48 protein-coding genes and 1 riboswitch (2 of these 49 only partly in view) are annotated in these 56,986 nt (G+C 67.3%); of the genes, 14 read left to right on the top strand and 34 right to left on the bottom strand.

Translation table 11 applies throughout. The features are described 5' to 3' along the window. The 3 genes from AB0L53_RS34545 to AB0L53_RS34535 form a co-directional block, all read right to left on the bottom strand. A protein-coding gene (locus AB0L53_RS34545; protein ID WP_364003042.1) for a DUF3592 domain-containing protein crosses the window boundary here: on the bottom strand, positions 1–100 show its beginning. The gene continues 335 nt to the left of window position 1, outside the view; 100 of the gene's 435 nt are visible here — the first part of the coding sequence; its start codon is at positions 98–100; its stop codon lies off the left edge, out of view. 140 nt (positions 101–240) lie between these two features. Continuing rightward, positions 241–768 (bottom strand): N-acetyltransferase family protein, encoded by a 528-nt coding sequence (locus AB0L53_RS34540; RefSeq protein WP_364003039.1) that lies wholly within the window; start codon positions 766–768, stop codon positions 241–243. Between the two features lie 214 nt (positions 769–982). Next, positions 983–2,029: a hypothetical protein gene (locus AB0L53_RS34535; protein WP_364003036.1), complete on the bottom strand. Its 1,047-nt coding sequence runs from the start codon at positions 2,027–2,029 to the stop codon at positions 983–985. Between the two features lie 935 nt (positions 2,030–2,964). On the opposite strand from AB0L53_RS34535, the gene AB0L53_RS34530 reads away from it, so the two are divergent. Together AB0L53_RS34530 and AB0L53_RS34525 are read left to right on the top strand one after the other, a co-directional pair. Next, positions 2,965–5,307, top strand: coding sequence for a hypothetical protein (locus AB0L53_RS34530; protein WP_364003033.1), 2,343 nt, complete (start codon positions 2,965–2,967; stop codon positions 5,305–5,307). Positions 5,308–5,396: 89 nt separating this feature from the next. After that, complete coding sequence (locus AB0L53_RS34525; RefSeq protein WP_364003030.1) at positions 5,397–5,696, top strand: hypothetical protein; 300 nt, start codon at positions 5,397–5,399, stop codon at positions 5,694–5,696. 1,231 nt (positions 5,697–6,927) lie between these two features. Here the strand turns inward: AB0L53_RS34525 and AB0L53_RS34520 are convergent. After that, positions 6,928–7,470 carry a DinB family protein gene (locus tag AB0L53_RS34520; RefSeq protein ID WP_364003027.1) on the bottom strand — a complete coding sequence of 181 codons (543 nt, stop codon included), beginning with the start codon at positions 7,468–7,470 and terminating at the stop codon, positions 6,928–6,930. A 181-nt stretch (positions 7,471–7,651) separates the two neighbouring features. Here AB0L53_RS34520 and AB0L53_RS34515 point away from each other — a divergent pair, with 181 nt between their 5' ends. Then, positions 7,652–9,091 (top strand): serine/threonine-protein kinase, encoded by a 1,440-nt coding sequence (locus AB0L53_RS34515; protein ID WP_364003024.1) that lies wholly within the window; start codon positions 7,652–7,654, stop codon positions 9,089–9,091. Between the two features lie 159 nt (positions 9,092–9,250). Here AB0L53_RS34515 and AB0L53_RS34510 read toward each other — a convergent pair whose 3' ends face one another. Then, on the bottom strand, positions 9,251–9,775 hold the full coding sequence (locus tag AB0L53_RS34510) for a DUF3592 domain-containing protein (RefSeq protein WP_364003021.1): 525 nt from the start codon (positions 9,773–9,775) through the stop codon (positions 9,251–9,253). A gap of 412 nt (positions 9,776–10,187) precedes the next feature. Between AB0L53_RS34510 and AB0L53_RS34505 the strand changes: the two genes are divergently transcribed. Further along, complete coding sequence (locus AB0L53_RS34505) at positions 10,188–12,467, top strand: peroxidase family protein (protein WP_364003018.1); 2,280 nt, start codon at positions 10,188–10,190, stop codon at positions 12,465–12,467. Between the two features lie 123 nt (positions 12,468–12,590). On the opposite strand, the gene AB0L53_RS34500 is transcribed toward AB0L53_RS34505, so the two are convergent. Continuing rightward, positions 12,591–13,463, bottom strand: coding sequence for a LuxR C-terminal-related transcriptional regulator (locus AB0L53_RS34500; RefSeq protein WP_364003014.1), 873 nt, complete (start codon positions 13,461–13,463; stop codon positions 12,591–12,593). 134 nt (positions 13,464–13,597) lie between these two features. Further along, entirely contained in the window at positions 13,598–13,915 is a 318-nt protein-coding gene (locus AB0L53_RS34495; RefSeq protein WP_364003011.1) for a DUF4345 domain-containing protein, read from the bottom strand. Between the two features lie 18 nt (positions 13,916–13,933). On the opposite strand from AB0L53_RS34495, the gene AB0L53_RS34490 reads away from it, so the two are divergent. Together AB0L53_RS34490 and AB0L53_RS34485 are read left to right on the top strand one after the other, a co-directional pair. Continuing rightward, entirely contained in the window at positions 13,934–14,185 is a 252-nt protein-coding gene (locus tag AB0L53_RS34490; RefSeq protein ID WP_364003008.1) for a hypothetical protein, read from the top strand. 208 nt (positions 14,186–14,393) lie between these two features. Then, positions 14,394–15,878, top strand: coding sequence for an alpha/beta fold hydrolase (locus AB0L53_RS34485; protein WP_364003005.1), 1,485 nt, complete (start codon positions 14,394–14,396; stop codon positions 15,876–15,878). A 73-nt stretch (positions 15,879–15,951) separates the two neighbouring features. Here the strand turns inward: AB0L53_RS34485 and AB0L53_RS34480 are convergent, their stop codons facing one another. Further along, on the bottom strand, positions 15,952–16,479 hold the full coding sequence (locus AB0L53_RS34480) for a hypothetical protein (protein WP_364003002.1): 528 nt from the start codon (positions 16,477–16,479) through the stop codon (positions 15,952–15,954). A 397-nt stretch (positions 16,480–16,876) separates the two neighbouring features. After that, positions 16,877–17,803: an alpha/beta hydrolase gene (locus tag AB0L53_RS34475; RefSeq protein ID WP_364002999.1), complete on the bottom strand. Its 927-nt coding sequence runs from the start codon at positions 17,801–17,803 to the stop codon at positions 16,877–16,879. Positions 17,804–17,873: 70 nt separating this feature from the next. Here AB0L53_RS34475 and AB0L53_RS34470 point away from each other — a divergent pair, with 70 nt between their 5' ends. After that, complete coding sequence (locus AB0L53_RS34470) at positions 17,874–18,563, top strand: helix-turn-helix domain-containing protein (RefSeq protein ID WP_364002996.1); 690 nt, start codon at positions 17,874–17,876, stop codon at positions 18,561–18,563. A gap of 70 nt (positions 18,564–18,633) precedes the next feature. On the opposite strand, the gene AB0L53_RS34465 is transcribed toward AB0L53_RS34470, so the two are convergent. Both AB0L53_RS34465 and AB0L53_RS34460 read right to left on the bottom strand, forming a co-directional pair. Next, positions 18,634–20,070 (bottom strand): FG-GAP-like repeat-containing protein, encoded by a 1,437-nt coding sequence (locus tag AB0L53_RS34465; protein WP_364002993.1) that lies wholly within the window; start codon positions 20,068–20,070, stop codon positions 18,634–18,636. Positions 20,071–20,154: 84 nt separating this feature from the next. Then, complete coding sequence (locus AB0L53_RS34460) at positions 20,155–20,715, bottom strand: cysteine hydrolase (protein ID WP_364002990.1); 561 nt, start codon at positions 20,713–20,715, stop codon at positions 20,155–20,157. Between the two features lie 364 nt (positions 20,716–21,079). Between AB0L53_RS34460 and AB0L53_RS34455 the strand changes: the two genes are divergently transcribed. Further along, on the top strand, positions 21,080–21,703 hold the full coding sequence (locus AB0L53_RS34455) for an alpha/beta hydrolase (RefSeq protein ID WP_364002987.1): 624 nt from the start codon (positions 21,080–21,082) through the stop codon (positions 21,701–21,703). A 161-nt stretch (positions 21,704–21,864) separates the two neighbouring features. On the opposite strand, the gene AB0L53_RS34450 is transcribed toward AB0L53_RS34455, so the two are convergent. The 3 genes from AB0L53_RS34450 to AB0L53_RS34440 form a co-directional block, all read right to left on the bottom strand. Beyond that, on the bottom strand, positions 21,865–22,008 hold the full coding sequence (locus AB0L53_RS34450; RefSeq protein WP_364002984.1) for a hypothetical protein: 144 nt from the start codon (positions 22,006–22,008) through the stop codon (positions 21,865–21,867). After that, positions 22,005–22,589: a nitronate monooxygenase gene (locus AB0L53_RS34445; protein ID WP_364002981.1), complete on the bottom strand. Its 585-nt coding sequence runs from the start codon at positions 22,587–22,589 to the stop codon at positions 22,005–22,007. The genes AB0L53_RS34450 and AB0L53_RS34445 overlap by 4 nt, the downstream gene beginning before the upstream one ends. A gap of 111 nt (positions 22,590–22,700) precedes the next feature. After that, the gene (locus AB0L53_RS34440) at positions 22,701–23,918 is read right to left on the bottom strand and encodes a hypothetical protein (RefSeq protein WP_364002978.1); all 1,218 of its coding nucleotides are present in this window, start codon (positions 23,916–23,918) and stop codon (positions 22,701–22,703) included. Positions 23,919–24,203: 285 nt separating this feature from the next. Here AB0L53_RS34440 and AB0L53_RS34435 point away from each other — a divergent pair, with 285 nt between their 5' ends. Further along, positions 24,204–27,761 carry a serine/threonine-protein kinase gene (locus tag AB0L53_RS34435; protein ID WP_364002975.1) on the top strand — a complete coding sequence of 1,186 codons (3,558 nt, stop codon included), beginning with the start codon at positions 24,204–24,206 and terminating at the stop codon, positions 27,759–27,761. A gap of 60 nt (positions 27,762–27,821) precedes the next feature. Here AB0L53_RS34435 and AB0L53_RS34430 read toward each other — a convergent pair whose 3' ends face one another. The 3 genes from AB0L53_RS34430 to AB0L53_RS34420 form a co-directional block, all read right to left on the bottom strand. Further along, positions 27,822–28,967 carry an RICIN domain-containing protein gene (locus AB0L53_RS34430; protein WP_364002972.1) on the bottom strand — a complete coding sequence of 382 codons (1,146 nt, stop codon included), beginning with the start codon at positions 28,965–28,967 and terminating at the stop codon, positions 27,822–27,824. Positions 28,968–29,187: 220 nt separating this feature from the next. Continuing rightward, positions 29,188–29,970, bottom strand: coding sequence for an SDR family oxidoreductase (locus tag AB0L53_RS34425; protein ID WP_364002969.1), 783 nt, complete (start codon positions 29,968–29,970; stop codon positions 29,188–29,190). 23 nt (positions 29,971–29,993) lie between these two features. Next, positions 29,994–30,749: an SDR family oxidoreductase gene (locus AB0L53_RS34420; protein WP_364002966.1), complete on the bottom strand. Its 756-nt coding sequence runs from the start codon at positions 30,747–30,749 to the stop codon at positions 29,994–29,996. A gap of 142 nt (positions 30,750–30,891) precedes the next feature. Here AB0L53_RS34420 and AB0L53_RS34415 point away from each other — a divergent pair, with 142 nt between their 5' ends. Then, positions 30,892–31,533 (top strand): TetR/AcrR family transcriptional regulator, encoded by a 642-nt coding sequence (locus tag AB0L53_RS34415; protein WP_364002963.1) that lies wholly within the window; start codon positions 30,892–30,894, stop codon positions 31,531–31,533. Here the strand turns inward: AB0L53_RS34415 and AB0L53_RS34410 are convergent. The 9 genes from AB0L53_RS34410 to AB0L53_RS34370 all read right to left on the bottom strand — a co-directional run bounded on the left by AB0L53_RS34410 (position 31,527) and on the right by AB0L53_RS34370 (position 41,482). Further along, the gene (locus AB0L53_RS34410) at positions 31,527–32,282 is read right to left on the bottom strand and encodes a hypothetical protein (RefSeq protein WP_364002960.1); all 756 of its coding nucleotides are present in this window, start codon (positions 32,280–32,282) and stop codon (positions 31,527–31,529) included. The two genes, AB0L53_RS34415 and AB0L53_RS34410, sit on opposite strands and share 7 nt — an antisense overlap. A 638-nt stretch (positions 32,283–32,920) precedes the next feature. After that, entirely contained in the window at positions 32,921–33,535 is a 615-nt protein-coding gene (locus AB0L53_RS34405; RefSeq protein ID WP_364002957.1) for a GNAT family protein, read from the bottom strand. Positions 33,536–33,542: 7 nt separating this feature from the next. Next, positions 33,543–33,631: riboswitch (SAM riboswitch) on the bottom strand. Positions 33,632–33,732: 101 nt separating this feature from the next. Beyond that, positions 33,733–34,230 (bottom strand): Pycsar system effector family protein, encoded by a 498-nt coding sequence (locus tag AB0L53_RS34400; protein WP_364002954.1) that lies wholly within the window; start codon positions 34,228–34,230, stop codon positions 33,733–33,735. Continuing rightward, complete coding sequence (locus AB0L53_RS34395; RefSeq protein WP_364002951.1) at positions 34,227–35,606, bottom strand: hypothetical protein; 1,380 nt, start codon at positions 35,604–35,606, stop codon at positions 34,227–34,229. The genes AB0L53_RS34400 and AB0L53_RS34395 overlap by 4 nt, the downstream gene beginning before the upstream one ends. Before the next feature lies 1 nt (position 35,607). Beyond that, entirely contained in the window at positions 35,608–36,897 is a 1,290-nt protein-coding gene (locus tag AB0L53_RS34390) for an OmpA family protein (RefSeq protein ID WP_364002948.1), read from the bottom strand. A gap of 14 nt (positions 36,898–36,911) precedes the next feature. Further along, positions 36,912–37,706, bottom strand: coding sequence for a hypothetical protein (locus AB0L53_RS34385; RefSeq protein ID WP_364002945.1), 795 nt, complete (start codon positions 37,704–37,706; stop codon positions 36,912–36,914). Between the two features lie 95 nt (positions 37,707–37,801). Then, entirely contained in the window at positions 37,802–39,934 is a 2,133-nt protein-coding gene (locus tag AB0L53_RS34380; RefSeq protein ID WP_364002942.1) for a hypothetical protein, read from the bottom strand. After that, positions 39,931–40,710 (bottom strand): hypothetical protein, encoded by a 780-nt coding sequence (locus AB0L53_RS34375; RefSeq protein WP_364002939.1) that lies wholly within the window; start codon positions 40,708–40,710, stop codon positions 39,931–39,933. Before AB0L53_RS34375 ends, AB0L53_RS34380 begins: the two co-directional genes overlap by 4 nt. A 148-nt stretch (positions 40,711–40,858) precedes the next feature. Further along, positions 40,859–41,482 (bottom strand): Crp/Fnr family transcriptional regulator, encoded by a 624-nt coding sequence (locus AB0L53_RS34370; protein WP_364002936.1) that lies wholly within the window; start codon positions 41,480–41,482, stop codon positions 40,859–40,861. Between the two features lie 892 nt (positions 41,483–42,374). Between AB0L53_RS34370 and AB0L53_RS34365 the strand changes: the two genes are divergently transcribed. After that, positions 42,375–42,518 carry a hypothetical protein gene (locus AB0L53_RS34365; RefSeq protein ID WP_364002933.1) on the top strand — a complete coding sequence of 48 codons (144 nt, stop codon included), beginning with the start codon at positions 42,375–42,377 and terminating at the stop codon, positions 42,516–42,518. A 286-nt stretch (positions 42,519–42,804) separates the two neighbouring features. On the opposite strand, the gene AB0L53_RS34360 is transcribed toward AB0L53_RS34365, so the two are convergent. Both AB0L53_RS34360 and AB0L53_RS34355 read right to left on the bottom strand, forming a co-directional pair. Further along, entirely contained in the window at positions 42,805–43,518 is a 714-nt protein-coding gene (locus tag AB0L53_RS34360) for an RloB family protein (protein ID WP_364002930.1), read from the bottom strand. Beyond that, a complete protein-coding gene (locus tag AB0L53_RS34355) occupies positions 43,518–44,648 on the bottom strand; it encodes an ATP-binding protein (protein ID WP_364002927.1) in 1,131 nt (376 codons plus the stop codon). Before AB0L53_RS34355 ends, AB0L53_RS34360 begins: the two co-directional genes overlap by 1 nt. Before the next feature lie 273 nt (positions 44,649–44,921). Here AB0L53_RS34355 and AB0L53_RS34350 point away from each other — a divergent pair, with 273 nt between their 5' ends. Then, complete coding sequence (locus AB0L53_RS34350; protein WP_364002924.1) at positions 44,922–45,122, top strand: hypothetical protein; 201 nt, start codon at positions 44,922–44,924, stop codon at positions 45,120–45,122. Between the two features lie 71 nt (positions 45,123–45,193). Here AB0L53_RS34350 and AB0L53_RS34345 read toward each other — a convergent pair whose 3' ends face one another. Then, the gene (locus AB0L53_RS34345; RefSeq protein WP_364002921.1) at positions 45,194–45,553 is read right to left on the bottom strand and encodes a hypothetical protein; all 360 of its coding nucleotides are present in this window, start codon (positions 45,551–45,553) and stop codon (positions 45,194–45,196) included. Continuing rightward, positions 45,553–45,984: a hypothetical protein gene (locus tag AB0L53_RS34340; RefSeq protein ID WP_364002918.1), complete on the bottom strand. Its 432-nt coding sequence runs from the start codon at positions 45,982–45,984 to the stop codon at positions 45,553–45,555. The genes AB0L53_RS34345 and AB0L53_RS34340 overlap by 1 nt, the downstream gene beginning before the upstream one ends. Between AB0L53_RS34340 and AB0L53_RS34335 the strand changes: the two genes are divergently transcribed. Continuing rightward, a complete protein-coding gene (locus tag AB0L53_RS34335) occupies positions 45,983–47,482 on the top strand; it encodes an MFS transporter (protein ID WP_364002915.1) in 1,500 nt (499 codons plus the stop codon). The genes AB0L53_RS34340 and AB0L53_RS34335 overlap by 2 nt on opposite strands. A gap of 39 nt (positions 47,483–47,521) precedes the next feature. On the opposite strand, the gene AB0L53_RS34330 is transcribed toward AB0L53_RS34335, so the two are convergent. Further along, the gene (locus tag AB0L53_RS34330) at positions 47,522–49,504 is read right to left on the bottom strand and encodes a hypothetical protein (protein WP_364003285.1); all 1,983 of its coding nucleotides are present in this window, start codon (positions 49,502–49,504) and stop codon (positions 47,522–47,524) included. Between the two features lie 533 nt (positions 49,505–50,037). Between AB0L53_RS34330 and fxsT the strand changes: the two genes are divergently transcribed. Then, on the top strand, positions 50,038–52,551 hold the full coding sequence (fxsT, locus tag AB0L53_RS34325; protein WP_364002912.1) for an FxSxx-COOH system tetratricopeptide repeat protein: 2,514 nt from the start codon (positions 50,038–50,040) through the stop codon (positions 52,549–52,551). A gap of 10 nt (positions 52,552–52,561) precedes the next feature. Here the strand turns inward: fxsT and AB0L53_RS34320 are convergent, their stop codons facing one another. From AB0L53_RS34320 to AB0L53_RS34310, 3 genes are all read right to left on the bottom strand, one after another. After that, entirely contained in the window at positions 52,562–53,794 is a 1,233-nt protein-coding gene (locus AB0L53_RS34320) for an FxsB family cyclophane-forming radical SAM/SPASM peptide maturase (RefSeq protein WP_364002909.1), read from the bottom strand. A 98-nt stretch (positions 53,795–53,892) separates the two neighbouring features. Then, on the bottom strand, positions 53,893–56,670 hold the full coding sequence (locus AB0L53_RS34315) for an AAA family ATPase (protein WP_364002907.1): 2,778 nt from the start codon (positions 56,668–56,670) through the stop codon (positions 53,893–53,895). Then, positions 56,663–56,986, bottom strand: partial view of a hypothetical protein gene (locus AB0L53_RS34310; protein WP_364002904.1) — the 3' end only. The gene runs 672 nt beyond the window's last position; only the last 324 of its 996 coding nucleotides appear in the window; its start codon lies beyond the right edge, outside the window; it ends in the stop codon at positions 56,663–56,665. Before AB0L53_RS34310 ends, AB0L53_RS34315 begins: the two co-directional genes overlap by 8 nt.

Genomic DNA, 56,986 nt, shown 5'->3' with positions numbered 1-56,986 from the left:
ACTGCTTGCCGTCGATGATTCCCTTGATCGACCTTAGAATGATCAATGCTCCAAACGCCACGAACAGCAGCGGGAAGTACGGGAACAGATCTTCCAACATGGATCTCCTTGGGTCGGCTGCATCGTAGAACGTCCTAGAGGACCGTAGGTTCCCGCCGTCAGCCGATGATGGTTCTGCTCATGAGAGTTGACCGCAGTTGCTCGCTGGGTGTGACCGTGGTCCCTGTTGTGGCGAAGCCGTCAGAGGAGTCGTTGCATCCACAGCGAACTGATGTACTGGCCGTTCTTGGTGGCATATTCGCGGAAGGTGCCGACTTCTGTGAAGCCGAACTTGCGATGGAGGGCGACCGACGCGTCGTTTGGCATGGCGATTCCCACGACGATGGCGTGGATCGGCTCGTCGGCGATGCTTTCGAACAGGGATCGATACAGCGACGTTCCCACGCCCCGGCTTCGGCAACCAGCGTCGAGAGAAACGCTGAGCTCAACGGTGTCCCGGAACGCCTCGTGGTTCCGGTAGGGCTGACTACAGGCGTAGCCGACTATCCGACCGTGACGCCGAGCGACCAGCAGCCGGTAGGGGCCTGTCGGGGAGAACTGCTCGAACCAGGCGTGCCGCTCGGCCACGCTGGTCGGCCGGGTATCGAAGGTCGCGATCGAGCTTGCCGCCACGTCGTTCAAGATGCCGACGATCCCGGGGAGATCGGTCTCGTCCGCAATGACGATCTCAATGGGTTCTTGATTCGCAACCATGCCTACAGTGGTCATTCGTCACATCATGTCCGACTAGCCACCGCCCCGCTACCGCCGAAGCAGAAGCACGGTCATGTGTTGGCTGCCTTGCGCAGGATTCCCTGCCGCCGAACCGGCCAGAGGTGGTCGCGAGCATCGCGCGAAATCTCTGCTCGCGGCTTGTCATCGGGTAACCGTTGGACGCTTGCGCCGCTGCCCGCATCGGCCTCGCGATCAGGTATTACGGTCGTCAGCAGGAGTCGTCGACGTCGATAACGCCTACCTGTTCGGGACCCACCAGAACCAGTTGGGCGCCTTCGCCGCGAAACTCCAGCGGCCAGCCGTTGCTGTACGCGAGCAGCGGCTTCTTGCCGTCACCGGCGATCCGTTTGGTGAGCGTGTCGATGAGGTCGCGAAGGACAGGGATGACGAGGTGGTCTACGGGTGGCTGGGGGTCGTCCAGGTCGTCGTCCTCGCTCAAGCACACGGCCAGGGCCATGTTGGCGGCGGCTTGTTCGGTCTCGGCAAGTACGGTGGCCAGGGTTTCGCCGTCCAGGAGCCGGAAGCCATCAGCATCCTTTTTCCAGGTGCGGAAGATGGCGTCGGTGTCCAGGACGAGGCCGTGAGGTTCGACGGTTACCTCGAAGCCGACCTCGTTGTTGTTGTTCATCCAGAGGAACTGGCTGAGCAGCGTCGTGTCCCAGGTGATCCGCGCGTCAATGCCGGCAGGCTCGCGGTCCGGTGGCACTGTGGCGCTTGGGGCTACGGACAATCGGCATGCTTTTCCATCGTGATCGCGTACGAGGATGTGCAGTTCGTCGTCCAGCCGAGCGCTGCCGGGCTCGGTGGCGACGTGGATCCGCAGCAGGTGCTCGCAGGCCCACTGCGTCAGCACACCGGCAAGGAAGCCCACAAGCGACCGGACGCGCTGGTCGAGCGGTCCGGACCCAGCTTCCAAGGTCTCGGTCAGGGCCTGGATGACGTAGGCGGCCGCCTCGTCGGGTCGGCCCGCTGAAGCCCGCTGGCCGCAGTGGTAGTCCAAGCCTTCCTCGAACTCCAGCAGCTCGGCCTCGACGGGGAAACGGTCCCCGTGTGCGCCGAACGTCTCCGGGAACCGGCCGTACTCGCTCACCTCTGTCAGCGGCGGCGGCGATTCCCAATCCTCGTCGAACACGCGAGGCGCACTGCCGCCGATGACCTGCACGCGCCATGCGGGGGCACCGGTTCGCGAGTCGGACGGCAGCCACTGCTGGAGTAGACGCGCCGTCGTTGTGAGCAGGTGTTCCTCGATGGCCATGTTCGGTACTTTCTGGTCGGTCCATAGCATTTCGCAGGAGGGCGATCAGCCTAGCGATCAAGCAGCGGGTCGGAGTGGCGGGCGCGTAGAGCCCAGGTCTGGAGAGTGCGGTCCTGGGATGGTCGGCTTGGCGAAGAGTCCTCTTCGGCCGGGCGATGGGCGGACGCAGAAGCCTAGAGCTGGCGAAAAGCGCGGATTTGGCGGGCGGGGCAGGATGTGTGCTGTGGAAGTCGAGGGAGCCAGTGCGGGTCGGTTTCGGGATCCCGGTGTCCGTCTGTGGCATTTCGCCAAGGAGATTCTGGTCCGGTGTCCACGGTGTGACGGGCGTGTGTTGGTGGCTGTACATCCTGATCATCGCGATGGTCACGCGTACGCCATGGGCTGGTTGACGGCGCCGCATCGGTTGATCTGTCCTGGCTGTGGGTACGTCGCCGAGTGGGTGCGGCGGCGGTGGAGTAGTGGTGCTGGGGATGCGTACTTCAGCGGTCGTGGTGCGCTCATGGTGCCGACGTTCGGCGGGCCGGATGACCCCTACTTCGGGCTGCCGTTGTGGTTGCGGCGGGGGTGTTGCGGGCGGGTTGAGGATTGAGCTCTTCGGAGTAGCCGTTGTTCAAGAAGGCGCTTCCGCAGGTCAGAACACTGTGACCGCCGAACCCCCAGGGGTTCGGATAGAGGGCGGCAACCACACCGGCTGCTATCGCAACGGCCCCGAGAACCCAGAGAACCCACCAGACCCTGATCATCGTTCCATGACGGGGGAGGTTCAACAGTCTCTGTCGTGGCTCTCGCCGCTTGGGCGCGCGCGATGCGATCAGCAAGGATGCCCTGAAGAGGATCAGCGTGATCGGCCCAGACCACCGGACATAGCGGATGGTATCCGCTCGACCCCTTTACGTAATCGCCGCTACTGCCTACAGTGCCGCGGGGGTGTTTGCATGCGCGGTGGCCGCCGGGTGCGGTGGACGGTGACGTGGCTGGGAGTGACCGCCGTCGCGGGCGCCGGTGTGCTGGCCTCTGTGACGCTCGGCGCGGACACGGGCGCGCGGGTGGTCGCGGTGCTTGGGCTGGCCGTGGCCGTTCTCGCCATTGGGGCGCCCTGGGCGTGGCGCCGGACCGCAGCGCCGGTCACGACGAGTGCCGCGCAGCTCGATGCCGCCGCCGAGGCGCTGGCGTACCTCGTCCGAGAGCAGTGGAGCGCTGAGGCGACGCTGCGCCGACTGTACGAGCCCTGGCCGCTGTCCATCGTCTGGACGGCCCGCGAAGACGCGGGCTCGGCGCGGGTCACAGGCATCGCGGAGGGCGCCAGGTACGAGGGGGCCGCGGCGATCGCGGCGGCCTGGGCGGGTTCGTCGGCCCGGCGCCTGATCCTTCTCGGCGACGCGGGCGCCGGGAAGAGCGCCTGCGCGCTGCAGCTCACTCTGGCGCTGCTCGACGACGAGCGAGTGACGCAGGTGCCCGTCCTGGTGTCCGCCACCGGGTTCCGGCCCGAGAGCGAGACGCCGGTGGAATGGCTGGCCCGTCGGCTGCGGCGCGACTACCCCCTGCTGGCCGACGTCGAGCGCTTCGGGCCGCGGGTCGCCGAGGATCTGCTGGCCGTGTACCGGGTGGTGCCCGTCATCGACGGCCTCGACGAGTTGCCCACGCCACGCCTGGAAGCAGTGCTGCGGGCGCTGGTCGTGGCGGGGGATCCGCGCGCACCTCTCGTTGTCACCTGCCGTACCGCCGAGTTCAGGGCCGCCGCCGCGCGGTGCGGGATGCTGCCGCGTGCCGCCGTGCTCGTACCCTCGCCGGTGACGGTGACCGACGCCGTCCGGCTGCTCACGCACGCCGACCCGGTCGGCCGGGAGGCGTGGCGGCGCGTCGCCGTTCGGTTGCGGGCCGATCCCGCGCAGCCGCTGGCCGTCGTGCTGGCCCGGCCGCTCGGCGTCGCCCTCGTACGGTCCCTGTACGCCCACGACCCCACCCCGCTCCTCGACCGCGATCGTTTCCCCGACTCGGCAGCCCTTGAGGAACATCTGCTCGACGCCTTCGTACCCGCGCTGTACGAGCGGGCGGCCGCACAGGCCCCGCGCATGCGCCATCGTGACCCCGAACGCGCCGAACGGTACCTGCGCTTCCTGAGTGAGCAGCTTCAGCAACGCGGGACGACCGACTTCGGCTGGTGGCACCTGCGCGACTGGACGCGGCTGACCCGGTCACGCTTAGCCGTACGGGCCCTGGCCGGCGCGATCACCGGCCTGGCGATCCTGCCTACGGTGATGCGGACGAGCCGGCAATTCGCCGACATCGACGGCGATGACTGGCGGCACATCGCGGCGGCCAAGGTGCTGGCCGCCATGCTGTTCCTGCCGGCGCTGCTGACCACGTCCGACTGGTTCACGCGGCGGTGCCCGTCACGGTCCGGGGCGCTGCGGACGATGCTGCCGGCGGTCGGCGTCGCGTCCCTGGTGCCCGTGGTCATCGTGCTGGTGGAGCAGTTGCTGTTCATGGGGCTGTCGCCGCTCGTGATGATCCTCTCCGAGACGGGCATTCTGGCCTACTACGTGGGCCTCGCGCTGCCCGTCGTGGTGGTCGTCGGGCTTCCGGTCATGCCGGTGGAGCCGCGGCGCGGGCGCTTCTCCTTTCGGGAGTGGAGGCGGCGGCTGGGTGGTGCCTGCGCGCGTTTCGTCTCCGCGGGTGTGTTCGTGGCTGTGGCCATTCAGCTTGGCTCGATGGCGGTGTACTGCGTTCAGGCCCGTGCGGAAGTCCAGCTCAGTACGTCCTGTGCCAGGAGCGTGGCCATGGTGCCGCTGATCGCGGGCGGCGTGGCGGGCCTGCTCGCCGCGGCGGCCTGGTGGTACGAGCGGGCGGGTGGCCCTCCGGTCTCGAGCCCGCGCCGGTCGATCCGTACCGACAGAACGCTTGGGCTCGGATCCGCGCTCGCGGGCTCGCTGCTGATCAACCTGGACGGTGCCGCGACGATCCTGCTGCCCACCCCGATGGCCGCCCACCTCGACGCCCAGGACATCACCAGGATGTTGCTCACCGACTGGCTGACGATCTTCGGGCCGACTGGTGCGCTGATTGCTCTGTCCGCCACCTGCTGGCCGTACTACTCCCTGGCCCGGCTGCGCTTCGCTGTGACTGGGCGGCTTCCCTGGCGGCTTCAGGCGTTCCTGGCGGATGCCCATCGGTTGGGCGTGCTGCGGCAGGCGGGCGCGACGTACCAGTTCCGGCACGCCACCCTTCAGCAACGCCTCGCCTGCGCCCCGGCCACCGGCATCGGTGAGAGTGGGTGAGGACGGGGTCGGTTTCCCCTTTGCGATCAAGATGCTCCATGCTGTTGACCTTGCCAAGCGGTGGTGATGAGCAGTTGGGGTGATGGGGCGTGAAGAGGCGGAGCATAGCCTTCCTCCTGACGGTGGCATTGGCGGCCGTGCCGACACTCAGCACCTCCGCTCCACCAAGCTGCCAGGTGCGGCCACTCACAGATGCCGAGGCCGAGAACCTCGCTGTGCAGAAGCCGTTCCTGGGGGAAATACCGAAAGAGGAAGAGCTCCTGCCCAGCGCGGATCCGTCAGCAGTGGCGTCCGGCGGCTACATGCCTGATGTGAAGGCAGGGACTGTGGCACCCATCGGCGTTGAGATCGTGGAGCTGCCAGGCTGCCCCGAGATCAGCGATCAATGATCCCCTTGCTCGCTTCCTGACCGAGTTCATCACCACTCGTCGGTCTGCCACCATGGTCCGCGAAGACGTCGCCGCTGAGCTCAACCAGGTCGGCCGCCGACTGCGCCAATACCAGGACGTCAGCGGTTGTCTCCATCCCCGTCATCCGCTTGTACGAGGGCGCCCCGTAGCAGAGGCATCCCGCTGGGGTAGATCGTCGCGCGCACTCAGCCGGCGCTTGCCGAAGCCTGGCAGCACGAGGGCGTGCGCATACTCCCAGGCTTCGGCTATGTCGAGGCCGAGCCGCTCTCATCGACCCGGCATCCAGGGATCTAAATGGTGACGCAAGGGAGCCCTATGGTGTGCCAGACGCCGAAATTGTCTCTATACCATCCTTCTACGCAGTACGTCCCTCGCTGAAATGGTCCGTACCATTTAGTTTCCGTTGGCGGCGTACCAGAACAGTTTGGCAATTCCGGTGTGTTGAAGTCGAAGCCAGGGCCCCAGAAATGGAAGTGGGACTGAATCCAACAGTAATTCCAGCGCCATGATGCCTTGACCATGCCGGTCGTTGCGCTGTTGGGCCCTGCTTCGATGCATACGTAGTTACTACATCCGTCCGCCATGATCGCTGACTGCCCTATGGAGGAGGAGGTCACTCGCGAAGCGGCAGTCGCCGCCGAGGATGCAGGTAGGGTCATCATCGCGATGCCCATCAGCGTCGTTACGAGGCAGGTGATCGTCCGACGGATTTGCATGTCCGCTCCCAGAGTCGCAGGTCAATGTGTGATCGATCCGTGAAAACGCGGTGTCACCGTCCGTCCGCCTTCCCGGGCCGCCATCGAGGCTGCCGCTCGAGACTCGGTGTCTGAGGACGAAGCCCTGTTACCCTCTCCGGGCATCGGCAACTGCGGAACAAGGGCTCGGTGCGGCGCTTACGGGAGAGTTCGGCGAAATCGCGGCCAGTAATGGAAGGCCCAGTACCGCCAATATTCTCAGATACGTCATCGCCCCCCTACTTGTGGAGTAGAACACTCCGCGACGGGTCGGTAGGCGGCACCATTGAATAAGGGTCGCATTCCCATCTAGGGGTCGACGAGGGCACTCACCGGACATTTACCGGACAATTGCGCGCCTGCGGGCCGACTCTCTACGCCTGGTGCGACACCCTGTGCGTAGGACTTCAGACGTCCGTGCGGACGAATTCGAAAATCGACACTCACGACACCGTTTGTTGAGAGGATGACGGGGGTCAGAGCCCTACTGCTCCATCGATCTGTTCCCGAAGCAGGTCCGCATGGCCATTGTGTCGCGCGTACTCTTCCACCATGTGCATCAGCACCCAGCGCAGTGACACGGGTCCTTCTCCGGGTTCATCCCCGGCGAGTTCGAGGTCCGGCGCCGCGTTGACGAAATGATCCGCGAACGCGATCTCCGTCTGCCACGCGTGCCACGCCTCCGCAACCATCTGCGCGTCCGCGTTCGCCACAGTGAATGCGTCGTGGGGGGCGAACAGGGGTGGGAGCTCCTGTCCAGCCATCACCCGACGGAACCAGAAGCGCTCGGACTCGGCCGCGTGCCGCACGAGGCCCAGGAGCGACAACGCGGATCGACCTACCGCGCGCTCCGCGAGTTGCTTCGGCTCCAGGCCGGCGCACTTGTGTGCCAGGGTTTCCCGATGCCAGCGCAGGAATGCCACCAACGTCGTACGCTCATCCGCTTGCGATGGCCGTTTGGCGCGGGAATTGCCGTCACTCTGGACGAACGGAAGGCTTGACATCCCGTCATCATTCACCACCACAGGCTCGCGTGCTGCCTACCCGGCGGTCCAGGCTAGGAGAACTGGGCGAGCACGAGCCCTCTTCCCAGCGCACTTCCGACCCCTGCCTGGCACAGCCCCTTTTCCCGCTGGGTAGCCTCGTCCAACACTTAGAACGACCTTCGGTCTGACAAAGCCCGTAATAAGGTCCTGGATCATGCCCGAGCCTCTTTATCCGGATGATCCACCCGCAATCGGCCCATATCGGCTGATTGGCCGCCTGGGAGCCGGCGGACAGGGTGTCGTTTACTTGGGCCAGGCCAGGGACGGGCGGTACGTGGCGGTCAAGGTGCTGCATGCCGCGGTCTCCGACCAGGTGCTCGAGCGGTTCGCCAAGGAGGTGGCCGCCGCCCGGCGGGTCGAGCCGTTCTGCGTCGCCCAGGTGCTCGACGCCTCCTTCGAGGGCCGGCGACCGTACATCGTCACCGAGTTCGTCGAAGGGCTCTCGCTGCAGCAGGCCGGTGTACACCACGGCCCCGCGCTCCACCGGATGGCGGTGTCCACCGCCACGGCGCTCGCCGCTGTTCACCGGGCCGGAATCGTGCACCGCGACTTCAAACCGGCCAACGTGCTGCTCGCCAAGGACGGCCCCCGCGTCATTGATTTCGGCATCGCCCGCGACACCGAGGCATCCCTCACCGTCACCAGCAGCATCGTCGGCACCCCTTCCTACATGGCACCGGAACAACTCGGCGGCCACTACACCGGACCTGCCACCGACGTGTTCGCCTGGGGTTCGGTGATGGTCTACGCCGCCACCGGCCGCCCGCCCTTCGGCGTCGACCATCTGCCCGCAGTCATCTCCCGCATCCTGTACGCCGCCCCCGACCTCGGTGACATGGCCGAGCCCTTGCGTTCCATCGTCACCAGCTGCCTGACAAAGGAACCGTCCCGCCGCCCCACTATGCAGGACGTGCTGCTCCAGTTGCTGGGGCAGCAGCGCGTACGGCCGATCGCCCCCTCCGAACTGGTCGCGGACACCAGGCCCACGGTCCGTTCGACGCCCCTGCGCACCGGCCTGCTCGTCGGCGGCACCGCCGTCGTCGTCACCTCCGTCACCGTCACGGTGACCCTGCTGCTCGGTCTTCCGGGGGGAGGCCCGAACCAAGCCGCGGACGGCGCCACGAACTCACCGATCGCCGAAGCCTCCGCGTCCCAGGGGAATCAGAAACAGGCACAGGATCCCTCGACGAGTTCCCCCAAGAAGTCTCCCAAGAGTTCCCCCACAAGGCCTTCGCCCACGAGGTCTACTTCCACAAAGACCCCCACCGAGTCCACGCCGCCCCCGGCCAATTCGACGCCGGAGGCCATCGTGTTCGGCAGCCTGGTCGCGCAGGGCAGCAAGAACGGAACCTGCTACGAGAGCGGCGTCCGCGTCCGGTTCCGAGGCAGGATCCTCGACGACGTGGAACCGATAGGGCACCGCTGGGTGCTCGACGGTCGTGAGATGGGCATGACCACCAGCTACAGCCCCAAGGGGCCATTCGAGGTCGTCACCCGGGAAGGTTTCTCCGAACCCGGCACCCACACAGCCACCTTCTGGCTTCTCAGGCCGGGCACGCGTCGCTCCAGGACCATATCGATCAAGGTCTGCTGACGGACGCGACCACTCTTGCCGGGAACGAACGGCAGGTTCATGGGGGACCTGTCGCGTTGCCCAACCCTGCCAGCCCCGTGTTGATGAGCCGGGCCGCGCTGCGCACGCCGGCGATGACGGCGTGCCGGACCTGTTCGGGCGTGCGTTCGCCGTTGAGGATCACTCGCCGATTTCGAGGCCGGGCGGGCAGTCGATGGGCCCGATGGAGCCATCGGGATGCTGGATTTCGCACCGGGTGTTGCGGTCGCCCTCTTCGAAGCCAGAGGGACCAGAGAAGCCGGAGAAGGCAGAGAAGAAGGCCAGGCCGATGACGATCACGATGAGCCCGATGACGACTCCGCCGTAGCCGCCGCCGGCGTCGTCCGCGGGCACGGCGCTGGTCGGGTCCTGCGGGTCGTAGAGCACCTCGATCTCGCTGCCGATGCCAAGGTCGGAGGTGGTCGCGGCCTCGGTGGTGATTTCCCGCCCCTCCACGGTCGTGAAGGTGAGAACCGGCCACTGTCTCGCCCTTAAGTGCTCCCCCTGCCCTACGAACGTGGTCCGGACGTTGCTGACCACACCTGGCACCCGCTGCGCCTGCCGGACGAACTGCTTGCCGTTGATGGCCCCCTTGATCGAACCCAGAATGATCAGTACGCCAAACGCCACGAACAGCAGCGGGAAGTACGGGACCAGATCTTCCAACGTGGATCTCCTTGGGTCGCCTGCATATAAGAACGTCCTAAAGGACCGTAGGTTCCCGCCGTCAGCCGATGAGGAACTCGGCGTCGGCGTAGCGGTGTCAGCGCTGGCCGAAGAGGTCCTCTCCGTCACTGCCTCCGAGGAGGAAGGTGAAGCGTTCCAGGTCGGCGCGGAGGGCGTGCGCACAGGCCGCCCGCGCCGGCAATCTGGTCGCCGTCTCCGGGAATGGAATGTCCCTTGGGGGTTAATCACCCCTAAGGGTGACTCGTCAATGGATCTCCATTGACGAGTCGCGAGCGGAAGAACAACATTGCCGCAGCTTTCCCGTCATTCCTCTCAATGTTTTAACGCGCTGGAAAGGAAGACGGTTCACCGCGCAAAGAAACCGTTCGCGAAAAGACCGCGTGGAGGCCAGATGCATCATCATGCCCATTCTGTCACTCGACGAGCGCTGTTATCCGTCGCCTGCGCCACGCTGCTCGTCCTCAGCGGGGTGATCACCGCTACGGAAGCCGACGCGGCCGTCCCCTTCGAGGTCCAGAGGCTCGACGGCGCCGGCAACAACGTCGCGAATCCCGCATGGGGAAAGGCGGGCACCGCCTATTCGCGGGTGGGTCCGACCCGCTACGCCGACGGGGTGAGCACCCCTCGTACGGGGCCCAACACCCGTTTCATCAGCAACCGCATCTTCAACGACGTCAACCAGAACATCTTCTCCGAGCGGCGGATCACGCAGTGGGCCTTCACCTGGGGCCAGTTCGTCGATCACACGATCGGCCTGCGCGACGCGGCCGGACCGACCGCTACCGCGGCCAACATCCCGTTCAACAGCAATGATCCGCTTGAGACCTTCACCAACACCCTCGGCAACATCGCGTTCAGCCGCTCCGCGGCCACCCCGGGCACGGGCACCGGCACCGGCAACCCGCGCCAGCAGACCAACACGGTGAGCTCCTACCTCGACGCGTGGGCCGTCTATGGGGGCACCGACCAGCGGCTCGAATGGATGCGCGAGGGTCTAGTGGACGGCAACCTGGCCAACAACAGCGCCCGCCTGCTGATGCCCGGCGCGTACCTGCCCCGGCGCACCAGCCGGGGGAACGCGGCCACCGCGCCCGCCATGGACGCGGACGGCAGACTGGCGGCCGCCCCGAACAACGCGATGGTGGCGGGGGACGTCCGGGCCAACGAGAACATCGCGCTGACCGCGACCCAGACGCTGTTCGCCCGCGAGCACAACCGGATCGTGTCGCTGCTACCCGCCGCCCTGTCGGAGGAGGACAAGTTCCAGATCGCCCGGCGTGTGGTGATCGCCGAGCAGCAGTACGTGACCTACAACGAGTTCCTGCCGGCCGTGGGCGTCACCCTGCCCGCCTACACCGGCTACAAGTCCGGCGTGAACGCCAATCTCAGCAACGAGTTCGCCACCGTCGGCTACCGCGCGCACAGCCAGATCCACGGCGAGATCGAGCTGGAGACTGACGCCGACCGTTACACGGCCGCCCAACTGCAGGCCTTCGAGGATCAGGGCATCGAGGTCGCGGTCGAGGACGGAGAGGCGGAGATCGCGGTCCCGCTGAACGTGGCGTTCTTCAACCCCGATCTGGTGCCCTCCCTCCAGCTCGGCCCGCTGCTCCAGGCCATCGGCCTGGAATCCGAGTACCGGAACGACGAGCAGATCGACAACCAGCTCCGCAGCGTGCTGTTCCAGGTCCCCGTCGCGGGCAACCCGGGATGCTTGGACGGGCCGGCCCTGCCCCAGTGCTTCCGCGGCGTCGTCGACCTCGGCGCGATCGACACCGAGCGGGCCCGTGACCACGGCCTGCCCAGCTACAACGAGCTCCGGCAGGCGTACGGGCTCGCGCCGCGCACCAGCTTCACCGCGATCACCGGTGAGGCCACCGACGTTTTCCCCACCGACCCCGTGCTGACTCCCGGCAACGAGATCAACGATCCGGACAGTCTCACCCACACCCAGCTCTTCAACATTGACGGAGCGCCGCTCACGGTGGGCGACGAAAACGCCGGGACGCGATCAGTTCGCCGAACCACAACGGCGGCGCGACTGCGCGCGATCTACGGGAACGTGAACAACGTGGACGCGTTCGTCGGCATGGTCGCCGAGCAGCACGTGCCCGGCACGGAGTTCGGCGAGCTCCAGCGCGCCATCTGGACGAAGCAGTTCCAGGCGCTGCGTGACGGCGACCGGTTCTTCTACGGCAACATCGCCGGCCTGGACACCATCAAGCAGCAGTACGGGATCGACTTCCGGCGTACGCTGGGGCAGATCATCGCCGCCAACACCGACATCCCGGCCGCGGAGCTGAACGACAACGTCTTCCTCGTCTCCGACGCCGAGCTGCCCCCCACGACCTGCAAGATCGACTACGCGGTGGCCTCGAGCTGGCCGGGGCACTTCCAGATCGCCCTGAACATCACCAACCTGGGCACGGCCCCGACGCAGGGCTGGACCCTGCGCTGGCGGTTCCCGAACGGGCAGACGGTCACCCAACTCTGGAACGGCGTCGTCTCTCAGGCGGGCGTGAACACGACGGTGACCAACGCGAGCTGGAACGCCGTCATCCCGCCGGGCGGCACGCTCACCGGGGTCGGTTTCAACGGCACCTGGGATGACGCCACCAACGCGGAGCCGCCTGACTTCACGCTCAACAACGCTCGCTGCGCCCGCGGCTAGCGCGCCCCGCCTTATTCCTGAACCGCCCGATTCCTGAACCGCCCGATTCCTGAACCGCCCGATTCCTGAACCGCCCGATTCCTGAACCGCCCGATTCCTGAACCGCCCGATTCCTGAACGGCCTTACTCCTGAACACCCAAGCTCACCCCGAGCTGGTACGCGATGACGAGCGTCTCAGGTCTGTTCCGCGCACCCAGCTTCCTGAACAACCGGGCTTGGGTGTTCTCGACCGTTTTGCTGGTGATGCCGAGCGTGCGGGCAGTCTGCCGGATGGTGTGCCCGCTGGCGATGGAGCGGAGGATGTCCCGCTCTCTAGACGTGAGCTCCGGGACGCGCGGGAGGCACTCCGCCTGCCCGGAGAGGTACGGGGAGGTGATGACGAAGCAGTAGCCCCGAGCCACCAGTCTCAGGACCGTTTCCAGCTCCCGGCGGACATCGGTCGCGCAGATGAGGGCACGGGCGCCACGGCGGAGCGCGTCCGTGACCGCGTCGAGGTCCGGCACCGCGGACCGGACGATGATGACCGGAGCGCACAGACGCGTCGGCAACCTCCAGTCCTGTGGAAGAGGATCCACGAGCAGGACGATCAACGGGCCCCGGTGCCGGTGGATCCCGGGGTCGCCGATCACGTCGTTCGTCCGGGTGAAGACGAAGGCCCTGCCAAGCTCCAGGAGCGCGATCCACAACTCGGGGCAGACACCCTCTGGCCGGGCGTGCACGATCACCAGCTCTGAACATCCGGGTTCCGGACGGCGCCGGCGCACGTTCTCGGCATTCTTGGGCACGTCGAACAGGCCGAGGGAGATCCCGCGAGACACCGCATGGATCTGCGAGCTCACGCCAAGTTTCCGGTAGATGTGCCGTTTGTGGCTCTCGACGCATCGCGGGCCGATCCTGAGCAGGTTGGCGATCTCCGAGACGCGGTGCCCACTGCCGATCAGCGAGAGGACGGTGATTTCGGTGCTGGTGAGCGCATCGATGGGGGTAACTTTCACTCGGACCTCCCCGACGGAAGTTCCGTATATAGAGTGAATTGATGCGACATGAATAGTCAAGAAAGTTGGCTATTTGATTGGTGTGCGTGCGGTCGCGGAACCTTCACCGCGGAGGTGCGAGCGGCGCATCGGGCTCAAGCGCGTTCATCACCCGGCGGGCACGGACGCCACGTCGCTACGCGGGGCCGCTCCTCTGCGCCGGCCGGCCACCGCACCGCCCGAGCCGGGATCGGACGCTGCCGCGCAGCCCATAGCCAGGCCAGCCCGTAGCCGACGAAGCCGGCCCCCATGAACGGGCCCCAACTGTCGACCGTCGTGCCGGCGGAACCGGCGCCGGGGATCGCCGCGTTGCCGAGCGCCACGTGGAACAGGCCGATCGCGACGCTGGTCCAGCCCATCAGCTGTGTGGGTATGCGCAGAACCCTGGCGGCGCACGGCTCTTCGCCGCACATCCGTACGCCGATGTGCTGATGGAGGAGGTCGCCGAAGAGGCCGGTGTCTCCCGGGCCAAGAGCGCCCGCGAGGCTGTGTCCGGCGTTCTGAAGAGCTGGCTGGTTTTCGTCCAGGTGCTCTGCGTCGACTGGCTCACCCACGCGACCTGTACCCGCACCGAGCTGCGCGATGTCTGCGTCGGTGCGGTTCTCGGCGCCCTCCGCCCGCTGTTCGCCGAGGGCCTCGCCCCCGACTGGCCGCGCCAAGGGCCCGGCGCCTGGGCGCCCTGAACGACACTGTCTGTTCGGGGTGCGCCGACTTTGTGCAAATTTACGAGTGCAAGTCCCATAAAAGTTCCGCACAAGCCATGATCAAGGTTGGCCGCACGCTCGTAAAACGGGGGGCGTGTAGGCCGACCAAGATTGGAGCAACGTGCGAAGAAGGACAAATCTGCTCGCTACCGCATTTCTAGCACTGGCGGTGGCCTTACCTGTTCCTGTGGCGTCCGCGGCGACCGAGCCGGAAGCCACCATCACCCCGGCCACAGGGCAGAGCAGCATCACCTGGGCGCCCTGTGAGGAGGAACCCAGCGCCGAGTGCGGCAAGCTGACCGTCCCCATCGACTGGTCCAAGCCGAACGGCGAGACCATCGACCTGGCCATCGCCCGGCGCAAGGCCACCGACCCGACGGCTCGGGCCAGCTCCCTGGTGATCAACCCGGGCGGCCCGGGTGGGTCGGGTGTCGAGGCCGTGTACGGCGCTCCCGACTCCTACACCGAGGAGCTGCAGAAGCGCTTCGACATCGTCGGCTTCGACCCCCGGGGCGTGGGCCGCAGTCACCCGGTGATCTGCTCGGCCTCGGTGTACAACCAGATGCCGCACACCGTCATGTCGAGCCAGGCCGACTACAACGCCTGGGACGCCTTCACCAAGAAACTGCACCAGGACTGCCGGGCACGCACCGGCCCCCTGTACGACCACGTCGACTCGCGCAACGTCGCGCGCGACATGGACGCCCTGCGCGCCGCCCTCGGTGAGGAGAAGCTGACCTACTACGGCATCTCGTACGGGACGCTGATCGGTCAGATGTACGCCGAGATGTACCCGAACCGGATCCGGGCCCTCGCGCTCGACAGCAACATGGACCACAGTCTCGGCGTCGCGGGCTTCCTCAGCACCGAGGCGATCGCCATCGAGGACGCCTTCGACCAGTTCGTGGGCTGGTGCGAGGCCGACACCAGCTGCATCCTGCACGGGCGTGACGTCCGAAAGATGTGGAGTGACCTGCGGGCCAAGGCCCGGCGCGGCGAGCTGTACTACCCGAGCGCCCCGGACCGCCCGATGACCGAGCTGCAGGTCATCTACAACGCGGCGCTCGGCACCGAGGGGCCCGACTGGCGCCTGCTGAGCGAGGTCATCAACTGGCTGAGCGGCGGCCCAGAGCCGTCGTGGGTGCCGCCGCTGCCGGGCCGGGGGCCCGTGGAGGGCGACACCGCCGAGCTGCCCACCCGGATCCTCTGCCAGGACTACAACCTCCGGGTGCGGAACTACGCCGAGTACGCCTTCTACATGGGCGTTTCCAAGCGGTTGGCGCCCGACGTGCGGTACCACCCGTACCCGATCGACGACCTGCCCATCTGCCTCAACTCCACGCCGACCAACCCGCCGCACCGGCTGAAGTACACGGGCGACGCGCCGATCCTGCTGGGGAACTCGCTGCATGATCCCGCGACGCCGTACATGTGGTCCGCCAACGCGGCGCGGCAACTCGGTCCGAAGGCGGTGCTGCTCACCTATGAGGGCTGGGGGCACCGCATCTATGGCAAGGACAAGTGCCAGACGGACATCATCGACCAGTACCTGATCGCTCTGACCGTGCCTCCGCCCGGCACCCGCTGCGCTGTGGGCACGCCTGAGGAGAGCATGCGCAAGCAGCAGCAGTCGCCACAGAAGACGTGGCCAACGGACAAACAGCACTGGTAGGTAAACGCGGAGCCGCCGGACCACGGCACACGCCGCGGTCCGGCGGTTTTCTCATGCGGGGGGTGGGACCTCGTCACCTTCCCTGGCGGGCGGCCTTGCCACCGGCGCCGAAGAACAAGACGGTCGCGGCCAGACCCAGCACGACGACGAGCACGTCGGCGACCAGCGTGAGGGTGGGCAGGGTGATGAACAGGTCCACCAGCTTGAACAGGACAGAGACGATGAGGATGATGGTGGCGAAGATCCGGACGGCGCCGCCGCCGCGCAGCGCCAGCCAGGCGAGCAGGACGAGCACGAGCGACCAGAAGATCGTGCTGTAGGCGAGCCCGGAGTAGATCGTCTGGAGCGACTCGAACCGGTCGCTGTGGATGTCGACCTCGTCGAGGCTCACGGGGGCAGAGCCCCCGTCCGAATTCGCGGCGATCTGTTCTTTGATCGCCTCTGCGCCGGAGATGAGGAGTCCGATGGCGCTGATCACGTTGAGCGCCGCGGCGGCGATGGCCGCGTACACCGCTCGGGTTAAGTTCGCCGGCCTCTCGGGGGTCTTGCCGGCGCGCCGGGCTTCGAAGTCGGCGGGTGCCTGGCGTTCGTACATGGCCATGCGGACCTCTTTCAGGAACGTTTTGCGTCTCGACGATGCGGTGATTGCCGACCTGCGTCAGGCACTCCGCGATCGTTAATGCCGTGCGCATTTCGAACGGCCCTGAGAGGTATAGCAGATTCGCCCGACATTCGAGGTCGGTGGCTAATCCCGGAACCGCCGAACGATAGCAATCCGCTCCGTTGGATCGGCGGCGGAAAGCGGCTCTTTAGGTGGCTATTCCAGCGCTCACCTGCGGCGGAAGGTGGGCGGAAGAAAAACGGAAGAGCGATACTTTAATGTACTGCGACGTCAGTCAGGCTCACCTCCGCGATAATCACGTACTGCAAACAGAGCCTGAGGCTCAAGGCCGAATATGTGCGGCATCTCCGCTGAACCGAGCTGGCGGAAGAATGGGTCAGTTCGCGGGTTCGCGATGGCTGCCTGAGGCCAGGCGGCGAACCTCTGTGGCGACCTCGTCCCTGACGGGTTCGGGGAGTTCGTGGCCGACTCCCGGCAAGGCGACAAACCGCGCGCCGGGGATGCGGGCCGCGATGCGACGTCCGGCGTTCGGCTTGATGAGTGGGTCGGCGGTGCCGTGCAGGACGAGCGTCGGGGCCACGATGGAGCAGATCGGTGGGCCGTGCCATTGCGCGCCGATCTGGCGGCTCTGGGATTCCCGGTCATGGACGCCGGCGTCGGCGAGCTGTTCGATCAGCTTGCGGGTGGCCTGTTCGTCCAAGGGATAGGCGGGCGAGGCGAGGATGCGGGCCACCGCGACGCCCGCCTCGATGTCGCCCTCCGGCGTCTCGGGGAACTTCAGGCGGGCGAACCTGGCGAGCGTCCCGGGCCGGATGTAGCGCAGGGTCCCCAGGCCCGCGGTATCCCCGGGGACCGCGGAGACCGTTGTCAAAGTCCTGACGCGGCCCGGATGCCGTATCGCGATGCGCTGTGCGACGGCGCCGCCGAGCGACTGTCCGAACAGATGCGCGGACTCCCACCCGAGAGCGTCCAGGACGGCGGCGGCGTCGTCGGTCATCTCCTCGGCGGTGTACGCCTCGCCGCGCTTGCGGAGCAGTGCGGTGATGGGGCTGCCCGTGGCTGCCGACTCCAGGTGGGTGGACTCTCCCGCGTCGCGCTGGTCGTAGCGGGCCACGGTGAAGCCGTGCGCCGCCAGCGCCCGGCACAGGCCGTCGGGCCACCGGCGGCGAGCGACGCCGAGCCCCGTGACCAGCAGGAGCGGGTCTCCTTCGCGGCCGTCGGTCAGCCGGTCGTAGGCCAGCCGGATCGTCCCGTTCTCGGCCCAGCGGACGGGGGTCCACAGGTCGGCCGGTGCTGCACTCATCACTCCTCCAAAAACTGCAATCAGTGATCGCAGTATTAGCATAGGCGAAGGATCGCGAGAGAGGGCAGGTATGGCCGACGAAACGACAGTGGTGTGGGAGCGTCCCGAACGCGGCGCGCGCGGTCCCGCGCCCGAGCGCAGCCGCGCTCAGATCACCACGGTCGCGGTCGAACTGGCCGATGCGGGTGGGCTGGCCGCTCTGTCGGTCCGGGCGGTCGCCAAACAGCTGGGGACCGGCTCCGCGTCCCTGTACCGCTACGTCTCGAGCCGCGACGACCTGCTTGATCTGATGGCCGACGCCGTCACCGCCGAGGTCGACCTCAGCGCGCCGCTCAGTGGCGATCCAGCCGACGACATGGTCGCGCTCGCTGCCCAGATCAAGGCCCTGCACCTGCGCCACCCTTGGCTGAACGACATCCCGCCCGAGCCGCTGCGGCTGGGCCCGAACGGGCTCGGCTACCTGGACCGGGCCTTCCAGGCCCTTGCTCCCGCGCCGGTGACCGACCGGGCCAAGCTGGAAGCCATCGCTGTCATGAACGCGCTGGCGACCCTGTTCGCACGAACCGAACTGCAGGCCCGGCGCGCGCCGACAGGAAGGCAGGCCGCCCAGGCCGCCTACCTCGCCAGGGCCGCCGCTGAGGGTACGCACAGATGGGTGACGGCGGCTATCGCCGACGGCACCACCAGTGTCCCCTTCCAAGATCCCGATGCCCTGTTCGCACGGATCGCACGACAGGTTCTCACCAGCCTCATCGACTGACCACCCGTCCTCGGGCATTACCTCCTGGCACGGGGGTCCATGTGGCTTGTCGGGCGAAAGCGATGGCCATTCAGTTCAACGAGCGACCGAACCCAGGGTCCTTCCCAGGCGTGGTGGCTTGCTCAGGGCTGATCGACATCGGCTTCGCCGTACTCACGCCTTCGGGTGAGCCTGCCAGCACGACCACCGCCGGCTCGGTCGGGACACCGAGCGCGAGGTCGGCCTGCCCGTCGCGGTTGAAGTCGGACAATCGCAGCGCGGCGCCGAACGGCTGACCGTCCTGCGTAATGCCCATGTCACCCGGCTTGAGCAGCTGGGCTCCGGCGTCCGGCAGACGGTCCTTTCCCCCGTACAGCAGGAAGACCGCGCGTGATGCGCCGACCGCCACATCCGCGTACCCGTCGCGGTTGATGTCGCCGACCGCGAGATTCCCGCCGAACCCATCGCTGTCCTCGGGATCCTTCGGTACGCCGGGAGAGCTCTGGGAAACCGGCACGCCCTTGTCCTCCGGTCCTGTGGCCGAGCCGCGGTAGATGAAGATCTGGCCGCCAGGGTCGTCCGCGTCGGCATAGCTGTTGCCCGCGATCACATCGCCGAAGCCGTCTCCATTGACATCGCCGACGGACAGGGATCCCACCCCCCATGCGTCGAAGGTGGGACCGGCCACGTCCGTCAGCCCGCCGGAGGAACCTCGGTAGACGGCCCCCGTACCCTCATCGGCCGGATCGTCGTCAGAGAAGGCGACCACGAGATCGTCGACCCCGTCGCCGGTGACGTCGCCCGAGGCCAGCGCATTGATGGCACTGGACTTCCTGAGCAACCGAGGCCGCGATGGACGCTGCCGTATTCGACTGCCTCCATAAACCACCCAAACCGCCTCAACCGTCGCCACTCCCAAATCCTGGTAGCCGTCCCCATTGAAGTCGCCCGCCGTCAGCAGCTGCCCGAACGCCGGGTCTTCGTGCGTGAGCCGAACCGTCGACCGGCCGGACAGTCCTCGCTCGCCGCCGAAGATGATCGTCACAGCGGCGGGCAAGTCGGCGCGTTCGTTGTTCGCGCCAACGGCGAGGTCGGCGTACCCGTCGCGATCGAAATCGCCGCCGGCAAGCACCGCGCCGAAACTGTCGCCCTTGGCCGAGACGCCCGGCAGACCCCCTCGCCCGGGCTGGAAAGAGTTCCGGCCATGCGTGCCGAGTCCGTCGGCTCCGCCGTATGAGACGACTACATATCCGGAAACCGTGGGATCTTCTTCGTCCGACCACCACCCCGGGGCACCGATGGCGAGGTCGGCATAGCCGTCACCGTTGTAATCGCGGGCCTTCACCGTGTCGCAGCCCACCCGACATTTTCCGTGTGTCGCGGGCGTCTTCAGCGGAGCTCCCGCCGGAGCCGGCGAATGGGTCGCGGAGGGATTCTTCGCAGGTTCAGCCGCTGGAGGCTCGGCCGAACACGCGGCCAGGCTCACCGCGACACCCACGGCGACCAACCCGCGAACGATCATCAGCATGATCGGCAGCATAGGCCGATCTGGAACGAACCGCCGCTAAAGACGCCGAGCGGAGCGGACCGGCCCCTCCCTGCTGACGGCTGGTCACAGGCGGGCGGTCCACTCATGGCTCGTGAGGACCTCGACGCCCCTGGCCGGGAAGACGCGGTTGATCAGGAAGTCATGCACGTCCGGTTCCCCGTCGGCGCAGGCGTCGCTGAGCACGGTCAGGCGGTAGTCGCGGTCGGCGGCGTCGTAGAGCGTAGCGGCGACCATCGCCCCGGTCGCGACACCGGTCAGCACGATCGAGTCGATGCCCTGGGCGCGCAGGAGCAGGTCGAGGTCGGTCGCCGCGAACGCGCTGGCGCGGCGCTTGAGGACAACGGCCTCGCCCGGCAACGGCTCGATGCGCGGGTGCACGAGAGTCTCGGGGGATTCTTCGTGGAACAGCGTCCCCGCCCCGTGCAGGGCGCTGATCAGCGGGTTTCCCGCTGCCAGATCAAGTCCTGAGGCCCGGAGCCCGAAACGTATGAAGATCACGGGGATTCCGGCGGCTCTGGCCGCGGGGAGAACCCTTTCCATGACGGGAAGCACGTCGGCAGCGAAGGGGTAATTGTCCACGATTCCCGCCTGCAGGTCGCCGACGATGAGCGCGGTGGTGGTCATTCGGTTTCCTTGTCTGTACGGCCGTATCCATGGCGTTGTCGTCGAATCTAGGGGACGCCGACCTCGACTCCGAGGTGCTCCATGACGGTCCGGAGGCGCGGGAGAAGAGAAACGGAAGCCTTGGCTGCGAAGCTCGATCAAATCCCCAATGATCGGAGCACTGTGCGGAGACACATCGCACTCCTGATTTCCTTACTCGCGCTCACTGCCTCAGTCGCGCCCATGGCGTCGGCTGAGGCCGGCACGACCTCGATCTCGTGGCAGCCGTGTACGGAAGATCCAGCGGTCGATTGCGGAACGCTGCTACAAGCAGGACTGCCGAGCCCGCACCGGCCCGCTGTTCGACGATTCCTTCCACGAGTTCGTGAAGTGGTGTGACAAGACCGCGTCGTGCGCCCTGCACGGCAAGAACATCCGCACCTTCTGGGCCGACCTGCTGGCGCGCGCCGATCGCGGCGAACTGCACTACCCGGGCCAGCCGGACACCCCCCTCACCAAACTGCTGCTCATCTATGAGGCGACGGGCGGGTTCTTCGGTCCCGACTATCGCGAGTACGCGGCGCACCTGGCGAGTTCCCGCCGCTTCGCTCCCGACATGCAGGCCGGTCCTGAAGCGCTGGCCACGATGGCCGCGTGCCTGGGACAGCGGGCCCCGATCCTCAATCCGCAACACCGCCTGCGCGTGTCCAGCCCCACGATCCTGGTGGCCAACGCCCTGCATGACCCCGCCACCGGCTACAACTGGGCGGTCAGCACGGCTCAGCAGCTTGGCCGCGCGGGAAGGCTGTTCACCTACGAAGGCTGGGGCCACCGCATCTACGACCATGGAGAGTGCGCCGTCAACGGCATCGACCGCTACCTGGTCTCCCTCGAACCGCCGGCCGCGGGCGCCAGATGCCCCGCCATCCCGCCCACCTCAACCAAGGTTTCCGGGTACAAGCCGCTCCCCGGCCCCGTTCCCGGCCTTCCCGGCTGGGTGAAGTCGTGACCTCATAGCTCAAGCAGCGGCAGCTGCCGCAGAAGACGTGGCCAACGGACAAACAGCACCGGTAGGTAACCAGAGCCGCCGGACCACGGCACCCGCCACGGTCCAGTAGGTAAGCAGAGTTGCCGGGCCACGGCACACGCCGTGGTCCGGCACCGTTTCGGTCAGCGGCTTCCCGCTCGGGCCAGTGCGTCCTCAGCCTGCGCGGCGAGGGCTCCGACAAGGTCGGCTGCGGAGGGCAGGTCGTTGATGAGATCGATGGCCTCCCCGGCCCACATCGGCAGTGCGGGGATCTCGCCTCGTGTCACGCCATCCTGGTACGCCTGCTTGCGGCCGCCAGCACCGGCACCGGTGCCGCCAGGTCCACCACAACCGGCACGAACGGCAACGTGGAGCGCCCGTGCCGAGCGCCATGCCCACCGCTTTCGACCCCCTGCGCCACGATGACATCGGCGCCCAGGTCCACCGCCCGCCTGGCCTCCTCCAGATCGGTGACCTGAATGATCAGCGCCGTGCCCGCCCGGCGAACGGGCTCGGGTCTCCGAAGGACAGCATCACCGCCCGGGGGGCGTACTCCAGGGCACGCTCGACCGCCCCAACATCGATCTGCCAGGTCAGGAAACCGATGCCCCATGGCCTTCCGCCGGAGCCCTCGGGCAACGATCGGCACCTCGCGGGCCAGCCAGTCCGGATCGCCGTTGCCGCTGCCCAGCAGTCCGAGCCCGCCACCCCGAGAGACGGCCGCCGTCAGCGCACCACCGGCCGACCCGCCCATCGGCGCCAGGGCAAGGGGGTGCTGCACGCCGAACAACTTCGTGAATGCTGCGACAGCGCTATAACTACAATGATCACCCTTTACTGGCTTGTACGCGGCGACCGTCCTGCGCATGCCGCGCAGGACGAGGAGACGATCGCCGCGGTGCCAGCGCCGGCGAAGGGTTGATTCACCTGACCACGTACATGCTCAGCCAGGAGAAAGGGCCTATGTGGGCTGCATCGCTCACGGTGACGCCGGCTCCGGGAGCCGACCGAGGATCCAGGTGCAGAGTTCTTCGGTGATCTGGGTGTGCGCCTCGTTGTCGGACGCGCACAGGAACTCGTCCAGCTCGCTTTGCGACGGGCGCAGGCTGCCGATGTTGGCGTACACATCGTCCTGGTTGTCGAGGTCTCGGATCGCCACGGCGCTGACCGCGGGGACAAAACAGATGGAGCGGTAGTACACCTCGGCCTGACCGTGCTTGTTCAGGGCGTCGGCCAGAATGCCGAAAGACTCCAGCGTCCCGCCCGGTGCGCCGTCCAGCTCGGGCAGCCCGCTGGTACGGATGTCCTTGTTGGCGCCGAGGATGCTTCTGAGCACGGCCACCTGCTGGTCATCCCCGGTGGACTGGGTGTAGAGCACGGTGCCGTTGAACACCAGGCCGGTGCACTTGAGCGCTTCGACGCCGGCCGGAACCCCGTTGCCGGTGCCGTTTCCCATACCGTTGGCGACCCCTATCTTTCTCGGGACGCTGGGCCATGAGCCGACCGCGCGGAGCTGGTCGAGGAATTCGGTACGCAGCGTGTCCTGCTGGGGTTCGCTGCCGACCTCGGAGATGTGACGGAACAGCAGCTGGCGCGCGGCCGGGCTGTTGATCTGGCGGGAGAAGACGGGGTTGGCCGGCCTGAGGAAGTGCGCGAACGCCTGCAGGGAGATCGGGATCCACGCGCCCCGATGCGGACTGTCGTAGGAGACGTAGAGAGCCGTCTGATGGTCGAGGCCGTCATGCTCCATCTTGGCCAGGGCGTAGCGGGTGACCAGGCCGCCCATGCTGAATCCGCCGACGGTGAGCGGCGTGTTCCCGTACCGTTCGGCGAGCGTCTGGGTGATGGCGGCGATCGCGGTCTGCGCGTTGTCCAGGATCGACGCGCTGCGCTCGGCGAAGCCGAGGATGACGAGGTCGCGGCCACGGCGGCGCAGCTCGCTGATGAGGGGGTAGTCACCCCGCTCCAGGAAATGCCAGGACTCGTGCAGGTTGGACGGACCTGTGTTGAAGCCGTCGGCGAGGATGACCGGATTGACCAGGCTCTGGTGGCCTTCTCCGTAGTACACCCAAGCGGTGCCACCGGGAAGCTCCCACATCCTGTCCGGTGTGGGTGCCGGTGCGGAGACCTCCAGTGGCGCGATCAGCCTGATCGGCCCGATGGCCTGCTCTGCCTTTACTGCCTGCTCTTCGCTCATCCGTTTCCCTCTCCGGTGCGCACAGGTGATCCGGCGGCCTTGCCGGACTACTGCGATGATTACGGACCGCAATAGGGCGAACGCTGATCGACATGACGGAGAAGGGTAAGGATTGACCATCCGGCATAGATCAATTACATGGTTCGCGTTCCTGTAGGTCGGCCCACATGCGGGTGTGACTGCGGTCAAGAGCCCGACTGGGCGGTGAACCTCGCGAGGATGGCAACTCCAGGAAGGGGGACGGCATCTAAACGACGTAGTCGATCAGCGATGCGGAGTGGTGAGATGGCGTCGGCCCTGCTTCCTGGCGACCCTCTTCAACTGGGGGATTTCTGGCTGGCCGGGCGGCTCGGAGCCGGCGGGCAGGGGGTGGTCTACGAGGCGTACGACGCCGAGGGCGCCCGGGTGGCGATCAAGGTGTTGCACGGGAACGCCGCCGGTGACCGGGGTCTGCGGGCCCGGTTCGGCAAGGAGGCCGCCGCCGCCCAGCGGGTGGCCTCGTTCTGTACCGCCCGGGTGCTGGCGGTTGATCTGGACGCGCCCAAGCCGTACCTGGTCAGCGAGTACGTCGAGGGGCCCAGCCTGCGCCAGGCGGTCGACGGCGGGCGCCGTTTCAGCGGCGATGAGCTGCACCGCCTGGCGACCGCGGTGGCCACGGCGCTGACCGCCATCCACGACGCCGGGGTCATCCACCGAGATCTCAAACCCGACAACGTGCTGCTGGGGCCCGACGGGCCGCGCGTCATCGACTTCGGTGTGGCGCGGACCCCGGAGATGTCGCTGACCGCCACCGGCCAGGTCACCGGCACCCCGACGTACATGGCTCCGGAGGTGTTCACCGGCCAGCGCGCCGACACTCCCGCCGACGTGTTCGCCTGGGGCGCCATCATGGTCTACGCGGCGACCGGTGACGATCCTTTCCGGGCGGAGAGTCTGGGCGCGGTCATGCACCGCGTCCTGTCGGCCGAGCCGGATCTGACGGTGCTGCCGCGGTCGGTGCGGCCGCTGGTCTCGGCGGCCCTGGCCAAGGACCCGCTCGCCAGGCCGGCCGCGCGCGAGCTGCTGCTTGGCCTGGTCAGCGGCGGCCTGGTCGGCGGCGGTCAGGGCAGTCAGGCCGACCTGCTCACCGTCGGCAGCGTCGAGGCGGGGCTGCTAGACCGTGGGGCCCCAGCCGATCCCACTCTCGGCACCCTGGCCGACGACGCCTACGAATGCCTCGACCCCGCCGAGCGTGATCTGGTCCCCGATCTGTTCCTGCGCCTGGTGAACGTCACCGAAACGGGCGAGGTGACCGTACGGGTGGCGTCGCGGGAGGAGTTGTCGGAGGCCAGGACGTCGCAGGAGCGGGCCGCGCTGGAGCGGATCCTGGAGGTCTTCGCGTACCTGGTGACCACGCGGGGCGATGACATCACCCTGGCCCGGCCGGCGCTGGTACGGGCCTGGCCGCGGCTGCGAACCTGGGTCGGCGACGAGCGCGACGGACTGCCCACGCACGACATGATCCATACCGGCGCCCGTCACTGGAACGCCCATGGACGTCGTGACGGCGACGTCTTCCAGGGCAGCCGCCTGGAGACGGCACTGCGCTGGGCCGCCACCGGCCGCCGCCACCTCACCCTGAGCAAGCTCGAACGCGACTTCCTCGACGCCTGCAACGCCGCCACCCGCCACCGGGTCCGGCGCCGCCGCCTCCTCACGGGCGCCTTGGCCGTCCTGCTCGTCCTCGCTCTGGCGGGCGGCGGCCTCGCCCTGCGGCAGAGCCGCCTGGTCTCGGAGCAGAGCAGGATCGTCGCGGCACAACGGGACGAGGCGGTCGCGGGCAAGGTGGCGGCGCAGGCTGACACCATGCGGGCCACCGACCCGGTCCGGGCGATGCTGCTCAGCGTCGCCGCCTGGCGGCTGGCTCCCATCTCCGCGACGCGGGCGACGTTGCAGAACGCGTGGGCACAGCGGGAGCGCGCGGTGTTCACCGACCCCGACACCGGCGCCGAGACCGTCCGGCAGATGACCGCGGACGGGCGTACGTTCGTCAGCGTGTCCCCGCAGGGCGTGCGGCTCTACGACGTGCGTACGGGCAAGAGGATCGGCGGCTGGAACGACCTGAAGATGGGCGCGGACAGGTTCCTCGGAGCCGACCTCAGCCCCAGCGGCCGGCTGCTGGCCGTGGCCGCGGGTCATGCCGTCACCATCTGGGACACGAGCACCGGCAGGCGGACGGGAGCCAGGCGCAAGATCGATGTGCCGGGATTCTTCGGCGGCGTCCAGTTCCTGACCGGAGACCGGTACGTGAACGTCGTGGGGTCCCAAGGCGGCGACCTGTGGGACATACGGACCGGCGCGACCGTCTCCACCAGGGCCGGCATGCTGCGGCCGGCCGTCACTCCGGCCAACGACCTGGTCGTGAACGCCGACCTCGAAGGGCGTTTCCAACTGCTCAGCCTGCCGGGCGGGAAGCCGGTGGCGAGGTGGCATGACGGCGAGACCTGCGTCAAAGACGGGCAGGTGGCGGCCATCAGCCCCGACGGTCATACGGTCGCGTGCGGCACCGGCTCGGACATCTCGTTCGTGGACCTGCGCACCCGGCGTACGCTTCCCCAACGGATGTCCACGGGCGGCGGCCGGATCTGGTTCAGCCCCGATGGCCGCTACCTCGTGGCCGACGGCAACGACCGCTTCGAGCTCATCCGCGTCTCCGACGGGAACACCCTGCTCGACTACCCGGTCGCCCCGCAGAATGTGGCCTTCGACGGTACGACCCTGCGCTACCTGGCCGACGAGAGCGTGGTGAGCCTCGACATCTCCGATCTGCTCCATCCAGTGCGGTTGCCCGGCCACCCTCCGGAGGCCGCCGTGTTCAGCCCGGACGGCCGGTTCCTGGCCACGCAGCAGAAGGCCGAGTCGCGGGAGTTGGTGCTCTGGGACGTGGCGCGTCGCCGCCCGCTGGGCGCCCCGCTGAAGGTCACCATCGGAGACAGCCAGATGGCCCTCGCCTTCAGCGCCGACGGGCGACTGCTGGCGTCCATCGGCGGCCTGGGACAGCGGCTGGAGACGCGGGACACCTCGCAGCCGTCGCACGTGTCCGCGGCCCGGCTGCCGGACCCCTGGACGGCGTCCACCGTGGCGGTGAACGGGAACGGGACACTCGTCGCGGTCGGCGCCGGCGACACCAACGACGACCTCGAAGGTATGGGGCACAGCCGGGTGTTCATCTGGGACGTACCGCACCACACGTGGATGCGGTCCGTCGAAACCGGGAACCTGTCGGGGGTCGTGTTCCGGCCGGGTAGCCCGATGATGGTCCCGGTGACCAACTCGGCGAACCGCCTGATCGATCTGTCCACCGGGCAGCCGGTGGGTCCCGGATTCGGCCCGGGAGGTCTCAACGGCGCGTTGCGGACGATGGCCTTCAGCCCTGACGGAGCGGTTCTCGCCACTGGCGACGAGTCGGGCAGGCTCGTGTTCTGGGACGTGGCCACGGGCGGCAAGCGCGGCCCGACATTCCGGGCGAACCCCAACGACGGCGTCGGGATCACACAGATCGTCTTCTCCCCGAAGGGGGATGTGGCGGCGTCCATCGGCGCGGGGGAGGTCCAGTTGTGGGACGTCGCCACTCCGCGCAAGCTCGGGCCATCGATGGCGGCGGAGGGGGACTCCGTGTCAGCCGCCTTCGGATCCGATGGGGCGGTACTGCACACCCTCGACGACAAAGGCGTGCTGCGCGACATGTCCGTAGGGCCCGAGGCGACGGCCGCCACGATCTGCGCCCGCGCCGGGCGGGGGCTGACGCGGGCCGACTGGCAGCGGTATCTGCCCGGTGTGCCGTACCGGGAGGTCTGCCCGTGATCGTGGGTCCGGCCCGTTCCCGATCGAGCGGGGACGGGCCGGTCGTACGTCTGGCCGAGGTCAGCTCAGGAAGCTGCCGTACGGACCGGACAAGATCTGGTTCTTCTGGCTCTGGTTGAAATGCGTGTTCGGGTAGTCGTAGAACGACGCGGACATCGGTGTCCCGTCGGTGGAGGACGAGTCGGGCAGGCCGAAGGCATGGCCGAGTTCGTGGACCATCCCGCCGTACCAGCGGTTCATCGGGCCGTTGACGCCCGCGGCGCCATCGGCGTCGTGCTGGTTCAGGATCACCCAGCCACCTCCGCCGCCGCCACCCGCTCCGTTGCCTTCCGCGCTGATCTCACCCACGTTGATCCAGCGCGGGTCGGGTGCCCTCAAGTTCAGCTTCCTGAGGAGTTCTTGCTGCATGTTGAAGACGGTCCACCAGTACGGGTCGCTCCCGTTGGGGGTGGTCTCGTACCAGTTCTTCACGTGGTCGCCGTTGACGACCTCCACCACGGGGTTGTTGAGGGTGAAGGTCTTGCCCAGCTCCTGCTTGTAGTAGCGCTGCGCCTCCCGCAGGACATTGGCGATACCGTCCGGCCACCGCTGGTCGAAGGCCACGTCGGATGGCTTCAGCCAGTACACCCGGATGGTCTTTTCCGGGGGTGTGGTGGGGTTGCCGCCACCGCTGGTGTAGTTCGGCAGCCGCCAGGTCCGTGAGGACACCGCGTCGCAGGGCAACTGTACGAGCCCGGTGTTGGCGGCCGACGAGCCGCCCGCGGGGACGACGCACTTGCTGGAGTGCACGGCCTGGAGCCTGAAGGTCTTGTCGGTGCCGCTGACCGTCACCGGGACCAGGCGGAACTTCTGGTTGTTGGCGCCTGAGCAGTTCCACTGGATGACCGTGGCGTTGTCGGCGGTGGACGCGCCGTAGACGTCCACGCATCTGCCGCTGGTCGACGTGCCGACGGTGTACTGGTCGGTGGTGCCGCTCACCGGGGTGAAGGTGAAGTTCTGGTTGCCGCCACCGTTACAGGACGCCTGCGTGAGCTGGACGCCGTTGGTGGTGGAGCTGTTGGGGAGGGTCAGGCAGTTGGCGCCGTTCTGGTTGACGGCTGTCGAGGTGAATGTCGTCGCGGCGTTGGCTGGTGGGGCGCCGACCATCGTGATCACAAAGACCAGGGCGGTGGTCAGCGAGGTAAGGGCGGCGGCTAATCGTTTCATCGATGCGCGTCCTTCCGAGTCCTGGGAGCGAGGGCAGGCGTGTGAATACGATGACGCGCGAAAAGGTTTTCGGCAAGATCTTGTGAACGTTACATGGAGCGCGGCGAGGACAGCAGGTCGTAGGGGTGACAGCACTACGTAGGCCAACACAGCTTGCGAAATGCTTTTCGGTAGAGGATGCGAGATCTGGGTGGTTGAGGGGCGGTTTCTGCTGCTGGGCTCAGTGGTCGTTGGCGGTCTGTCCGGCGGCGAGTCTGGCGAACATGCCGCCGTCGACGACGATCTCCGCTCCCGTGATGTAGCCGGCGCCCGAGGAGGCGAGGAACGCGACCGTACGGGCGATCTCGTCGTCGGATCCGATGCGGCCCAGAGGTACACGGGACGCCATGTCCGCCCGGAAGCCGGCGAGCGCGCTGGCGGGGAGGCCCTGTTTGTTCAGGGCGGGGGTGTCGATGGGGCCGGGGCTCACGGTGTTGACCCGGATGCCGCGGGGTGCGAGTTCGATGGCCAGCGCTCGTGCCATCGAGAGCAGTGCCCCCTTGGTGGCGGCGTACACCGACCAGTTGGGAAATGCGCGGGTCGCGAGCCGTGAGCTGCTGAAGATCACGGAGCTGCCCTCGGCGAGCATGGGCAGAACGCGCTGGAGCGTGAACAGCTGCCCCTTGACGTTGATCCTGAAATGCTCGTCGTAGAAAGCCTCGTCGACGGCCTCCAGCGGGGCGAACCGCGCCACCGCCGCGTTGAGGAACACCAGGTCCAGTCGCCCGAATCGCTCGCGTACCTCGGTGGCGAGGGCATCGGCATCGGCCAGGACGCCTGCGTCGGCGCGAAAGACCGTGATGTCGTCGGGCAGCGTACGCCTGGCTGCGGCGAGGGTGGCGGGATTCTGTCCGGTGACGAGTACGGAGAACCCTTCGGCGTGCAGGAGTCGCGCCGTGGCCAGACCGATTCCGGTGGTGCCTCCGGTGATGAGTGCGATGGGATGGGATGTCGCCTTTTTCATGTCAGTCTCCTTGTTGCTGAGGGTCAGGCGCTTGCGGCCAGTCCGCCGTCCACGGCGAGGTTCACTCCCGTGATGAAGGCGGCCGCGGGGGAGGCCAGGAAGGCGACCGTGCGGGCCACCTCCTCGTCGGATCCCATCCGGCCCAGCGGGATCCGGGAGGAGAGGCCGGTCCGGAAGCCGTCGCGCACGTGCGACGGCAGGCCGAGTTTGTCCAAGGCGGGCGTGTCGACAGGTCCCGGACTCACGGAGTTGACGCGGATCCCGCGCGGGGCGAGCTCGACGGCCAGCGTACGAACCAGGGACATCACCGCGCCCTTGGTGGCGCTGTAGACCGACCAGTCGGCCTGGCCCAGCTCCGCGCCCAGAGCGCTGTTGAAGATCACGGAGCTGCCTTCGGCCAGCATGGGCAGGACGCGCTGGAGCGTGAACAGCTGGCCCTTGACGTTGATGTCGAAGTGCTCGTCGTAGAAAGCCTCGTCCACGGCCTCCAACGGCGCGAACCGGCCGACTCCGGCATTGAGGAACACCACGTCCAGGCCCCCGAACCGCTCCTTGGCCTTGGCGGCGACAGCCTGAGCATCGGCGGGGACACGGGCGTCGGCGCGGAGGACCGTGACCTCGTCGGGCAACGTGCGCCTGGCTGCGGCGAGGGTGTCGGGGTTCTGTCCGGTGACGAGTACGGCGAACCCTTCGGCGTGTAAGACCAGGGCCGTGGCCAGGCCTATTCCGGTAGTGCCGCCGGTGATCAGCGCGGCGGGACGAGAAGCGGATGTGGTCATGTTGGTGCTCCTTGGCTTTCGTGCCGCTCTTGCGGCGGGCGTCGGCTCAGAAGGGGGCGCCTGGGTCGCCTGGAAACTGGACGGATTGGTCCAATGTAACTTCAGTGGACTGATCCGTCCAGTACGAACTAAGCTTCAGACCATGGCTCACCAACCGACCACCGACCGCGGGCGGCGCAGCCGCGCCCGAATCGTCGAAGCGGCCTCCGCTCTGATGAGCGACCACGGCGTCAGCGGCACGGGCGTCGACCGGATCCTCGCCCGGGCCGGGGCGAGCAAGAGCCAGCTCTACCACTTCTTCGACGACAAGGATGACCTGGTCCGCGCGGTGATCGCCGCTCGGTTCGAAGCCGTGCTGGACGAGCAGATGTCCCTGCTGACCGAGCTGGACAGCTGGGCGGGGATCCGCCGCTGGCTCGACATGTTCGCCGACACGAACGAAGCGTTCGGCCTGCCCGGCTGCCCCATCGGCACCATGGCCAATGAGCTCGCCGGCCGCGACGAAGCCGCACGAGTCGACCTGGCCTCCTGCTTCATCAGATGGGAGCAATACCTGAGCGAGGGCCTGGAGCGTATGCGGGCCCAGGGCCGGCTCGCCCCGGACGCGAAACCGAAAGAGCTCGCCATCGTGGTGTTCGCCGGCATTCAGGGCGGATTGCTGCTCGCCAAGACGCAGAAGGACGTAGGGCCACTGCGGATCGCGTTGGACGCCGCCTACGCCCACCTACGCTCGTTCAAGATTCCGCCCGAGGCGCGTGGTGGCAGCTGCGTGGAGGCTCAGTAGGTGTGGCCGGGCCAGTGCGGGTCGTCCCAGCGGGCGTCTCCGGTGAGACCGAGCAGTCGCAGCCGGTGAAGCAGGTGTTCGGGCGCGCCATGGGCACGCAGGCGTGAGGGGGCATGGCGAACAAGCCAGCTGGTCAGTGCAGTGCGCAGCTCTTCCTCGTTGTCGGTCCAGTTGTGCCAGGGGAGTTGGTCTCCGAGCAGGTCGCGCTCCCAGTGGGCCACGGCTTCGGCCAGCCGCTGATCGGCGACGGGGTCGCTCAATGTCTCCCAGTAGGCGAGCCAGGGGCCGAGTGTGGCAGTGGCCGCGGCGCACACGGTGAGGACCTCGTAGGCGGGGACGGCGGCATCGGGTGCGGTGAGACTGTGAGCCCACCACGCGTCCAGGAAGGCGCGAACCGCCGCAGCCTGTTGCGCGGGCCATTGCTGCCAGCCACCGCGGGCCAGCGAGTAACCCACTCCCTCCAGGTCGTAAAGAACCGGCACCACCAGGCCGTCGACCAGAGCTGCGGCGAGCGAGGGCAGGATGCGGCGCAGCACCGCCGCGTGGTCGTCCCAGTCGCTCGCCTCATAGCTACGCCGTAGCAGGTCGGGGTCCAGCGCCACGTCCGGCGTCTTCAGACGGGCGAGTTCTTGGGCGCTGCCCCAGTGGCACGTGCAGTTGATCTCGTCGGGGTCGGCGGTCATTCCGCGAAGGGTGGTGGCCAGGTTGTCCAGCGCGGCATCCAGGCGAAGCCGTACGGAGTTGGTCATGGGCGTCCGCCTCGGGGGACTCCGGGGGCTTGCGCCAGCCGAAGATCGCTACGTTACCGGTTCCGGACTGGAGCTGGAAGTCGTGTTCCGATTCATAACGGTTGGAAGCAGCTCCGCTCGGTCTGCTCAACGGCTGGGAGAGGTGCGTGCGGCCGAACAGGGCCGCACGCACCAGACGGGTCTCGATCTACCTAGAGCATGAGCCCGTACTCGATGGCTGTGGCGGCGGAGGCTGCGGCCTGTACGGCTGCAACGGTGACCAGCGCTACGGCGATCATGATCACGAATCTGATGGCGGTACGCATGCGGGTTCCCTTCAGCTGTCGGTTGGCGGGTTTTCCCTCTCTTCGACCTCTTCGACGCGGGGCGGAGTCGGGATGGCCCGGTCAGGCCGTTCGCGATCGGGAAGTTGGGCCTGTAAGGCTTATATTTGGTGGTCCAGATCGACCAGACGACCGTCACGGCGCCTTGAAGCCGGTTACCGTGGAGATGCCCTACCAGTATGAGGCGGCGTAGTTGTGCAGGAGCGTCCGCATAGCCGAGCGAGAGTCATGCGCCGGCTTTGCTCAGGAGCTGCACCGCAGGGCATGCCTGACGGCCGACGCGGACCGCAGTACGCTCAAGGCGCAAGCCCGGAGCTACCCGGCGCTCACGGTGGTGAGGCGAGCACGTAGTGCCGACTTCACTGCCGGCCATTCAGCGACGACCACAGAGAACATAGCCGAATCTCGCAACATCTCCGCTTCACCGGGTGCCCACGAGGGAGACCAGCTGCGCAACACGCCCTCGAAGTGCGCGCCAAGGCCCTCGATGGCCCGACGCGATCTCTCGTTTCGGGCGTCCGTCTTGAGGTCGACGCGGGCCACGCGCAGCGTCTCGAACGCATAGGTGAACAGGAGGAGCTTCGCCTCCAGATTGATCCCGGTGCCCTGCGCCGATCCCGCGAGCCATGTCCAGCCGATCTCAATGGCGCGCAGGTCCTGCCGGCCCGGCCAGGTGCGGGGGTCCCAGAACGCGGTGCACCCCACCGCCACCCCGTCCCGCACCCGAATCTGCGCGAACGGAGTCAGCCCCTCGTTCCTCCGAGCGAACTGGGCCGCCAGGTACTCCTCGATCTCGTCGGCCCGGGGCACCACGGTGAAACCGTAGGAGGAACGATCCTCCTCCGCCGCCCGCGCCAGATCCGCCGCATGCCCCATCGCCAGGGGCTCCAGCCGGACGGACGATCCATGGAGCACGGGAACATCGAGCATTGAACTCTCCTCATCGTTCCTGGCATTGGCACCTTGCCCTTGGGCAGGTTGCCGGACCGTCATCGGGCCAGGCCCCTCGGATCCTCTGGATGATCTCGGTGGAGAGATCCTGCCCCAGCGCGAGAACGGCGTCAAATGGTAATCGCGAGCAGAGGTGGCATCCGTCTTCACACCAAGGCCCGGGAGCCTTGGTCGATTCAGACGAGGAACGGTGACACCAGCCAGGCGGCGGCCGCGCTGGCGAGCGTCCAGACACCTACCTGGATCAGGAGATACTTCGTCCGGACCAGTCTGCTCATCGCGAAGATCTGGTTGGCCAGCGTATCCAACTCGGCCCTCGACGACCGTTCCAGCGCGGTGATGAGGCTGTAGGACGATTCCTGCCTCAGCGCGTCGCCAAAGAAGCTCACCAGCGTGTTGGGGCGGCTGCCGCTGCCGCGCCTGGGATAGACCGCGGCCAGGAACAGCACGATGGCAGTGCAGGCCAGGGCCGATCCACACCACCACAGCCCCTCGCCAGAACCGAGGTCGTGCGGCCGCCAGCGTCCCGCGAATAGGCCGCCGAGCACCGCGCCGACCGCGACAGCGGTGGTGGCGAGCAGGATCGAGGCCTTGGTGTCCGCACGGGCCGCCTCGTCCCTGATCTCGCCCAGGATGCGCTGAGCATGAGCGGCGGATCGGTTCGAGTCGGTCATGGGACCGTCTCTCCGCCGGGCGCGGGCTGGGCGGTCGGAGAGACCGACATGCCGGTGGAGAGCTGAGCGATCCATTCTTCGCGTAGTATCCGAAGTTCCTCCTCCAGCGAGTCCGGCCGGAACCGCTGGATGGCTTCCTCGACTTGGTGTAGAGCGCCGAACTCCGGCTCGGGGCCGATGACTCCGGCCAGTTCAGGCTGGACACGGTCCCGGAGCGAGCTGCCCCGCTCTGTGTTGGAGAATGCGGGAGGAAGGCTGCCAGCCTTTTCGTGGAAGCCGCGAGCGTACATCATGAACTGATATGCCTCGCTGTACCGCTCGGAGATGCGACTGATCAGATCGTCGCGTAGCGCACTCAGGTTGCTCCAGGCCACGCTGTGCCGCCTGACGTCGGCGCCAGCCTCGCGCACGCGGCGCTTGCTCGCTCTCCGGGCCTTGCGTAGGCGCCACCGGGCGTCGAATTCCTGGCTCGCGTATGCATCGTGCGCGGCGATCTTCAAGGCGAACGCGCAGAGTGTGAGCGTGACGATCAAGATCGTCACGAAATCCTGCGGCAGGGCGAGCTGCGTTACGTCACCTGACTGCGCGGAGGTTGCGTTCGCCTCCCTGGTGCGTTGTACCGCCCAGCTCGCGGCGACGAGCAGGAGCATGGAGGGCAGCAGCAGGAGGAACGCCCAATAGCCGAGCCCGGCCAGGAAGCGGCCGAATCCGTGCCGGGTCTTCTGACGTCCGGTATGCAAGCGGATGGCGCGGTGCACTGGTTCGCCGAGCGTCGTGCCGGAGATAAGTAGCCCAACCGTCAGCGTGATCCCAGGCAGGAGAGTAAGAATCTCCTCCAAGCCGTTGATGTCGGAGTTCCCGATGAATTTCTGGAAGACGTTCCTGAAGTACCAGGTGTCGAAACCGCCGACGGCCACGATCGTGGGCCACACGATAATCCGCAACCAGAGCGGGCGCCTGGGAGTCAGCGTGGCGATCCGCGCCTCCCGCAACCGCCACAAGTCCTGTGTCGCGTTGCCGAGCGCGCCGCCGCACACGATGGCCCGCAGCTCCGCCAGGGAGGATTGCGCCTCGTGGTACTTGCTGATCAGCCCTCCCCGCAATGCATCCATCTGCTCAGCCTGCTGCCGCACGAGTTGCGAGGCCCGCTTCTTGGCGCTGAGCAGGGCGTGCGACTCCAGGTTGTCCAGCTGCTCTGGCTCCCGGGCGGGTGTCGTCTGGAGGTACATGTCGAAGTTGCGCTGCCAGCAATCGCAGCCGTGGTGGCAGAGATGGACAGGGTGCCGCGTGCCGCCCGCCGCGTCGTGGCCCTCGGCAGGGGGGACGATCCGGCCGTTGAGCGTCTCGTCGTCCGAATGGAGGTTGCCGCTGCTCATCCTATCCACGCACCTTGTACTTGATCTCCACCCTGCGGTTGCACCGGCGGTCGGCCGGGCTTGTTCCCGCGCACTTCGGCGCCTTCTCGCCCATCCCCACCACATGCACGTTTCCCAGCCCGGCCTCCTTCAGTACCCTGCGCACTGCCCCGGCCCGCCGTTTGGACAGGTCCATGTTGTATGCCGCGTCGCCTTGGTCGTCGGTGTGTCCAAGGACTTTCAGCCACTCTGGCGCCTTTGGGATGACTTTGTCGGTGAAGGAGGCCAATGCCGTCAGCCCACGCGCCGAGAGCTGGTCGGAATCGGTCGCGAACAGCACGTCGCTGGGGAGCGTCTCCACCTGGACCGGGTTAGGCGGTTCCTCGACGCTCAAGAACTTGATCCGTTCGTCCTCGGGCTCGGCTGCGGCAGCAGCCTGCGAGCCTGTGGGGGCTGTTGCTGCGGGCACAGGGGCAGGGCGGGAACCCGACTCGATGGTGCAATTCCGCGCGGAGTTGGTGGCCTGCGCGCACATGCCCGACCACAGGGTGCGGAGCCACTGCAGATGGGGTTCCTGCGGTTCGGGATGCCCCTGTCCCACGCTTCCCACCCAGGGCAGACGGACCTCCCAGCCCGTCAGATCGGGCACGGCCCTCTGCGCGTCACAGGACCGGACGATGCGCGCGGCGTGTGCGACGTCTCGCATGGCGGTCTGGCGCAGGTCGGCGCAGCCGGTCGTGGCCAGGCCATCAGTGACCACAATCAGAGTGTGCCGAGCCTGGGTGATGCCGAGCTGCCCAACCCGGAAGGCGGCCATGACGTTGGTGCCCGGCTTGCCGGGGTTCCGGGCGGCCCCGTCGACAAGTTCCCGTAGGCAGGCGCTCGTGTTCCCGGCGAATTCCGTCCTGTTGCGCTCGCCGCCGGTCATCCTGGGCAGGTAGACGGGCGCACCCTGCCAGGCGATGCTCTCCCCGCCGTCGATCGCGCCGATCTTGATGACGGCTGGTGTGGGCAGCAACGGGATCAGCGACTTCTCCTGCGCGCCAAAGCTGATGGATCCGTCCTCAAGCGGTACGCCTCTGCCACCGAAGATCGCGGTATACCAGTCGGCGGTCTGGCGTGTCTCTGCGTCCCGCATGGAGGCGCTGCGGTCGATCACCAGGACCAGTTCGCGTGCCGTCGGGGTCTTGTCGCGCGACAGGCGACCAAGCGCAGCGCAGGCAGCGCCCGGCCTGGGCGCGGTGGCGATGGGCTGTGGTTCGTCGAAGAACGAGCACGCCGAGGTCAGGAGGACGCAGGCCAGCGCCGCCACGCGCAGAGAGGCGCTCATCCCTGCTCCCAGGGCAACTGGGCCGACTGCTCGGGCAGGTGCACGCCGAGCTGCTGCAACGCGGCCCTGAGCGCGGTCTCACTGTCCTTGACGAGATCGAACACGTTGACCGCCTGCTGAGCACTGACCACGCTGTTGACCACGTCGAGGAACCGCTGGGCGGCTTCATGCCGCTCGCTCTCCATGATGCCCATGACGTCGGCCGCGTTGACGGGGTTCTCGGCCAGTCGCACAGCGAAGCGGCTGCGCCAGTTCGCCTCGCCGTCCTCCAGGAACCGGAGCCAGAGGTCGCGCTCCTTGCCCAGTCGTGCCACCTGGGTCCGGGTGAGTTCGAGCTGAGTATCGTCCTCCATCAGCTTCCGGCCAATGCCGCGCTGGTGCTCCAGGACCTCCTCACTCAGCGCCACCCACGCCTGCGCCGTGCACTTGATCGTCACGTTGTCGCAGTCGTGGATCGGAGCGAGGAACGCGGCGGTCAACGCCTCGTCGATGGCCTGCTCGGCCGCCTGCGGTTGATGAGCGGGAAACTTGCGCGCGGTGGCGCGTATGACGTTGTGGACGCGGCGGTGCGCCGCCCATCGTTTAGCGTCGATCTCTGCGGACAGGTGTTGCTGGGAATCGTTCGTCTTCGGCTGTGCGCACCAGGAGCACCACACCCTGACGGTGAAGGTCAGCGCGTCCCCGCGGGCGGGCGTCTCGATGACCAGCGGATCGTCCCACACATGCAGGCCCTCGCCGGGCGCGTGGTCGCACGGGCGCGGCGGCGGCTGCATGAAGCGGTGCGTGAGCATGATCGGGTTGTACGGCTCGTCTTCGGCGCACGTATGGGGAACAGAGGGGGTGGGATGGGGACGAAGTCTCTCCCACAGTCGACGTAGAACGCCCATCAGGTGTTACCGCCTTTCATGAGGTCGTAAAGGTGCTTGCTCAGGCCGGCACTGGTCGTGCCGGTATGGAACCAGTGGTGCACATGGAGGCGGAGCGGACCGCGCAGGTCGCTCGTGCTGCTGGCGAAGATCCGCTCGATGACAGACCGGCGGCGATAGGGAGCGCTGTCCCAGCCGGCCACCCAGACACCGAACGCGGTCCACGCTTCGTGCACCGGAGGTGCCACCGTGTGCCGCGAGCTGCGCGAGCTCAGCCCGCAGGCCAGCGCGTTGAGCCAGATGGTGACGAGGTGCCGCCCGGCTTCTGGCCACGACTCCTCGCTGAGCTCGTCCAGCCGTAGTCGGTCGCGTCGGTCGCCATCAGTCGTGGCCAGGCGCGTCAGGGTGAGCGCGGCGACGCGGCGGAGCCCGGCGTGACTGTTCACGCTCCAGCCGGCGAGCTCCTCGATGATGGTGGGCGCGGTGCCCGTCGTGCATATGTCGGTGAGCGAACGTGCGATGGCGTCTTGCAGATATCTCTCCCGGGGCGACGACTTCATCACCATCCACTGGAAGGCTTCGAGCGCTTCGACGATCCTGTCGATGCCGATGCGGGAGCCGTATGCCCGCGCTGCTGTACGGCGGGTGGTTGTGGTCCTCAGCCAGCCGCCCAGGCAATCGAGGACCTGTTGGGAGGGGTTGTCCGCGTACGCTGCCTCAAGCGCCCAAGCGGCCAGCCATGACTCGTTCTGCCGCCTGGACCGGCTCCATCGGCGGAGGAACTCGGTCTCGACCATTTTGAAGTCGTAGGCAGCGATGCGGCCTATGGCGTGCGCCGCCTTGATGCGTACGTCCCGGTCCGGGTGCCCGGAGAGCTGGGTCAGCCAGGCGAGGACGGGATCGCGGATGCTCTGCCCTTCCTGCCAGATCACCTCCAGGATGGCGGCGGCCAGCCGCGGCCTACGCAGGCAGACTCGCGTGCTGTTTTCTCCCGAGCTGCAGTCGGCCTGCGCGAACTGCAGCCAGTCGGGCAGCCACTCCCACGACGGCGGGCCGGTGTTGTCCTGGGGAACTGGCGACGGGTGCACCAGCTCCCCCAGCAGGGCGGCGGCTCGCGAAACCGTGACGAGGGGCAGCTCGTTCAGCACTGCGGCGCTGATCAGGAAGCAGCGCCTGTGCAGGGTGGCCTTGTCATCGACCAGCAGGCCCTTAGCCACCTGCCGCAGCGCGTTCGGAAGACCTGAGACGACCTCCGCCGTGGTGCCGCCGTCGGCAAGGATCATGGCCGCCTCCCTGGCCAGGGTGGCGCTCTCACCGGGAGGCCGGTCTTCGCCCGCGATGTGCCCGAGCTCGTCCTGCATCGAGGGGGAGTCGGAGAGGCCCAGCTTCTCCAATTGCCAGACGAGCCAGCTGTCGAATACCTCACGTGGATCGGGAGGCTGATGGCTGATCGAGGAATGCCCGGGCAGGCCGTCCGGATCGGTCAGGACGACGAAGCGGCCGCACAGTTTGTCCGCCAGGGATTCGAGATGGCGCAGCACGTCGCGCTGGCCATGCCGGGTCCACGCTGCGCCGGTCGCGTCCAGCACGTAGCCGGCGTGCTCCTGCAGCTGCGCCGCGTCCACCTGGATCAGGTCGCCACGGACCGTTAGCGTTCCATAGCGGCGGACCAGCCCTTCATATGCTCCGTCGCTCGCCCATTGTCCCAGCGCGGCCAGCGCGGTCCAGTGCCTGCCGCTGTTCGGTTGTCCCTTCACCACCGCGACCCGCTCCATGGCGAGCCGGTTCACGAGCTCCCGGTAGGAGCCAACATTGACGTGGGTGTTGCCGACCTGCCGGGCCTCATCGCTGCTCAGCAGATACGGCCTGACGAGCCCCTTTTGTCCAATTCCGATGTTGATGTCGCCGTTATGAGTTTCGAAGAGCGCGCTGTCCATGATGCGGTGCGCCGAACCCCGGACGAGCGGGCGCAGGTTCCCCTCGCGAACCCGACGCTCGGCGTCCTCGTCCGCGAGCTGCTGGCCGAGCGGTTTCGCCTCGTCGTCGCTCTCTTCGTCGTCCACGATGACGTGCGGTGCCTTCTCCTCGTGGGCTGCATAAGGGTCCGGCTCCTCGGCTGCGCCCTTCTCAGGAGGGGAGGCCGAGTCGCTCATCTGGGCCCACCCAGATGGATGTCGCCGATGCGGATATCGCCCGAGTGCGTCTCGCTCACGTTGGAGCCGGTGATGGTGTGGGCGGACCCATAGACGATCTGCTTCGGCTCACCGCTCGGCGGTTCGGCCAGGGCGGCGGCCGCATCCAGCGGCCCCGCGTCTTCCTGCGGCGGAGCAGGGACGTCGTCGAAGGGATCGAGCTCATGGATCTTGAATAGGTCACAGTTGGGCACGTACAGGTGGGCGAGATACCGGTTCTTCTTCACCGCAACGCGCACCTGCCGAAACCTGGCCGGGCTGAGCGTGCCGTATCCGTCGGTGAGGTAGTCGTTGAAGACCCGCTCGGAGACGATCACCGCCAGGTCCGCACCGTGGCAGCACGCCAGCGCCACCCGCAGCGCCTCAGCGTCGACCAGCCGGTTGACCTGTACGGCGTGCGAGCCCGGGATCCCGGTGGCACCGTCCGTCCTTACCGGCCCTTCGTGCAGGGACACCCTGAGCCGGATCGAGGTCCATGGCGGCGGCAGCGGCCGGCGGTTACGGGTGCCGAGAAGGACGTTGAGTTCCTGGATGAACGACTCGGCCAGCTCGCCGATCGGCGTGTCGGCGGGTAGCACCGCGAACGCGCCGTCACCTGACCACTGGGTCGCCCATGCGGTGAGGTCGAGCTCTGCCTCGCGCGCTGCGATCTCCAGCAGGAGTCGGAGGCTCTGCTGTGCCTCGTGCTGCTGCGCTTCGTTCCGTTCGCTGTAGCTTTCGATGTCGATAGACATCATTGGGTGGATTTTCCGCATGTGGGAATCACGCATCCGTGCCTCCTGAAAAGGTGCGTGAGTGGGATGACGAGCACCCTGTCACGAGATGGGTTTACGAAAGCCGTCAAAAGTCGTCTTCGCAGAAGGCTGAAAAAAGTCTGGTATGAAGCTATTTGGCGATATCTGCGAAGTTTGTCAGCTCATCAAGGTTCAAGATCAGCACCTTGCGGCGACCAGTTTCGACGAGCCCTCTGGCCGAGAGCTGTCGCAGTGCCCGCTGCACCGAGTCCTTGTTGGCGCCGATCAGCGCGCCATATTCCGCATGGGACAGTCGCACGCCGACGTCGGTGGCGCCCGCCTGCCTGTGCCCGTGCTGCCCGGCGAGCTCAATGAGCGCGCGGGCCAGTCGCACGTCCACGTCGTAGCCGGTGAAGTCGAGTCGTCGGCGGTTGGCTTGCCGCAAGCGCTCCCCGAGCAGTTGGTTCATAGACACGGCCGCGGCGGGATGCTGGTGCAGAAATTCCATGAACGCCGATCCGGCGACGTGGCTGATCAACGACCTGCGACAGGTTATGACCGACGCGAATCTGGTGGTGTTGTCGAGCACCGCCATCTCGCCGATGATGTCCCCGCTCACCCGAATGGCGACGAGGGTCTCGGCGCCATTCTCCACGCCTGCGGTGACCATCACCACGGAATCCAGCAGGACGAGGACGGCGTCGCCTGTGGCCCCCTGGCGGATGAGCCTATCGCCGGCCGGATGTGACCGATGGACACCAAGGTCCAGCAGCATGCGGCGGTTGGTGACCGGCAGCCGGGCAAGAAAGGTCCCTACAGGCCAGCCGCGAGTTTCCCACGGAGCTCGTTGAACTTTCACGCTATCTCCCGCCGCGTGTTTTGCAGGCAAGGTAGCCGTTCGGGCGGGATCGCCGCCCGAGGACGGAAACATTATTACCACAACAGGATAATCTTCTGTTTCTTGGCGATGGAGCCTGATGTCCTATTTCATGCAGATTCGGGCAGACTAATTACCAGATGTGCTGTGGAGGAATGTGAATAAGTAACATGTTTCTTGCCTGGTGGCTACATTGTGGATCATGATTTCAGATCAGCGAATAAGCGTCTTTTCCGGCAAACTTCGTGAACTTACATCAATCTAGTCATATGAGGTCCAATGGCGCTCAATCCGGCTACAGCGGCGGGGTCGTGAGAACGCTGGGAGACTGGGCTGACGGCAGTTCATCGCGTCCGGCTAGGACGCGCAGCTGCCCCGCGGGCCGCTCGAGCAGCCCTCCGACGAGATCAGTGCAGGGAAAACGCGTAGATCGCAAGCCTTGGCTCACGTGGCTCCACAGGGCTGAATACAGCCGAAAGCCGAGTCAGCGGCGCTTGTTGGCGGCTGTGAAGACGAGCCTGGCCATCCTGTCGGCGGTGGCGTACCCGGGCTGAGAGATCTCGCAGTCGAGGGTTACCAAGAGGTTCGAGACACGCAAGGAGATGTCGGTGCGGTGGAGTATGAGACCTCCGATGCGTGCGTACGTCTGGACCGTGTACGCCTCGTCGCCTACGTTCGGCCCCTTGCGGAGCTTGGCCCCAGGGTGCGCTTCGGCTCGTCCTTCATGGACGTGACCATGTTTCGCTGAGAGCTCCGGGCTAGCGAGACGCTTTGCAGACGGAGCGCCGGCATGCCCAGTCTCGTGCCGTCCGGCCTGGTTCAGTTGCAGATCTTGGCGTCCACGAACTGGCGCTTCATCGAGCCGCCGACCAACGCGCGTACCTGGGCATTGGTCAGCGGGCCACACGCGTCGAAGTCGCGGGTGAACAGGTGACGATTGGTGTCCGGCGGCGGCGTCCGGGCTGGGAACTCGGCACGGTCGGCTCGCGGTACTGGGCCGGAGCGGTCGTGGGGTGCCTTGCGCGATGGCGTTCAGCCGGCCACCTGCTCCGGGGGCAGCGGCGTACCGGATCCTTTTCCAGGATCGCGACGAGCACAGGGCGAGCGGGCCGGCCAGGCGGCGGCGGTTCCTGCATGAGGACGGCAGCCATCACGTCGGGCATCCTGCATCGGGACGTCAAGCCGACCAACGTCATGCTCCGTACCAAGAGCAAAGATCGTTAGGAGACGATCCCGAGGACCTCAAAGATGCGGTAGACGTCGGTAGAGGGATCGCGTAGGAGGATGTCGCAATTGGGAGCGTGGCCAGGTGCACCGGGCTCTGGCGCGGGAGCGCGGCGCCTGCTCGGGCAGTCGGCCACGAGATGCTGGGCCAGTTTGACCGCCGTTGCCTGGCGACCTTCCTTGATCAGCTCCTCGAAGTGGTGAGGCTCGACCAGCTTTTCGAAATCTGCGAATTCCTTGGTCCCTCGAAGCTTCGCTGGGATCGTCGTACGGTCCCCGCCGAGTCGGCCAGGCGTGCCTGACGCGAAGTGGAGCCAGAGCCAGAGCTCGAAGTGCGGGTGGGAGAAAGCGACGTTGATCCCGTTCTGGCGGGCAAGGCGAAACGCCTCGTAGATGTCCTCGTTCTCATCACGGTCGAAGATCGCCCAGAACACCGTGTTCTTGATCCCCTTTGTGGACTTCTTGAGCCGAATCGCCTCTCGTACCGCTGGGACGGGCTTGTAGCCGTTGAACTGTTGCCCCTCGGTGACCTTGCGCGGGGTGAGCTGGATCTGGAAGTTGTGCTCCGCTCCATAACGGTGGTTGAGATGGTGGAAGTAGCTCCGCTCGGTCTGCCCCTCGCAGACCAGGAAAAGGACATTGTTCTTTCTGCGGCTGCCCAGACCTGGACGCGGAAGCGTGGTTCCACCGGGTGCCCCGCGTTTGGCCATCAGGTCGGCACCTCCGTTGTCGGCTCCGTGAGTGGGCCGGCGAGCGTCTCTGCGATCTCGCCGACGGTCAGTCTTGGTACGCCGCCGTACGTACCGGCCAGGTAGTTGCGGTCGAGGGCTTCGGACTTGCGGGGACGGGCGTCGGTCAGGGGATAGATCTCGGAGGCGCCGTCCCGGTTCTTGATGGTGATGCGTACCTGGTCCCGCTCCAATGGCTGGAAGAGGTGTGTGCGGCCCAACAGGGTCGCGTCGTGGACCGTGCACACCAATTGCGCGTTGTTGGGGTTGGCCGCGGGATCCTGGAAGAGCCGGAGGACTTCGGCGGCGAAGAGGGGATGCAGGCTGGTGTCGAGTTCGTCGACAAGGAGGGCCGCCCCGTGGTCCAGGGTGGTGAGGAGGGGCCCCAGGAAGGCGAACCAGGATCGGGTGCCCATCGATTCCTGGCGCTCGTAGCTCAGTGTGACAGGGTTGTGGGGCCCTTGGTGCACGAGTCGGAGCTCGCCGGTCAGGCTGTCGATCTCGGTTCCCACGACCCCCAGGTCTGCGACCTTGAGAAGCGCGATGATGCGATCCCGCTGCGGTGGGTCGTCGAGCATCTTGCGGGTGAAGCTCTGCCGATCTTCGAAGTCGCGACCTGGGCTGATCCACCAGAGGTTGTGCCGGAACCAGTCGTGGATCGGCTTGAGATAGGGCTGGTTGAAGGCCGCGGCGACGGTCAGGAACAGTGCGTCGGGCCGGGTCTGGGAGACAAGGCTTTCCTTCGGCCCCTTCAGGCCTTCGCCGGGAAAGGTGAAGGGATCGTCGGTGTCGGCGTCGCGTTCGAACCAGACCTGCCGACGGGCCTGTCCGCCGGGGTATGTATGCAGCCATTCGGTCTCGACTCGTTGGTCGGAGACCTCGAAGCCATAGATGTACCGGTCACCGCCGAGGACGATGTCGACCTCGAAAAGGGAAGCGTCCGTACGGGCGGCCGGGTCGAGTTCGTACGGCTCGCGCGGGATGCCGTCAAGGGTGGACCAGCCGTGGACGGAGTTGAGGACCGCCTGTCGCATCCAGCGGATGGCATGCAGGACGTTCGACTTGCCGGACGCGTTCGAGCCGTAGATCGCGGTCGCCGGTAGATAGGCCAAGTCGGGGTCTTCAGTGAGACCGGCGGGGCGCCTTGATTCCTGGTTGAACTTGCTCGCTGCCAGCCAGACCTCGAACTCATCCCGGAACGATCTATGGTTGGCACCTCTGAATCTAAGTAGCACTGCACACCCTCTAATCCATCCTCTGGATCGATTCTAGGTCAATGCATGCAGATTATCTACGCAGTGTGGCGCGGGTCGTGCTCATCGGGTGCCGGGGGATGCGGCGCGAAGCATCACAACTCACCGGTGACCATTTGCGTCTAATTCGCCGTGGAATCGCTCAGCGGGGGAGATCCGCAACACATCGGGGGCTACTGGCTGGCCGGGCGGCTCGGCTCCGGTGGTCAGGGTGTGGTCTACGAGGCGTACGACGTGGACGGGCGGCGGGTGGCGCTCAAGATGTTGCACGCGGCCGGCCACGACGGCAGCCGGGATCGGTTCGCCAAGGAGGCGACGCAGGTTCACCGGTGACGACCTGCAGCGGCTGGCCACGGCGGTCGCGACGGCGATCCACCGCCCGTAGATCCCCGAGTACTCGGCGGTCAGAGCGGAATGAACAGGGCCTCGAACGGTGGTTCGCCGACGCCGGTGGTGATGTGTCCCAGCCCTGTCGTGTCGGCGGCGAGCACCAGGTCGCCCGCGCCGAAGCGGCGTCGGCTGCCGTCCGTGACCGTCACCTCGATCGTGCCGCGCAGCATCATCACCCACTGCTCGCGCGGCGCCGGATGAGCGGCGCTGTCGAACGCGGCGCTGCGGACGAACTGCACGCCACCTTTCGACGGCAGCCCGCCGACCGCCATGGCCGGCACCCCTTCGGCGATCTGCCGGTGGGCGAGCGCGATCTCGCCGTCCTCGAACGCCGATCCGCCGTCCTCCGTGCGGGCGATCCTGGTGAAGCGCATCAGCTCGCTCCGATGAACTGGTGGTCGGTACGCAGCCGGCCATCGCCGTCCAGAGCCAGGATGTCCAGGCCGCCGCCGACGGCCTCGCCCGTCCGGGTCGACACCATCGACCACCGGATGGCGAGCACGTTGGGCATGAGGGAGTACGCCTCCTCGGCGGCCTCGAAGACATGCTCGCCCGGCTCGACGAACATCTCGTAGGCACGGGTCACCCTGGCGTCCAAGGCGTCGTGACCCCGGACCTCCAGGGGCGGCACGGGAAAGGCGAGCGCCGTGGCGGCGTCGCGGATCTCCTGAGGCGGGTCGACCAGGACCTGGATCCCGTCGGGCGCCCACAGCTCGCGGATGAGGGCGCTCCGCGTCGCCGGGTCGGGCTCGTTCCACTGGGCGACATAGCGGCTGGCCCATTGCTGTACATGGAGTTGGTTCATGCGAGTAGTGTCCGGCGCGGCCTGCGACTTTACGATTCCCTGCAGGGAATCGTGCCGCTGCCACGTAGTCGCAAGCCCTGATGGGTCTACCGGAGCCGGGCTATACTCCGACGGGTCTCAAAGCCCCAAGAGTCGGTACAGCGCTTTCCATCCATGCATAAGAGGCAGGCTGTTCGCCGTGGCCATCCCCACTTGTGACCCTAAGGTCGGGCTCCAGGAACCACCGGCCAGGGCGGGGGAGTTGACTAGGACAGAAAGCTTGTCGGGCGACAACTCGGGCCCACCAAAGACGACCAGATTTGCCCTTGTATGGGCTGGTTCAACCATTTCCACGGTAGGTACGCGGACACTCGGTGTCGCCTACCCGCTCCTCGCTCTCGCGCAGACCAAATCGCCCGCCGCCGCCGGTTGGGCAGGGTTCGCTTTGACCATCCCCATCCTGGTCTTCTATATCCCCGGTGGGCTTCTGGTCGACAGGATGTCCAACCGTTCGATCATGCTCTGGGCGGAGTTCGGCCGCTGGGTGACCGTGGCGAGTGTGGCGTTCGCGATGCTCTTCGGTGGCCCCTCGCTTTTCCATCTCATCGCGGCGGCGTTGCTTGAGGGCACGTTCTGGGTCATGTGCAACCTGGCGGAGACGGCGTTGCTCCCGTCGCTGGTCCAGCCGGTCATGATGCGGCGCGCGCTGGCCAAGAGCGAGGGGGCCAGCCATCTCGCCTCACTCGCTGGTCGGCCGCTCGGCGGATATCTGTTTGGAGTGGGAGCGTTTATCCCTTTTGTGCTCAACGCCGTACTATTCGCCGTTTCATTGGTTTTGTTCTGGAAGGGGAGTCCGGGCTCCGGGCGGCGGCCCACCCATTCGTTGCAGCTGAGCGATCTGTCCGTGGGGTTCCACGTGCTCATGAAGCAGGACTTTCTGCGGGGCGCGATCATGCTGGTCACCATCACCAACCTGATGGTCAACACGCTCATCATGATCTTCGTCGCGGGGTCCGACGGGGTGCCGTCGCTGACGATCGGGCTCGTCCTGGCGGCCGGCGGAGTGGGTGGAGCGCTGGGCGCCACCATGACCTTCTTCCAGCGGCCGCTGCGCTTCACCCTGCTGATCCACACGGGGATCTGGCTGCTGGCCATGCTCCTCGCGGTGCTGGGGTCGGTGCTCCGGTCGCAGCCGCTCTTCTTCGCCATGGCCTTCTTCACCACCGGAATCGGCGGGTCGATGACCAATGTGGCGATCAGGGCCGTGGAGGTCGCCAGAATCGACCCGGGAACACTGGCCCGTGTGGTCGGCGTCTCCCGGCTGTCGGCCTACGGCGCGCTCTCCCTCGCCGCGCCGCTCGGCGCCTTCCTGGTCACCTGGCACGGCGTGACGGGCGGCTCGATGCTGCTGCTCGGCGCGATGGTGCTCCTGGCGCTGTCTGTTTTGATCGTGCCCCGGCTGCGCAAATGGCTGACTCCGCCGCTACCGGACTTCGTCGGCGAGCCCCACATGGTCTGACTCACCGGGCGCCGGCCAACCGGTAAGACGCCCCGCCCGTCACCGGGCACCGACCAGCCGGTGAGCGTCCTGCTTCATGTGCTCGGGCAGCGCGGGCCGCTGCGCGGAAATCGCCGCCTTGGCCAGGTCCACCGCTGAGGTGGTCTTGCCCGCCAGTTCCTCCACCCGAGCCGCGTAAAGCAGCAGCGGCCCATCGTCCACTGCCTCCGCCAGCGCCTCCATCATCTCCTGCTGGGCCTCCTCCAGGCTGTCGGTCTGGGCGAGCGCCAGCGCGTGCGCGATCTTGGCGAACGGCCATCGCAGCGGCCGGGCCCGGTCCAGGTCGCGCAGCGCGGCGCGGGCCCGGCCCATGCCGGCCAGCATCTGGCCCCGGCCGAGCAGGGCGTCGGCGTTGTTGCCCTCACGGTCGAGCACGTCGTTGAGCACGCCCACCGCCGCGTCCGGATGCCCGCCGTGCCACAGCGCCCACGCCAGCTCGGTCTGGATCGTGAGGTCGGCGGGCACGCGCACCATCGCGGCCCGCAGATGGCGTACGGCCTCGTTGGGGGACCCCTGTGTGAGCCGCAGCCGTCCGATGGCCGTGAGCATGGGGCCGACAGAGGCCACCTCGCCGGCCGTCTCGAAGCTCTTGGCGGCCGCGCTGTAGCGGGAGACGGCGTCACTCAACTCTCCCCGCTTGAGCGCGATGTTGCCCAGGAGCGACTCGATCTGCGCTCGCACCCGGTGGTCGTCCTGCTCGGAACGGGCCAGGCCCTCCTTGCCGTGCTGCTCCGCCAGCACGAGATCGCCCTCGCGCAGGGCGCTCTCGGCCGCGCGGAGATGGTCCTCGGTCGGCAGCCGGTCCGGGTAGGCGCGGGGCTGGTAGTCCTCCTGCGCGGGCGGCTGTAGGAGACGGTCGTACGCCGGCTCGTACGAGCTCTCGCCCATGTGCTGGTCGGCCCGGAGGAGGTGCCGGGTCACCAGCAGGGCGACGGTGGCCTTGCTGATCCCGGCCAGCCGGATCGCGCTCTGGCGGACGGGCTGCCGGCTCCCCGACCGGTCGGCGAACGCCAGCCGTAACCACGTCCGCAGCCGGTGCTCGTCACCGTTGAGCCGCTCGGCCGCGATCTCCCCGATCACCCGGTGGTAGTGCTCGGAGAGCGTCTTGTCGGCGTACAGGCTCGCCTCGCCTGCGGTGATCTTCGTGGCCTCGGCGGGCAGCGCGTTCCACAGCGCCTCGCACACCACCTGGAGATGGACGGGGTCCACGCCCTCCGCCTGCTGCGCGGGGTTCGAGCGTCCCCTGATCTGGATGAGGTCTCGGACGATCTGCTCGGCCACCCCAGGGGCGAACACATGCCCGGTGCCCTCGATCGGCCTGGTCACCGCCTCCAGCGCGCCCGCCTGGTCCAGCGCCTCCAGCGGGAAGCGTTCCCGATCGGAGCCGGCCAGCTCCCGCTCGTACGGCAGCAGGTCCCGCAGCCGGTCCGCGCGGATCGACAGCAGCAGCCGGAGGCCGGGATCCGCGTGGAGCGCCTCGCCGAGCTGCCCGAAGAACCAGTCCCGGTAGGGATGGCGCCGGCGGCCGGTGGCGAAGAGCTCTTCGACCTGGTCGATGGCCACCATGGTGAGGGTCGGATCGCCGTAGGTGTCGCGTTTGACCGGGCGGGCCCGCAGGAACGCGGGGATCGTCATGCTCGCCAGCCGGGTGGGCGTGGCCATGGGGGACCACGACATCAGCAGGGCGAGGACGTACGGATCGTGGGCGGGAAGCGCGGCCTGCGGAAAGCACGACCCGTAGGACACCCGGCCGAGAGGAAGGACGTCGGTCCGGTTCGGGCTGAGGAGCGGGATCACACCTGCCTGGATGAGGGAGGTCTTCCCGCTCCCCGAAGCGCCGTACAGGACAGTCAGTCGTTTGCTCTGCCAAAGCTGGCAAATAACGTGAGACTCCGCGTCGCGTCCGAAGAATCCATGCCGATCTTCGCCGCGAAAGACGCGTAACCCCCTGTATGGTCCCGGCGCCGCCTGCCGTGCGTCCATACCGGAAGTGCCCATGTCGTTCCTATCCGCAGCCGCGTTTCACCGCACATTTCCTCCGTGACGGTCAAGGTGGGCGAATTCTTCGCATGCGCGCGCGGGCGCGCGCCCATCCTGCTGGATGAGGCACTCTTCGGGCGCACCTTGCACGCCCGATTTCCGCCTTGCTGCTGAGAAATGCGGAGTATATCTTAAATTGAGTTTGAGAAGCCCGCTCCCAGCTCCTTCTTGTCGCTCTGGCAGGATGCCACCGCTGCTCGCAGGGCGGCGCTCTCCATGTCCGGCACGTGCCGCAGGGAAGCGGTGGTGTCGTCGATCAGGAGGTGGGATCTGTACTGCCCATCACGCATGTGCACTCCCCGTCCATTTCGGGCCATCCGAATGTCAAATGATGTACAGGCGCTTATGAGCGTGAGTATGCCAGTCCGGCCGAGGCTGGTCTGACTTCTTCCTTATTTCCATTCTATTATAAAGGATGGGCTAATCAAGCTCTAGGATGAGACATATGATTACCGGCGTCTGGGGCGGAGGTTGACGTGACGGAAAATTCACACTCCATGGTGCCGCAGGGGCCGAAGATCTGGGAAAGGGTCCCCAAGCGTAATCCGAACTTCACCGGCCGCGCGGACCTGCTGAGCGTGCTCAGGAAGAGCATCAACACGGTCACCGCCGTCGTGGCGCAGCCCCAGGCCCTCCAGGGCCTCGGCGGCGTCGGCAAGACGCAGCTGGCCATCGAGTACGCCTGGCAGTACCGCGCCCATTACGACCTCGTCTGGTGGATCTCCGCGGACCAGGCGGTGCTGGTCCCGTCGTCGCTGGCGGCGATGGGCCAGGTGCTCGGACTCCCTCCTATGGCCGGTGCCGAGCAGGCCACCCAGGCGGTGTTGCGTTCGCTGCAGAGCGGTGTCCCGTACCGGAGCTGGTTGGTGATCTTCGACAACGCCGAAGAGCCCGACTACATCAAGGACTTCATCCCCAGAGGGCCCGGCCACGTCCTCATCACCTCGCGTAACTCGCGCTGGAGCGACCATGAGCCCACCATTCAGGTGGACGTCTTCAGACGCGAGGAGAGCGTGGAGTTCCTCCGCAAGCGCCTCGGCGGGGCGGTGAGCGAGGCCGGGGCCGCCTTGCTGGCCGAGAAGCTCGGCGACCTGCCGCTGGCGCTGGAGCAGGCCGCCGCCCTGCTGGCCCGCACCCTGATGCCGGTGGACGAGTACATCTCGCTGCTGGAGGAGCAGACGGGCCGGCTGCTCAGCCTGGAAAAGGCGCCGACCTACCCGCAGTCCATGACCGCCGCGTGGCAGCTGTCCGTCTCACAGCTCGAAGACCGTGTCCCCGAGGCGGTCGAGCTCCTGCGTTGCTGCGCCTTCTTCGGCCCCGAGCCCATCCCGCGCGACGTGTTCCGCCGCGGCAACCGGTTGGTCGGTCCGCGGCTGGCGCCCATCCTGTCCGACGCCATCCTGCTGACCAACGCTCTGAGCAATCTGGAACGTTACGCGCTGGTCAAGGTCGAGCCTGCCGCTCGCACCCTCCAGGTCCACCGGCTCAACCAGGCACTGCTCCGCGACGAGACGCCGGAGAAGGACCGCGCCGAGCTCCGCCACGAGGTGCACCTGCTCTTGGCGGGCAGCGCGCCCAGTGACCCGGACGACGAGACCAAATGGGCCAGTTTCGAAGAGCTGGCCGCCCACCTGGAGCCGTCGGGGGTGATCAGCTGCGTTGACCCGAACGTCCGCAAGTTCGCGATCGACCTCGTGCGGTATCTCTACGTGCGCGGTAGCTACCGACAGGCGCAGACACTGCTCGGCGAATACATCGAGAAGTGGACAGAGCTGAGCGGCGCGCGGCACCAGGACGTGCTGGTGGCCCAGATCCACCTGGGCAACATCAAGCTGGCGCTGACCCTCTATCCCGAGGCGTACGAGATCGACTCGCGGGCCTTGGAGGTGATGCGGGAAGTCCTGGGCCATGAGCAACCGGAAACGCTGTGGGCGATGAACGGCTACGCCACCTCGCTCCGTGGCCGCGGCGACTTCCTGAGGGCGCGCGACGTCGACGCGGAGGTCCGCGACGGGTACGAGCGACTGTACGGCGAGAACGAGATCCGGACGCTGCGCGCCCGTAACAACCTGGCCCTCGACTACGCCCTGACCAGCGAATACGGCGAGGCGCAGAAGATTCTCCAGTCCGCCTACCTCTACATGAGCGGCGCGGAGGGCAGCGGCAGACGCCTCCTGCTGCAGACCTGGACCAACCTGAGCCGGGCGGTGCGGCTGAACGGCCAGTTCCACGTCGGGACCGACATGGCCGAGGAGGCCTACAGATACGGCGTGGCGCAGCTGGGCGAAGACCACCCCGCCACCCTGCTCGCGGCCAAGGACCTCGCCATCAGTCAGCGCAGAACCGGCAGGCTGGGCGAAGCCCTGGAGCTCATGCGGGACACCTACACGCGGCTGCGGCGACTGTACGGCGACGTGCACGCCGACACGATGGCCGCCGCCGTCGGCCTGTCCAACGCCCTGCGCGCCTTCGGTGAGCTCGACGAGGCCAAGGCGATGGTGGATCGCGCGCTGGAGTTCTACCCCCAGGTGTTCGGGGAGGACCACCCGTTCACCCAGGCGAGCAGGATCAATCTGGCGCTGCTGGCGCGCCTCGGCGGCGACGCCGCGAAGGCGCGGGAGATCGATCAGAACGCCCTGAAGGGTCTCACCGAGCGGCTCGGCCGCGATCACGACTACACGGTGACCTGCGGCATCAACCTGCAGAACGACCTGGCCGCGCTCGGCGAGTTCGACCAGGCCCGGCGGCTCGGCGAGGAGAACTACCAGCGGATCCAGACGCACTTCACCCCCGACCACTACCTCAGCCTCGTCTGCGCCGCCAATCTGAGCCTGGACCTGCGGGCGACGGGCGCGGAGAACGAAGCCGCGCGGCTGCACGAGGAGACGATGAGGCGCTTCGACCTGATCGTGGGACGTGACCATCCCGATACGCTCGCGGCGCTCGCCGGTGAGCGGCTCAACTGCGACTTCGACCCGCCACCCATCTAATTCGGCCGGGTCAGCCCGCTCCGCGGAGCCGCGCCATGTCGCGGGCGCACCGCGCGGCGATGTACGTAATCAGCCGGTACAGGTCAGGGCAGTAGACGGAGGGAGTCGCGAAGCCGCTGTTCTGGCTGTAGCGGTGCGCGTAGAGCCCGCCCCCGCAGGTGGAGACGATCTCGCAGCTGCGGCAGGCGGGGGACAGCGCCAGCTCGCCGATCTGCCGCGCGACGATCGACGGGTGCAGCAGTGCCCGGTCGAGCGGGTCTCTGAGCACGTGCAGCGGGGTTTGGGGGGCGCCGGGGTAGGCGCTCTTCAGGATGTCCGACTGCTGAATGCGGCCGTCGGTCTCGATCACCACCATGCGCACCGGGGACAGCCCCACCGTCTCCGCCCGCGAAGGGCTGCCGAGCAGCAGGCGCAGGATCTCCTGGAACATCCGGATCTCGGTCTGCAGAACCGGGCTCTCGTACCAGCGGTCGAAGATCTGGATCAGCCAGTCGGCGTACGGCGTCGCCGCCGAGCCCGCCTCGCGGAAGGGCGGCGGGGCCGGCCAGTTGCCGTGGGGCAGCAGGAAGTCGATCGCCGGCGGGTCGAACTCCAGCAGCGCCTCATAGGTGCGCAACGGGTCGTTCCGCACGTCCACCGTGCACAGCAGCCCGCTGAACAGGCGGTGGTACGGCCCCTCGGTCAGCCGACGCAGCGACGCGCTGACCAGGGCGTGGCTGCCCCGGCCGTCGGCGAACCGGCGGTGCCGGTCGTGGCTCTCCTCGTCGCCGTCGACGCTCACTCCGACGCGGATCTCCAGCGAGTCGAACAGCCGCAGGAAGGATTCGTCGAGCCGTACGCCGTTGGTCTGGATGTTGACGTTGACCCGGGTGCCGGTGTCGACGGCGCCACGGATGCCGCGTACCAGCCGGGAGATGAGCTCGGGGCCGGCCAGCAGCGGCTCGCCGCCGTGCAGGATGATGTCCACCTCGGGCAGGTTGTGGCGGCCGGCATGCTCGGCGATGCGCTCGATCGTGCGGTCGGCGACGGCGTCGGACATCCTGCGGGGCTGCTCGCGCCAGCTCTGGTCCGCCATCTCGTACACATAGCAGTGGCGGCACGAAAGATCACAGCGGCTGTGAATCTTCAGGATGAACTGCTGGAAGGCGAACGGCTTCCATCCGTCGGCCAGCAGCGCGTCGACGTCGAGGAATTCCGGGAACTCCTGGGTGAGCAGCGGTTCCGAATCAGGGCTTCCTAACAACGGCTACCTCTTAAGTGTCGTGTGCCCCAGCACACTCGCCGTTCGGGTTTCGCGAAACGCTCCACCCGGTCCCTATTTCTCATGGCTTCGAGGGATAGTCAAGATTTACCCAGATTTGAGCGGATTTCCTCTTGGCGGTGGAGCAGTTTTTCGAAGAACAGATACAGCTCGTCGATTTCCGCGACGAGGGGGAGCCAGTCGTAGGTGCCGAGCCCGTCTTGTTCCAGGGGGGAAAGCAGGCGGGCGGTGGCGCGGAGCTCATTGGACGGGATCTCGATCGGCACGATCTCGGCCATACCGTCGCGGTAGGCGCGAGCCAGCGGGTGTCTCGATCCGCGTACCCCGAGTGCCGCCAGGGCCGCTTCGGCGGGATGCTTGGAGACCGCGCCGTCGGCCAGCTCAAGTGAGCCGGGATTGGCGATCGCCACCAGCACCCGCAGCTCGGGCGGCAGGTCGCGGAGCACGCGCGGCGGCCGGTCCGATTCGGCGCGCCGCTGCCCGCGCGCCAGGAGCAGCAGCACCTCGGGGATCCGTTCGCGGAGCCCGCGCTGTACCTCCGCCACGCAGTCGGCGGGCGAGCGTTCTGAGACGGCCAGCCGCCGCCCTATGGCCTGCCGTACGAGCGCCAGCGGCTCCGCCAGCATGGCCTCCGTCAGCACCTGGTATCCGCTGTCGGGGTCCTCGCTGAGCGCGTAGGCGTAGCGGCCGACGGGGTCGGCGGAGTGCGGATCGGCGGAGCCACGCAGCTCACGGGCGAGCTGATCGAGATCGCGCCGGGACTCGAGCGGCGTGTTCGCTCGGCGTACGTCAGAGGCGGCGAACCTCCGCCACAGGAACCAGGCGGCGGTCGCCGCGACGGCGGTGCCCGCGAACAGGGTCACCGTGAGCTGGATCGGCACGAGGGAGACGGTGGCGAGCGCCACGGCCGTCGTGACGACTGCCGTGGCGACGGCGGCGGCCAGCATCCTGAGCCGCGAGGAGCGTTCGCGGACCACCTCCGCCCGGGCCTGGCGGAACTCCGCCCAGTCCGCGGTGGTCCGCGCGGCTCTAGCCTCGGCGATGCGTCCTGCCAGCTCCGCGCGCTTGGGCGGCCAGTCTTTCGGCGCCTGGCGGTCAAGCCGCTCGCTCTCGGCGGTGAGGTTCTGGTGCTCGAGCCGGTCGCTCACGGCGGTGAGGTTGCGGTTGAGGATCATCATCTCGGCGCGGCGCTCGGAGTTCAGCTCTTCCAGGTGCTCCACGATCGCACGCATGGCGTCGTCGAAAGCGGCCGGCTCCTCGTCCCTGAGCGGCATGGCGGCGATGCGTTCGACCAGCTCGTCCAGCTGGCCCGGGAAGCCGGGGGAGCCGTCGGCCACCAGCACCACGTGCACCGCGCCGCGCAGGCCGGTCAGCACCGGAGGGCTGACGTAGCCCGTGGCGAGCAGCGCGGTGAAGACCGGACGGCCGCCGGCCCGCAGGTGTCTGGTCTGGGTGACCGTCTGGACGGCGTTGGCGACCTCATCGTCGAAGAAGACGGCCTCGGACAGTTTGACCAGGGCACGCGGCTCACGCCGGTCAGGCAGGTGGAAGGAGACGCCACCATCACCCGTCTCCGTTCGCTCGATGGTGAGCCCGGCGGCGAGCAGGCGGGTCTCGACGAGCATCGCCAGTTCGGGGAGGCTGGGGGAGTGACTGTGGCGGGCGGACGCGCTCGTGACCAGCTCGGCGTCGATGACCGACAGCGGCCCCGCGACTTCGAAGCTCGCCCAGCTGAGCTGCAGCAGCAGGCGGAGGTTGCCGCCGCTGTGACGCAGGAGTTCGAGCAGCGCGCTCTCGGTGAAGGGCCAGATGGCCTCGCCGGACTCCGGGCGGGCGGCGCCGATGTACGCGCCGAGCACCAGCCGGGCCTCGTCGGGGGTGAGCGGCAGCATGTGGCAGGCGCCGGTCCCGATGCGCTGGCGCAGATCGGGCGGCATGCGCTCCCACGCCGCGTCGTTGGACACCAGGAGCAGCAGCCCGGCCGCCCGCGGGATCACCTCGACCAGGCTCTGCAGCAACCCGATGTTCGCGGTCAACGAACTCCGGTCCGCCGGCAGGAACTTCTCGCACTGGTCGAGCACCAGCACGAACGGCCGACCGCTCCTGGTCACCAGCCTGGCCAGCAGTTGCAGGCCGTACCGGCAGGTCAAGGGGTCGTCGATCTGGCCGCTGACGCCGAGCGCGCGGGAGGCGTCGGGGCTGATCGGGCGGCCGCACAGCCAGTCGTAGGCCACGCCGGAGAACTCGGGGCGCAGCAGGAACGACAGCGCCCGCTGGAACTCGGGCCCGCTGCCCGCCACGGCGGCGATCTCCTTGGCCTGCTCCTCCAGCACCTCGCCGGCCTCGACCTGATGCGTGCCGAACAGGTCGTACACCCGGCCGGGATCGTCCCCGACCGCGGACAGGACGGCTCCTCTGCTGGCCGGGCCGTCGGCGTGTCCGGCCCGGTCACCCGCGAGCGCGCCCAGGTAGCGCAGGCTCAGGTCCGTGAGCAGGTCCTGCGGCAGTTGGGAGACCAGGCGGCGGTACTCGGCGACGAAGTCGTCCTCCTGGAAGCGCAGGTAGAGCTGGACCGCCCGAGGGTCGGCGTCGTTGACGAAGGCCATCATGTGACGGGCCGCGTGCGTCTTGCCCACCCCGTGGGCGCCGTACAGGCAGGCGAGACCGCCGTCGTGGGCCCGGTCGTCGCCGAACCCGCGCAGGTAGTCCGTGGCGCAGCGCTGGGCCTCGCGCACTCCGGGCAGGATCGCGGTGGGGGTGCGCCGGGCCCAGTCGCGCAGGAACTCGGCGAGAGAGGTCTCCTCGGCGCTGGAGATGCCGCGGGCCGGAAAGGGATTGCGCGCGGGGTATTCAGCCATGGAAGCCTCTCAGCCTGTTCCATCTGTCGCGCTGCCATATCTTGAGCCGCACCCAGCGCTCATGTATGCGCAGGTCTTCGGCCGCCGGCCATGGCTCGTCGCTCTCGTACTCGCTGAGCCGCAGGTCGAGGAGCACTTCGAGGTGTTGGATGGCCTGCCCGATCGTGTACGGGCGCTTGCTGAAGACGTTCTTCACGCCCTGCTCGTCGAAGGGCGCGGGCGGGTTGCCCTTCCACCGGAATTCGGCCAGTGCCGCGATCTGCTCCGGGGTCAGCGTGTCGAGGTCGAAGACATGCCCGCGCTCCGCGAACGCCTG

The sequence above is a fragment of the Nonomuraea sp. NPDC052129 genome (genome assembly GCF_040680095.1).
Classification (GTDB): domain Bacteria; phylum Actinomycetota; class Actinomycetes; order Streptosporangiales; family Streptosporangiaceae; genus Nonomuraea.
Note: the sequence above shows the minus strand (reverse complement) of the source record. Positions and strands in the feature narration are given on the sequence as shown.

What these genes read in the sequence shown, in the direction of transcription:
- AB0L53_RS34540 (WP_364003039.1), bottom strand. Translation starts at nt 768, where the DNA reads ATGACCACTGTAGGCATGGTTGCGAATCAAGAACCCATTGAGATCGTC.
- AB0L53_RS34535 (WP_364003036.1), bottom strand. Translation starts at nt 2,029, where the DNA reads ATGGCCATCGAGGAACACCTGCTCACAACGACGGCGCGTCTACTCCAG.
- AB0L53_RS34530 (WP_364003033.1), top strand. Translation starts at nt 2,965, where the DNA reads ATGCGCGGTGGCCGCCGGGTGCGGTGGACGGTGACGTGGCTGGGAGTG.
- AB0L53_RS34515 (WP_364003024.1), top strand. Translation starts at nt 7,652, where the DNA reads ATGCCCGAGCCTCTTTATCCGGATGATCCACCCGCAATCGGCCCATAT.
- AB0L53_RS34505 (WP_364003018.1), top strand. Translation starts at nt 10,188, where the DNA reads ATGCATCATCATGCCCATTCTGTCACTCGACGAGCGCTGTTATCCGTC.
- AB0L53_RS34495 (WP_364003011.1), bottom strand. Translation starts at nt 13,915, where the DNA reads ATGTGCGGCGAAGAGCCGTGCGCCGCCAGGGTTCTGCGCATACCCACA.
- AB0L53_RS34490 (WP_364003008.1), top strand. Translation starts at nt 13,934, where the DNA reads ATGGAGGAGGTCGCCGAAGAGGCCGGTGTCTCCCGGGCCAAGAGCGCC.
- AB0L53_RS34480 (WP_364003002.1), bottom strand. Translation starts at nt 16,479, where the DNA reads ATGGCCATGTACGAACGCCAGGCACCCGCCGACTTCGAAGCCCGGCGC.
- AB0L53_RS34475 (WP_364002999.1), bottom strand. Translation starts at nt 17,803, where the DNA reads ATGAGTGCAGCACCGGCCGACCTGTGGACCCCCGTCCGCTGGGCCGAG.
- AB0L53_RS34470 (WP_364002996.1), top strand. Translation starts at nt 17,874, where the DNA reads ATGGCCGACGAAACGACAGTGGTGTGGGAGCGTCCCGAACGCGGCGCG.
- AB0L53_RS34465 (WP_364002993.1), bottom strand. Translation starts at nt 20,070, where the DNA reads ATGCTGATGATCGTTCGCGGGTTGGTCGCCGTGGGTGTCGCGGTGAGC.
- AB0L53_RS34460 (WP_364002990.1), bottom strand. Translation starts at nt 20,715, where the DNA reads ATGACCACCACCGCGCTCATCGTCGGCGACCTGCAGGCGGGAATCGTG.
- AB0L53_RS34445 (WP_364002981.1), bottom strand. Translation starts at nt 22,589, where the DNA reads ATGCGCAGGACGGTCGCCGCGTACAAGCCAGTAAAGGGTGATCATTGT.
- AB0L53_RS34440 (WP_364002978.1), bottom strand. Translation starts at nt 23,918, where the DNA reads ATGAGCGAAGAGCAGGCAGTAAAGGCAGAGCAGGCCATCGGGCCGATC.
- AB0L53_RS34435 (WP_364002975.1), top strand. Translation starts at nt 24,204, where the DNA reads ATGGCGTCGGCCCTGCTTCCTGGCGACCCTCTTCAACTGGGGGATTTC.
- AB0L53_RS34430 (WP_364002972.1), bottom strand. Translation starts at nt 28,967, where the DNA reads ATGAAACGATTAGCCGCCGCCCTTACCTCGCTGACCACCGCCCTGGTC.
- AB0L53_RS34425 (WP_364002969.1), bottom strand. Translation starts at nt 29,970, where the DNA reads ATGAAAAAGGCGACATCCCATCCCATCGCACTCATCACCGGAGGCACC.
- AB0L53_RS34420 (WP_364002966.1), bottom strand. Translation starts at nt 30,749, where the DNA reads ATGACCACATCCGCTTCTCGTCCCGCCGCGCTGATCACCGGCGGCACT.
- AB0L53_RS34415 (WP_364002963.1), top strand. Translation starts at nt 30,892, where the DNA reads ATGGCTCACCAACCGACCACCGACCGCGGGCGGCGCAGCCGCGCCCGA.
- AB0L53_RS34410 (WP_364002960.1), bottom strand. Translation starts at nt 32,282, where the DNA reads ATGACCAACTCCGTACGGCTTCGCCTGGATGCCGCGCTGGACAACCTG.
- AB0L53_RS34405 (WP_364002957.1), bottom strand. Translation starts at nt 33,535, where the DNA reads ATGCTCGATGTTCCCGTGCTCCATGGATCGTCCGTCCGGCTGGAGCCC.
- AB0L53_RS34400 (WP_364002954.1), bottom strand. Translation starts at nt 34,230, where the DNA reads ATGACCGACTCGAACCGATCCGCCGCTCATGCTCAGCGCATCCTGGGC.
- AB0L53_RS34395 (WP_364002951.1), bottom strand. Translation starts at nt 35,606, where the DNA reads ATGAGCAGCGGCAACCTCCATTCGGACGACGAGACGCTCAACGGCCGG.
- AB0L53_RS34385 (WP_364002945.1), bottom strand. Translation starts at nt 37,706, where the DNA reads ATGCTCACGCACCGCTTCATGCAGCCGCCGCCGCGCCCGTGCGACCAC.
- AB0L53_RS34380 (WP_364002942.1), bottom strand. Translation starts at nt 39,934, where the DNA reads ATGAGCGACTCGGCCTCCCCTCCTGAGAAGGGCGCAGCCGAGGAGCCG.
- AB0L53_RS34375 (WP_364002939.1), bottom strand. Translation starts at nt 40,710, where the DNA reads ATGATGTCTATCGACATCGAAAGCTACAGCGAACGGAACGAAGCGCAG.
- AB0L53_RS34370 (WP_364002936.1), bottom strand. Translation starts at nt 41,482, where the DNA reads ATGCTGCTGGACCTTGGTGTCCATCGGTCACATCCGGCCGGCGATAGG.
- AB0L53_RS34365 (WP_364002933.1), top strand. Translation starts at nt 42,375, where the DNA reads ATGCCCAGTCTCGTGCCGTCCGGCCTGGTTCAGTTGCAGATCTTGGCG.
- AB0L53_RS34360 (WP_364002930.1), bottom strand. Translation starts at nt 43,518, where the DNA reads ATGGCCAAACGCGGGGCACCCGGTGGAACCACGCTTCCGCGTCCAGGT.
- AB0L53_RS34345 (WP_364002921.1), bottom strand. Translation starts at nt 45,553, where the DNA reads ATGCGCTTCACCAGGATCGCCCGCACGGAGGACGGCGGATCGGCGTTC.
- AB0L53_RS34335 (WP_364002915.1), top strand. Translation starts at nt 45,983, where the DNA reads ATGCGAGTAGTGTCCGGCGCGGCCTGCGACTTTACGATTCCCTGCAGG.
- AB0L53_RS34340 (WP_364002918.1), bottom strand. Translation starts at nt 45,984, where the DNA reads ATGAACCAACTCCATGTACAGCAATGGGCCAGCCGCTATGTCGCCCAG.
- AB0L53_RS34330 (WP_364003285.1), bottom strand. Translation starts at nt 49,504, where the DNA reads ATGGACGCACGGCAGGCGGCGCCGGGACCATACAGGGGGTTACGCGTC.
- AB0L53_RS34315 (WP_364002907.1), bottom strand. Translation starts at nt 56,670, where the DNA reads ATGGCTGAATACCCCGCGCGCAATCCCTTTCCGGCCCGCGGCATCTCC.